47 protein-coding genes, 2 pseudogenes and 1 riboswitch (1 of these 50 only partly in view) are annotated in these 57,042 nt (G+C 75.6%); of the genes and pseudogenes, 30 read left to right on the forward strand and 19 right to left on the reverse strand.

Annotated elements, in window-relative coordinates; genetic code table 11:
- Positions 1–4 precede the first annotated feature (4 nt).
- Both CCE01nite_RS05100 and CCE01nite_RS05105 read right to left on the reverse strand, forming a co-directional pair.
- On the reverse strand, positions 5–1,477 hold the full coding sequence (locus CCE01nite_RS05100) for a flotillin family protein (RefSeq protein ID WP_034630620.1): 1,473 nt from the start codon (positions 1,475–1,477) through the stop codon (positions 5–7).
- A gap of 175 nt (positions 1,478–1,652) precedes the next feature.
- Positions 1,653–2,120, reverse strand: coding sequence for an NfeD C-terminal domain-containing protein (locus CCE01nite_RS05105; RefSeq protein ID WP_034630619.1), 468 nt, complete (start codon positions 2,118–2,120; stop codon positions 1,653–1,655).
- Between the two features lie 228 nt (positions 2,121–2,348).
- Here CCE01nite_RS05105 and CCE01nite_RS05110 point away from each other — a divergent pair, with 228 nt between their 5' ends.
- Complete coding sequence (locus tag CCE01nite_RS05110; protein WP_034630616.1) at positions 2,349–3,890, forward strand: MFS transporter; 1,542 nt, start codon at positions 2,349–2,351, stop codon at positions 3,888–3,890.
- Between the two features lie 37 nt (positions 3,891–3,927).
- Here CCE01nite_RS05110 and CCE01nite_RS05115 read toward each other — a convergent pair whose 3' ends face one another.
- The gene (locus tag CCE01nite_RS05115; protein ID WP_052104184.1) at positions 3,928–4,746 is read right to left on the reverse strand and encodes a putative protein N(5)-glutamine methyltransferase; all 819 of its coding nucleotides are present in this window, start codon (positions 4,744–4,746) and stop codon (positions 3,928–3,930) included.
- Positions 4,747–4,922: 176 nt separating this feature from the next.
- Positions 4,923–5,507, reverse strand: a complete 585-nt coding sequence (locus CCE01nite_RS05120) for a putative glycolipid-binding domain-containing protein (RefSeq protein ID WP_034630614.1) — start codon at positions 5,505–5,507, stop codon at positions 4,923–4,925.
- A 93-nt stretch (positions 5,508–5,600) separates the two neighbouring features.
- Between CCE01nite_RS05120 and CCE01nite_RS05125 the strand changes: the two genes are divergently transcribed.
- From CCE01nite_RS05125 to CCE01nite_RS05155, 7 genes are all read left to right on the forward strand, one after another.
- Positions 5,601–6,902 carry a multidrug effflux MFS transporter gene (locus tag CCE01nite_RS05125; protein ID WP_246056336.1) on the forward strand — a complete coding sequence of 434 codons (1,302 nt, stop codon included), beginning with the start codon at positions 5,601–5,603 and terminating at the stop codon, positions 6,900–6,902.
- Between the two features lie 254 nt (positions 6,903–7,156).
- Positions 7,157–7,540, forward strand: coding sequence for a hypothetical protein (locus CCE01nite_RS05130; protein WP_034630611.1), 384 nt, complete (start codon positions 7,157–7,159; stop codon positions 7,538–7,540).
- Positions 7,541–7,871: 331 nt separating this feature from the next.
- Complete coding sequence (locus CCE01nite_RS05135; protein WP_141372051.1) at positions 7,872–10,157, forward strand: SpoIIE family protein phosphatase; 2,286 nt, start codon at positions 7,872–7,874, stop codon at positions 10,155–10,157.
- On the forward strand, positions 10,157–10,567 hold the full coding sequence (locus tag CCE01nite_RS05140) for an ATP-binding protein (RefSeq protein WP_246056340.1): 411 nt from the start codon (positions 10,157–10,159) through the stop codon (positions 10,565–10,567). The genes CCE01nite_RS05135 and CCE01nite_RS05140 overlap by 1 nt, the downstream gene beginning before the upstream one ends.
- 156 nt (positions 10,568–10,723) lie before the next feature.
- A complete protein-coding gene (locus CCE01nite_RS05145) occupies positions 10,724–11,848 on the forward strand; it encodes a TIGR03885 family FMN-dependent LLM class oxidoreductase (RefSeq protein WP_084142886.1) in 1,125 nt (374 codons plus the stop codon).
- The gene (locus tag CCE01nite_RS05150) at positions 11,845–13,524 is read left to right on the forward strand and encodes an alpha-amylase family protein (RefSeq protein WP_034633689.1); all 1,680 of its coding nucleotides are present in this window, start codon (positions 11,845–11,847) and stop codon (positions 13,522–13,524) included. Before CCE01nite_RS05145 ends, CCE01nite_RS05150 begins: the two co-directional genes overlap by 4 nt.
- 170 nt (positions 13,525–13,694) lie before the next feature.
- Positions 13,695–14,408, forward strand: a complete 714-nt coding sequence (locus tag CCE01nite_RS05155; RefSeq protein WP_034633685.1) for a GAF domain-containing protein — start codon at positions 13,695–13,697, stop codon at positions 14,406–14,408.
- 89 nt (positions 14,409–14,497) lie between these two features.
- Here CCE01nite_RS05155 and CCE01nite_RS05160 read toward each other — a convergent pair whose 3' ends face one another.
- The 3 genes and pseudogenes from CCE01nite_RS05160 to CCE01nite_RS05170 form a co-directional block, all read right to left on the reverse strand.
- Positions 14,498–14,944, reverse strand: a complete 447-nt coding sequence (locus CCE01nite_RS05160; protein ID WP_034633682.1) for a response regulator — start codon at positions 14,942–14,944, stop codon at positions 14,498–14,500.
- Positions 14,945–15,047: 103 nt separating this feature from the next.
- Positions 15,048–17,618 (reverse strand): ABC transporter permease, encoded by a 2,571-nt coding sequence (locus tag CCE01nite_RS05165; RefSeq protein WP_034633678.1) that lies wholly within the window; start codon positions 17,616–17,618, stop codon positions 15,048–15,050.
- Positions 17,615–18,495, reverse strand: a pseudogene (locus CCE01nite_RS05170) (ABC transporter ATP-binding protein). Before CCE01nite_RS05170 ends, CCE01nite_RS05165 begins: the two are co-directional and overlap by 4 nt.
- A gap of 227 nt (positions 18,496–18,722) precedes the next feature.
- Here CCE01nite_RS05170 and CCE01nite_RS05175 point away from each other — a divergent pair.
- Positions 18,723–19,136 carry a hypothetical protein gene (locus CCE01nite_RS05175; protein ID WP_034633674.1) on the forward strand — a complete coding sequence of 138 codons (414 nt, stop codon included), beginning with the start codon at positions 18,723–18,725 and terminating at the stop codon, positions 19,134–19,136.
- Between the two features lie 181 nt (positions 19,137–19,317).
- Complete coding sequence (locus CCE01nite_RS05180) at positions 19,318–20,508, forward strand: PP2C family protein-serine/threonine phosphatase (protein WP_034633672.1); 1,191 nt, start codon at positions 19,318–19,320, stop codon at positions 20,506–20,508.
- 97 nt (positions 20,509–20,605) lie between these two features.
- Here the strand turns inward: CCE01nite_RS05180 and CCE01nite_RS05185 are convergent, their stop codons facing one another.
- From CCE01nite_RS05185 to CCE01nite_RS05215, 7 genes and pseudogenes are all read right to left on the reverse strand, one after another.
- Complete coding sequence (locus tag CCE01nite_RS05185; RefSeq protein ID WP_052104372.1) at positions 20,606–23,110, reverse strand: putative bifunctional diguanylate cyclase/phosphodiesterase; 2,505 nt, start codon at positions 23,108–23,110, stop codon at positions 20,606–20,608.
- 211 nt (positions 23,111–23,321) lie between these two features.
- Positions 23,322–26,501, reverse strand: a complete 3,180-nt coding sequence (locus CCE01nite_RS05190; RefSeq protein ID WP_141372053.1) for an AAA family ATPase — start codon at positions 26,499–26,501, stop codon at positions 23,322–23,324.
- Complete coding sequence (locus tag CCE01nite_RS05195) at positions 26,501–27,730, reverse strand: exonuclease SbcCD subunit D (protein ID WP_034631968.1); 1,230 nt, start codon at positions 27,728–27,730, stop codon at positions 26,501–26,503. Before CCE01nite_RS05195 ends, CCE01nite_RS05190 begins: the two co-directional genes overlap by 1 nt.
- 165 nt (positions 27,731–27,895) lie before the next feature.
- The gene (locus CCE01nite_RS05200; RefSeq protein ID WP_034631966.1) at positions 27,896–28,258 is read right to left on the reverse strand and encodes an STAS domain-containing protein; all 363 of its coding nucleotides are present in this window, start codon (positions 28,256–28,258) and stop codon (positions 27,896–27,898) included.
- 263 nt (positions 28,259–28,521) lie between these two features.
- The gene (locus CCE01nite_RS05205; RefSeq protein ID WP_084142799.1) at positions 28,522–30,279 is read right to left on the reverse strand and encodes a glycoside hydrolase family 43 protein; all 1,758 of its coding nucleotides are present in this window, start codon (positions 30,277–30,279) and stop codon (positions 28,522–28,524) included.
- A gap of 120 nt (positions 30,280–30,399) precedes the next feature.
- Positions 30,400–31,364 (reverse strand): annotated as a pseudogene (locus CCE01nite_RS22590) (PP2C family protein-serine/threonine phosphatase).
- 557 nt (positions 31,365–31,921) lie between these two features.
- The gene (locus tag CCE01nite_RS05215) at positions 31,922–32,443 is read right to left on the reverse strand and encodes an aminoacyl-tRNA deacylase (protein ID WP_034631963.1); all 522 of its coding nucleotides are present in this window, start codon (positions 32,441–32,443) and stop codon (positions 31,922–31,924) included.
- Between the two features lie 155 nt (positions 32,444–32,598).
- On the opposite strand from CCE01nite_RS05215, the gene CCE01nite_RS05220 reads away from it, so the two are divergent.
- Positions 32,599–33,153: an RNA polymerase sigma factor gene (locus tag CCE01nite_RS05220; RefSeq protein WP_034631961.1), complete on the forward strand. Its 555-nt coding sequence runs from the start codon at positions 32,599–32,601 to the stop codon at positions 33,151–33,153.
- A complete protein-coding gene (locus CCE01nite_RS05225; RefSeq protein WP_034631959.1) occupies positions 33,150–34,559 on the forward strand; it encodes a PQQ-binding-like beta-propeller repeat protein in 1,410 nt (469 codons plus the stop codon). The genes CCE01nite_RS05220 and CCE01nite_RS05225 overlap by 4 nt, the downstream gene beginning before the upstream one ends.
- Positions 34,560–34,593: 34 nt before the next feature.
- On the opposite strand, the gene CCE01nite_RS05230 is transcribed toward CCE01nite_RS05225, so the two are convergent.
- The gene (locus CCE01nite_RS05230) at positions 34,594–35,754 is read right to left on the reverse strand and encodes a glycoside hydrolase family 26 protein (protein WP_052104269.1); all 1,161 of its coding nucleotides are present in this window, start codon (positions 35,752–35,754) and stop codon (positions 34,594–34,596) included.
- Positions 35,755–35,989: 235 nt separating this feature from the next.
- Here CCE01nite_RS05230 and CCE01nite_RS05235 point away from each other — a divergent pair, with 235 nt between their 5' ends.
- The 7 genes from CCE01nite_RS05235 (at position 35,990) to CCE01nite_RS05265 (ending at position 46,861) form a co-directional block, all read left to right on the forward strand.
- Positions 35,990–36,553, forward strand: a complete 564-nt coding sequence (locus CCE01nite_RS05235; RefSeq protein ID WP_084142800.1) for a SigE family RNA polymerase sigma factor — start codon at positions 35,990–35,992, stop codon at positions 36,551–36,553.
- The gene (locus CCE01nite_RS05240) at positions 36,550–38,037 is read left to right on the forward strand and encodes an outer membrane protein assembly factor BamB family protein (protein ID WP_034631957.1); all 1,488 of its coding nucleotides are present in this window, start codon (positions 36,550–36,552) and stop codon (positions 38,035–38,037) included. The genes CCE01nite_RS05235 and CCE01nite_RS05240 overlap by 4 nt, the downstream gene beginning before the upstream one ends.
- Before the next feature lie 115 nt (positions 38,038–38,152).
- Complete coding sequence (locus tag CCE01nite_RS05245; protein ID WP_034631954.1) at positions 38,153–38,704, forward strand: RNA polymerase sigma factor; 552 nt, start codon at positions 38,153–38,155, stop codon at positions 38,702–38,704.
- Positions 38,701–40,143: an outer membrane protein assembly factor BamB family protein gene (locus CCE01nite_RS05250; RefSeq protein ID WP_034631950.1), complete on the forward strand. Its 1,443-nt coding sequence runs from the start codon at positions 38,701–38,703 to the stop codon at positions 40,141–40,143. Before CCE01nite_RS05245 ends, CCE01nite_RS05250 begins: the two co-directional genes overlap by 4 nt.
- 169 nt (positions 40,144–40,312) lie before the next feature.
- Entirely contained in the window at positions 40,313–45,139 is a 4,827-nt protein-coding gene (locus tag CCE01nite_RS05255; protein WP_371861017.1) for a DUF3418 domain-containing protein, read from the forward strand.
- Positions 45,140–45,276: 137 nt separating this feature from the next.
- Complete coding sequence (locus CCE01nite_RS05260) at positions 45,277–45,489, forward strand: hypothetical protein (RefSeq protein WP_034625220.1); 213 nt, start codon at positions 45,277–45,279, stop codon at positions 45,487–45,489.
- Positions 45,490–45,643: 154 nt separating this feature from the next.
- Positions 45,644–46,861: an FAD-dependent oxidoreductase gene (locus CCE01nite_RS05265; RefSeq protein ID WP_052103487.1), complete on the forward strand. Its 1,218-nt coding sequence runs from the start codon at positions 45,644–45,646 to the stop codon at positions 46,859–46,861.
- Positions 46,862–46,877: 16 nt separating this feature from the next.
- Here the strand turns inward: CCE01nite_RS05265 and CCE01nite_RS05270 are convergent, their stop codons facing one another.
- From CCE01nite_RS05270 to CCE01nite_RS05280, 3 genes are all read right to left on the reverse strand, one after another.
- Positions 46,878–47,813, reverse strand: coding sequence for a metal ABC transporter substrate-binding protein (locus tag CCE01nite_RS05270; protein WP_034625227.1), 936 nt, complete (start codon positions 47,811–47,813; stop codon positions 46,878–46,880).
- A 135-nt stretch (positions 47,814–47,948) separates the two neighbouring features.
- Positions 47,949–49,283 carry a zinc metallochaperone AztD gene (aztD, locus tag CCE01nite_RS05275; RefSeq protein WP_034625230.1) on the reverse strand — a complete coding sequence of 445 codons (1,335 nt, stop codon included), beginning with the start codon at positions 49,281–49,283 and terminating at the stop codon, positions 47,949–47,951.
- Positions 49,284–49,349: 66 nt separating this feature from the next.
- Complete coding sequence (locus CCE01nite_RS05280) at positions 49,350–50,453, reverse strand: CobW family GTP-binding protein (RefSeq protein ID WP_034625231.1); 1,104 nt, start codon at positions 50,451–50,453, stop codon at positions 49,350–49,352.
- Between the two features lie 55 nt (positions 50,454–50,508).
- On the opposite strand from CCE01nite_RS05280, the gene rpmB reads away from it, so the two are divergent.
- From rpmB to rpmF, 6 genes are read left to right on the forward strand one after another with little or no spacing between them, the layout of a single operon-like run.
- A complete protein-coding gene (gene rpmB, locus CCE01nite_RS05285) occupies positions 50,509–50,745 on the forward strand; it encodes a 50S ribosomal protein L28 (RefSeq protein WP_034625232.1) in 237 nt (78 codons plus the stop codon).
- Positions 50,745–50,915 (forward strand): 50S ribosomal protein L33, encoded by a 171-nt coding sequence (gene rpmG / locus CCE01nite_RS05290; RefSeq protein WP_034625236.1) that lies wholly within the window; start codon positions 50,745–50,747, stop codon positions 50,913–50,915. The genes rpmB and rpmG overlap by 1 nt, the downstream gene beginning before the upstream one ends.
- Before the next feature lies 1 nt (position 50,916).
- The gene (gene rpsN, locus CCE01nite_RS05295; RefSeq protein ID WP_034625238.1) at positions 50,917–51,222 is read left to right on the forward strand and encodes a 30S ribosomal protein S14; all 306 of its coding nucleotides are present in this window, start codon (positions 50,917–50,919) and stop codon (positions 51,220–51,222) included.
- Positions 51,223–51,248: 26 nt separating this feature from the next.
- The gene (locus CCE01nite_RS05300) at positions 51,249–51,575 is read left to right on the forward strand and encodes a type B 50S ribosomal protein L31 (protein WP_034625241.1); all 327 of its coding nucleotides are present in this window, start codon (positions 51,249–51,251) and stop codon (positions 51,573–51,575) included.
- Positions 51,572–51,694 carry a type B 50S ribosomal protein L36 gene (ykgO, locus tag CCE01nite_RS05305; protein WP_034625243.1) on the forward strand — a complete coding sequence of 41 codons (123 nt, stop codon included), beginning with the start codon at positions 51,572–51,574 and terminating at the stop codon, positions 51,692–51,694. The genes CCE01nite_RS05300 and ykgO overlap by 4 nt, the downstream gene beginning before the upstream one ends.
- Positions 51,694–51,873 (forward strand): 50S ribosomal protein L32, encoded by a 180-nt coding sequence (gene rpmF, locus CCE01nite_RS05310; RefSeq protein ID WP_034625246.1) that lies wholly within the window; start codon positions 51,694–51,696, stop codon positions 51,871–51,873. The genes ykgO and rpmF overlap by 1 nt, the downstream gene beginning before the upstream one ends.
- A gap of 114 nt (positions 51,874–51,987) precedes the next feature.
- Here rpmF and CCE01nite_RS05315 read toward each other — a convergent pair whose 3' ends face one another.
- Positions 51,988–53,115 carry a right-handed parallel beta-helix repeat-containing protein gene (locus CCE01nite_RS05315; protein WP_034625249.1) on the reverse strand — a complete coding sequence of 376 codons (1,128 nt, stop codon included), beginning with the start codon at positions 53,113–53,115 and terminating at the stop codon, positions 51,988–51,990.
- Between the two features lie 105 nt (positions 53,116–53,220).
- On the opposite strand from CCE01nite_RS05315, the gene CCE01nite_RS05320 reads away from it, so the two are divergent.
- The 5 genes from CCE01nite_RS05320 to metE all read left to right on the forward strand — a co-directional run.
- Positions 53,221–53,949 (forward strand): TetR/AcrR family transcriptional regulator C-terminal domain-containing protein, encoded by a 729-nt coding sequence (locus CCE01nite_RS05320; RefSeq protein WP_141372055.1) that lies wholly within the window; start codon positions 53,221–53,223, stop codon positions 53,947–53,949.
- Positions 53,950–54,154: 205 nt separating this feature from the next.
- Positions 54,155–54,769 (forward strand): DNA-3-methyladenine glycosylase I, encoded by a 615-nt coding sequence (locus CCE01nite_RS05325; protein WP_034625255.1) that lies wholly within the window; start codon positions 54,155–54,157, stop codon positions 54,767–54,769.
- A 132-nt stretch (positions 54,770–54,901) separates the two neighbouring features.
- Complete coding sequence (locus CCE01nite_RS05330; protein ID WP_034625258.1) at positions 54,902–55,558, forward strand: histidine phosphatase family protein; 657 nt, start codon at positions 54,902–54,904, stop codon at positions 55,556–55,558.
- 140 nt (positions 55,559–55,698) lie between these two features.
- A riboswitch (SAM riboswitch) is annotated at positions 55,699–55,793 on the forward strand.
- Positions 55,794–55,860: 67 nt separating this feature from the next.
- On the forward strand, positions 55,861–56,901 hold the full coding sequence (locus tag CCE01nite_RS05335; protein WP_084142465.1) for a methylenetetrahydrofolate reductase: 1,041 nt from the start codon (positions 55,861–55,863) through the stop codon (positions 56,899–56,901).
- Between the two features lie 13 nt (positions 56,902–56,914).
- A protein-coding gene (metE, locus tag CCE01nite_RS05340; RefSeq protein ID WP_034625262.1) for a 5-methyltetrahydropteroyltriglutamate--homocysteine S-methyltransferase crosses the window boundary here: on the forward strand, positions 56,915–57,042 show its 5' portion. The gene runs 2,224 nt beyond the window's last position; the window shows 128 of its 2,352 coding nt (coding positions 1–128); the start codon lies at positions 56,915–56,917; its stop codon lies beyond the right edge, outside the window.

Below are 57,042 nucleotides of genomic sequence, written 5' to 3' on the forward strand. Positions count from 1 at the left end.
GCCGTCAGGACCGCACGCCGTCCGACGACCGGTGTGCGCCCGAGACGGCGCTCGCCGCCTGGCCGCTGACGAGCGCGCCGACGTCCAGACCCGTGAGGGACTTGATGACGTCCTGGCCCTCGCTGAGCACCTGCGCGACCGTCTTGGTGAGCGACGACGCGCCGTCCGTCGAGACGACCGTGAGGTTGTCGATGCCCGAGATGGGCTCGGCGGCGGCGCGGACGATCTCCGGCATGAGCGCGATGACCTGCTGCGCGAGGACGGCGGCACCCTGCTCGCGGAGCGCCTCGGCCTGCGCCTTGGTCGCGTCGGCCGCGGCCAGACCCTCGGCGCGGGCGGCCTCGGCGCGCGCGAGACCGAGCGCCTCGATGGCCTTGGCCTGCGCGAGCTGACGGTCGCGGTCGGCGTTGCCGGCGCGGATCGTCGCCTCGGCGGCGGCCTCGGCGTCCTGCACCGCGGCGATCTTGTTGGCCTCGGCGATGCGCATGCGCTTGAACGCGTCGGCCTCGGTCGCGGCGTTCGTGGCGTCACGGTTGGCGTTGGCCTGCTGGACGGCGGCGTACGCGGCGGCCTCGGCCGGCTTGCGGACGTCGATGTCGAGCTGCTCCTCGGTCACGCGGGCCTGCTCGGAGAGCGCCTCGCGCTGCAGCGCGGCGACCAGGCGGTCCTGCTCGGCGCGGGCGAGCTGGCCCGCGGCGTCGGCCTCGGCGTTCGCGCGGTCGGTCTCGGCCTTGATCCCGGCCTGCTTGAGCGACAGGTCGCGCTGACGGGCCGCGATCTGCTCCATCGCCTGGATCTTGGCGAACTCGGAGACCTGCTGCGCCTCGGCCTCCTTGACCTCGGCGACCTGGCGCGCACGCGCGGCCTCCGCACGACCGAGGTTCGCCAGGTAGTCCGACCCGGGCGTCGAGATGTCGGAGATGTTGAGCAGGTCGACCTGCAGACCCTGCTCCGCGAGGTCCGTCTTGGTCGACGCGACGACCGCGTCCTGGAGCGACTTCCGGTCGGAGATGATCTGCTCGATCGTCATGTCGCCGATGATGGCGCGCAGCGAGCCCTCGAGGGACTCCTTGATGACGTCGTTGAGCGTCGCCTGCTGGGACAGGAAGCGCTGGGCCGCACGCCGCACGCCCTCCTCGTCGCCGCGGACCTTGAAGTTGATCGACGCCTTGATGGCGAGCTTGATGCGGTTCTTGTCGACGCCCTCGACGGTGATGCCGATCTGGCGCTGCTCGAGCGAGATCGGGAAGCCCTGCTGCAGCACAGGCCAGATGAACACGCGCCCGCCGACGACGACGCGCTGACCCGAGTCGGTCGCGACGGCGTTCTTGCCGGCCCCGCGCCCGACGATGATGAGCGCCTCGTTCGGGGGCACGCGGCGGATGCGCTTGGTGATGAGGGCGATCAGGGCGACGAACGCGATGATCAGGGCGGCGACCGCAGCGACTACGGCACCCCCGTCGAGAAGCTGGTCCATGGTGGTCCCCGGTCCCCGGGGCTCCTTTCGTCGGTGTGCTCGGACTGCGGTGTCGGTGGGGCGGGCGGTGCGGGCCGGCTCGGCGCCGGCCCGAGTGGTCCGGCCTCCGGTGGTGCGGCTCGGGTGGTCCGGTTCAGGCGGCGCGGCTCAGGCGGTGCCCGTCAGGCGGTCCGGCTCACGCGCGGGTCACCTGCACCCGGGAGCCGGAGACGGCCACGACGACGACGCGCGCCCCGGGCTCGATGGTGTCGTCCGCCCACGCGAGGCGGTTCTCGAGGTCGCGCACGCCCTCGAGCCGGACCTCCCCGCCGTGGGGGCCGGTCGTCGCCGTCGTCACGCCGTACGCACCGTCGAGCGGGGGCGGCGGGGCGTCGTCGCTCGCGGCCAGGGCCGTGATGACCCGCTGCGAGACGAGGGCCGCGACCGCCGCGAGCGCCACGGCGATGACGTAGGCCCACCCGGTGCCGAGGTCGTTCGCGACCGCGATCACGCCCGACGCCCCGAACACCACGGCGCCGATGCCGATGGCCGAGCCGGACAGCCCGCCCTCGCCGAACCCGACCTCGTCGAACATCTCGCCGAAGACCAGCGAGACCACGAGGAGCACGAGCCCGAGCGCTCCGAGGACGGTGAAGACGAGCACGGTGGGGACCTTCCTGGCGGGGGCGTGTGCGGACAGTGTGTCAGCCCGCCGTCGGGCGCCGCAGCCACTTACCGGGCGACACCGGGACCCGCCCGACGGCCGGTCTGGGGGCGGGCGACGCGCGCGTGGCCTGAGGAAACGCGGTGGCGGCATGTCGGCGGCACCCGGCACAGTGGAGCCGACCGACCGCACGCAGCGCAGTCGGGACGACGAGACGGCGGGGAGCACGTGACCGACCCAGAGACGTCCACCACGGAGGCGACCGCCGGGGCACCTCCCCCCAGCACGAGCCCCTTCGCGCCCGGCCTGCGCGCGACGACCCTGGGGATGCTCGCGCTCATCGCGCTGGGCGCGTTCGAGGCGCTCGCGGTCTCGACGGCGATGCCGACCGTCGTCGCCGACCTCGGCGGGTTCGAGCTGTACGCGACCGCCTTCGCCGGGCCGGTCGCGGCGGGCGTCGTCGGGCTCACCGTCGCGGGTCTGTGGTCGGACCGCCGGTCGCCGGTCGCGCCGCTGCTCACCGGCGTCGCGCTGTTTCTGGCCGGGCTCGTCGTGGCCGGGCTCGCGGGGAGCATGCCCGTGCTCGTCACGGGGCGCGTGGTCCAGGGCGTCGGGTCCGGGCTGTACAGCGTCGTGCTCTACGTCGTCGTCGCCCGCGTCTACCCCGAGGCGACGCGCCCGCGCGTGTTCGCGGCGTTCGCTGCCGCGTGGGTCGTCCCCGGGCTGATCGGGCCGTTCCTCGCCGGGGTGATCGTCGAGCAGGTCGGGTGGCGGTGGGTGTTCCTCGGCGTGCCGCTGCTCGCGGTCCCCGCGGTGCTCGCCCTGTGGCCCTCGCTCACGGCCATCCGCCAGGGTCCGCCGGCGCGCCCCGACCCGGGCGGCAGCACCTCCTCCGGGGCCGGCGCGCCCGCGAGCGGCACCTCCGCGAGCGGCACCTCCGCGAGCGGGACGTCCGCGAGCGCCACCTCCGACGACGCCCCGGCGACGGGTCCGTCCGGGGACCGCGGGTCCGACGCCCGCGCGTCGACCCGGCTCGTCGCGCTCTCGGTCGTCGCCGCCGTCGGGGTCCTCGCGCTGCACCACGCCGGCCAGCAGCGGGGCGCCGAGGCGCTCGGGTGGACGGTCGCCGGTGGCGCGGCGGTCGCGCTGACGCTGCCGCGCATGCTCCCGACCGGGACGCTCCGGGCCGCCCGCGGGCTGCCCACGGTCATCGCGCTGCGCGGGCTGCTCAGCGCGGCGTTCACCGCGGCCGAGGTCTTCATGCCGCTCCTGCTCCAGACGCACCGCGACCTCGGCCCGTCGGCGGCGGGCGCGGTGCTCACGTGCGCGGCGGTCAGCTGGTCGACCGGGTCGTGGCTGCGCGGCCGAGGGTTCGGCGGGTGGTCGGACGTCCGGTGGCTGCGCGTCGGGGCCGCGGGCATGGTGGCCGGGATCGCCGTCGTCGCGCTCGTCGTGGCGCCCGCCGTGCCGGTCGCGGTCGCCTACGTCGGCTGGACCGTCGCGGGGCTCGGCATGGGTCTCGCGTTCCCGACGACGTCGCTGCTGACCCTGCGCCTGTCGCCGCCCGAGAGCCAGGGCGCGAACAGCTCGGCGCTGCAGATCATGGACTCGGTGAGCATCGCGCTGGTCCTCGCGCTGAGCGGGGCGCTGCTCACCGCGCTCGGCGGGCCGACGGCGCTGCGGGCGTTCGCCGCGGGGTTCGCGCTCGCGGCGGCGGTCGCCCTGGCCGCCGCGCTCGTCTCGCACCGGGTCGTCCCGCGGCGCGAGTGACCGGGCTGCCGCGAGGGCCTGACGCAGCGCAGGCCCGTCAGCGGACGGCCGGGCGCGAGCCGACGACGACCGTGCCGTCCACGTCGTCGTCGTGCACGACGACCGGCACCAGGCCGGCGCGGGCCATCGCCTCGGCAGTCAGCGGCGCCTGGCGCTCGCTCGTCTCGATCAGCAGCTGCCCGCCGGGCGTGAGCCACCGCGGGGCGACCGCGGCGAGGCGGCGGTGCACGTCGACGCCGTCGGCACCCCCGTCGAGCGCGACCGGCGCCTCGTGGTCGCGGGCCTCGGGCGGCATGAAGGCGATCTCGTCGGTCGGCACGTAGGGGGCGTTCGCGACGAGGACGTCGACCCGGCCGAGCAGCGCGCGCGGCAGGGGCGCGTCGAGGTCGCCCTCGTGCACGTGCCCGCCGACGGGCTCGACGTTGCGCCGCGCGCAGCGGACCGCCGCGGGGTCGAGGTCGGCGGCGTGCAGCTCCACCCCGGCGACGCGCGCGAGCACCGCGACGCCGACCGCACCCGTCCCGCAGCACAGGTCGACCACGACGGGGGTCCGACGCACGGCTGCCTCCCTCCCCAGCAGGCGCACCGCCTCCCGCACGAGCAGCTCGGACCGCCGCCGCGGCACGAACACCCCGGGCTCCACGACGACGCGCAGCCCCGCGAACGCCGCCCACCCGAGCACCTGCTCGAGCGGCAGCCCGCCGACCCGGCGCGCCACCAGGTCCGTCAGCTCGGCGGGGGTGCGGGCCTCCGCGAGCAGCAGGTCGGCCTCGTCCTCGGCGAACACGCACCCGGCGGCGCGCAGCACGCGCACGACGTCGCCGCGGGAACGCTCGGCCTCGGCGGGGGAGGACACGCGCGGGTCGAGCGGTCCGTGCGGGACGGGCGCGTCGGGCGGTGCGGTCACGGGGGTCCTTCCGGGTCGACCGCCCGACGGTAGCGCCGTCGGGCGGCCGCGATCACGTGTCCGCCCCGTCGCCGACGCCTGGTCGCGCAGTCACGGGGCCGTCCCGGGAGCGCGCGCCGCTCCGGTCAGTACCGGCGCACCGCGATCCCGGGGTACTCGAGCACGAGCCCGGCAGCGTCGACCTCGAGGTCGCACGCGGTGTCGAACGCCGGCGCCGTGTACGCGAACCGCCGCCCCGGGCCGTCGTGCGGGACGCGCGTGTACGTCTGCTCGAGGCGCTCGACGCCGAGCCCGACCGCCCGGACGTAGGCGGCCGGCGCCGGCCCGCCCTCGCCGACCGCGAGGCGCATCCGGTGCACGGGCAGCGCGTTGGTGACCGCGGAGGACTCGAGGTCGACGTCGAGGCAGCCGTCGAGCCGCGGGTCGGGCTCGCCGTCGACGCGCCAGCCGCCCGACCCGTCGGCGTCGAGCACGACCGTGCGCTCCCCGGCCGGCGACAGCCCTCGGACCCGCGCCTGCCGCGTCGTCCACGTGGCGTCGACGTCGATCACCGCGTCGACGACCCAGGGCTCGCCGTCCTCGACCGCGGTCGTGCACGACGTGATCCGCCACCCGCCGTCGTGCGCCGTGACGTGCACGACCTCGAAGCCGTGACGCGCCGTGCGGTGCTGCCACGCGGCGAACGGCGGCGGGTCCGCGAACAGGGTCATCGCGCGAGTCTTCTCGCGGACCGGACACCGCGGAAGAGGCAGCGCCGTGCCGGTGTTGCGCCAGTCATGCCACCAGCGACTAGTGCGCCCACCGTGACCGACGGTCCGGGCGCGACCCCCACCAGCACGAGCCCCACGAGCACCCCCACGAGCCCCAGCCCCACGGCCACCGCGTCGCCGGTCCCCGCGCGCACCCGACTCGGCGTCGGCCTCGTGCTGCTGCTCTCGGCGCTGACCGCGATCGGCCCGCTCACGTTCGACACCTACCTCGCGGCGTTCCCCGAGATCGGCGCCGACCTCGGGGCCTCGACCGCGGCCGTGCAGCTCACCCTCACCGCGTCGCTCGCCGGGCTCGCGCTCGGGCAGCTCTTCATCGGGTCGCTCTCGGACGCGTACGGGCGGCGGCGGCCGCTGCTGGGGGCGCTCGCGCTCTACGTCGTCGTGTCGGCGGCGATCGTGCTCGTCGACTCGATCGCGATGCTCACGGTGCTGCGCGTCGTCCAGGGCTTCGCGGCGGCGGCCGGGATGGTGCTGTCGATGGCGACGATCCGCGACCGGTTCGAGGGCGTCGCGGTCTCCAAGATGATGGCGCGCCTGATGCTCGTCGTCGGCGTCGCCCCGGTGCTCGCCCCCACGATCGGCGCGCAGCTCCTGCGCTTCGGGTCGTGGCGGCTCGTGTTCGGGTTCCTCGCGGTCGTCGGGCTCGTGCTGCTCGTCATCGCGTCGGTGGCGCTGCGCGAGTCGCTGCCGGTCGAGAAGCGGCGCACGGGCGGCACGCGCGCCGCGCTCGGCTCCTACCGCGTGCTGCTCACGAGCCGGACGTTCCTCGGGCTCGCGTTCCTGTCCGCGACGTACATGGGCGCGATGTTCACGTACGTCTCGGCGGCGACGTTCGTGTTCCAGGACGGCTACAGCCTCTCCGCGCAGGAGTTCGGGTGGGTTTTCGCGGCGGGCGCGGCCGGCATCACCGCGGGCTCGCAGGTGTACGGCGCGCTCGTCGGCCGGTTCGAGCCGGAGCGCATCCTCGCGTGGGCCGTCGCCGCGGGCGTGGTGCTCGTCGCGGCGCTGCTGGTCGTGACGGCCGCGGGCGGCGGGTTCTGGCCCGTGACGACCCTGCTCGTGCTGGTGCTGACGACCGCGGGCTTCGTGATGCCGTCGGCCCCGGCGATCGCGCTCGCGGCGAACCCGCAGCGCGCGGGGACGGCCGCGGCGCTGCTGGGGGCCCTGCAGTTCGGGCTCGGCGCCGTGATCGCGCCGCTGACGAGCCTCGGCGGGCAGCCGACCGCGCTGCGCATGGCCGTCGTCATGACGGCGACGATCCTGGTCTCGGCGGTCCTGCTCCTCGTGACGCGCGTCGGGATGCCGGCGCGACGCGTGCGCGCCGTCGCCGCCTGACCGCGGACCACCGCCGCCCGGCCGGGCGTTCCGGCTCCTGCGCCGGTCCGCGCCGCGACGCGCCGGCCGCGCTCGTCGACCGCGCTGTGCGCACCGGTCCGGTGCGCGGGTGTCGTCCGCGGCGCACGGCACCCGACCCGCACCCCGTCCCCACCGGGTTCCTGCCTGACGTTCACCTGACGTTCAGGAGCCTCGGCGAGAGTGGGTGACGGACAGGGCCGGCGCCGCGCCGGTCCGCCGGGAGGCCGACCACCATGACCACGACCCTGCTCGACCACCGTGCTGCCGGGTGCCCGCCCGCCGAGCCGCTCGACGCGGGCGACTGGCTCACGGCGACGCTGCGCCCGACGGGTGCGTTGGGGCGCGAGGACGCCGTGCGGCTCGCGGACGTCCTCGGGCCGCTGTCGGCGTCGGCGTCGCTCGTGATCGTCGACCTCGGCGCGGCCCGCATCGCGAGCCGCCGGGTCGCGGCGGTGCTCGACGACGCCGGTGCCCGCCTCGAGCACCGGGGCGGCGGCCTGATCTGCGTCAACGTCGACCCCGACGACCGGACCCACCTGACCGACGCCGGCGGGCACGCGGTCGTCGTCGACGCGCCGCCGTCCGCGGGGCCGGACGACCTCGACGACCAGGACTGACCGGACGCTCGGGCGGGGTCCGGCCGCCCGGGTGCGCCCAGGGCGGTGCAGGCGCGGGGGACCCCGCGCACCGTCCCCCGCGGCGATGCCGACGTGCAGGCGCGCGGCGTCCGACGACCGGCCGACCGCGGCACGCCCCCCGGCGCGAGTGGGCGCGGCCCCGGCCCCTGTCCCGTGGGGACGAGCGGCCCGGCGCCTGTCCCGTGGGGACGAGCGGCCCGGCGCCTGACCTCTCGACGATCACCCGCGATACCTCCCGATCCGCCCTACGACGGCGGATACGATGGCGCGCGCTCGCCCGATGCCGGGCTCGTCCGTCGGAGGGAGGGCCGTGGTCGCCGAGACTCTCGACCCCGCGCCCCCGGGTGCCGGGCCGGACGGGGCGACGACGACGACGCCCGAGGCCGTCCGCGCGGCGCGGCTCGGCGCCTTCACGTGGGACGTCGCGACCGGCCGCGTGGTGCTCGACGCGAGCCTCGCCCGGCTGCTCGGCCTCGTCGACGCGTCGGCCGAACGCCCGCCCCTCGCCGAGGCCGACGTCGACCCCCGCGCCGCGCTCCGCCGGGTGCACCCCGACGACCGCACGCGCCTCCTGCGGGCCCTCCTGCCCGCGGACGGGACGGACGTGGACGTCGACGTGCGGCTCGCGCCGGACGGCCCCGGCCCGGACGGTCCCGTCGGCCCCGACGCGCTCGACCCCGGTGTGCCGCGGTGGCTCCAGGTCCGCGCGACGCTCGAGCGCGACGCATCCGGCCGTGCGTCGCGCGTGCTGGGGATCGCGTTCGACGCCACGCGCCGCGACGGGCTGCGCACCTCGGCGCTGCTCGACGCGATGCCCACGGCGTTCTTCTCGCTCGACCGCGCGTGGCGCTTCACCTACGCCAACGCTGCCGCGGAGACGCTGCTCACCCGCACGGGCGTCGACCTGCGCGGCGGCGACCTCTGGGAGCTGTTCCCGGACGCCGTCGGCTCCGCGTTCGAGACGCACTACCGTGCAGCCGTGGCGACCGGTCAGCCCGTGGCGTTCGAGGCGTACTACCCCCCGCCCCTCGACGCGACCTACGAGGTGCAGGCCTGGCCGGGGTCCGACGGGCTCGCGGTCTACTTCGAGGACGTGACGAACCGGCGCCGGACCATGGCGGTCGCCGCCCGGGAGACGCGCCGCGCGGCGCTGCTCGCGAGCGTGACGTCGCAGCTCGCCGAGACGCTCGAGGCGGAGCAGGGCGTCACGCGCCTCGCGGAGCTCCTGGTGCCCGCGCTCGGGGACTGGTGCGTCGTGACGCTCGTCGACCACGACCACCACGGCACGTGGCGCGGGCTCAAGGACGCCGGCTGCGCGCACGCCGACCCCGCCGCGCGCCCCGTGCTCGAGCGCTACGTCGACCTGCGCCTCGCCCAGCTCGAGGACACCCTGGCGCTCCAGCGGGCGCTCGAGTCGGGGCAGGTGGTCAGCGCGACGTCGGGCGCGACCGAGATGATCCGGGCGAACCTGCGCCCCGGCGAGGCGCGCGACCTGATCGACGTGCTCGCGCCGGAGTCGGGCGTGATGTTCGCGCTGCGCGGCCGCGGGCGCACGGTCGGGCTCGTCACGCTGTTCAACGGCGCCGGGCGCGGGCCCATCAGCGCCGACGACCTCGCGCTCGCGCAGGACGTCGGTGCGCGCGCCGGGCTCGCGCTCGACACCATGCGGCTCTACCACCAGCAGCGCACGCTCGCCGAGGTGCTCCAGCGCTCGCTGCTCACCGCCCCCGTCGAGCCGGACCACGTGCAGGTCGCCGTCCGGTACGTGCCCGCGGCCGAGGCGGCCCAGGTCGGCGGCGACTGGTACGACGCGTTCCTGCAGCGCGGCGGCGCGACGGTCGTGGTGATCGGGGACGTCGTCGGGCACGACGTCTCGGCGGCGGCGTCGATGGGCCAGATCCGCTCGCTGCTACGCGGGATCGCGGTCACGACCGGCGCCGGTCCCGCGCACGTGCTCACCGAGGTGGACGCGGCGCTCGCGACCCTGCGCACCGACGCCATCGCGACGGCGGTCGCGGCGCGCATCGAGCAGACCCCCGAGCAGCTCGCCGCCGGGGTCCGGACGCTGCGCTGGTCGAACGCCGGGCACCCGCCGCCGATGCGGATCTCCCCCGAGGGCACGGTGCACCCGCTCGTCGGGACGGGCTCCGACCTGCTGCTCGGGGTGCTCCCGGGCACGACCCGCACCGAGTCGGTCGTCGAGCTCGAGCCCGGCACGACGCTGCTGCTCTACACCGACGGCCTCGTCGAGCGCCGCGACCAGCCCGCCGAGCTCGGGATCGCCCGGCTGCGCGCGACGCTCGCCCGCCTCGCGGACCTGGACCTCGAGGCGGTCTGCGACGCGCTGCTCGAGGAGCTCCTGCCGCAGCGCCCGCAGGACGACGTCGCGCTCGTGGCGGTGCGGCTGCACCCTCAGGACCGCCCCCGTCCGCCCGAGGCCGGCCCGGTCGTCGTCCCCCCGGGGCTGCCGGCCGACCCGGCGGCACCCGCCGACCCGGACACCGAGCCCGACGCCGCAGCACCGGCCGACCCCGGCGCGCCGTCCGACCCGGCCGCACCGGCCGACCCGGCCCGCCCCCGCGAGGTGGCCCCGTGATGGCGCCGGCCGCCGGGGGCGCGAAGGGCGCCAGCGCCCGACTGCGCGTCGCCGCGGTGCCCGCCGCCGCGCGCGAGACCCGGCACTGGGCCGTCGGGTTCGTGCGCGAGCACGGCGCGCGGGCGTCCGCGGCCCGGACCGTCGAGCTGCTCGTGAGCGAGGTCGTCACGAACGCCGTGAAGTACGGCGCCGTGGCCGACGCGATCGCGATCTCGCTGCGCTGCGCGGACGGCGCGGTCACCGTCCGCGTGACCGACGACAGCACCGTGCGACCCGTCGTGCGCAAGGCGCGGCCGAGCGACCTCGGCGGGCGCGGGATGGAGCTCGTCGAGCGCCTCGCCGAGGACTGGGGGGTCGACGTCGACGCCCGCCGCGGCAAGACCGTCTGGTTCCGCGTCAGCCTGCGCTGACCGCCGTCCCGCCCGCCCCTCCGGCCGGCCTCCGGGCGACCGCGCCGCCGATCGAGCCCTGACCTGCGGCGTTGCCCGCACCGCCGTCCGCGGCCCCCGTCGCCCGACCGTGGCTCACCGCGCGCCCGCGGGCCTTGCCCGGTAGGAATGGGCGGCATGACTGTCGTCGGACTCCATGCCTCGCACGAGCAGGTCCACCCCACCGCGCTGCTGCGCGCGGTCCAGCAGGCGCAGGCCGCGGGCTTCGGCGCCGCGATGTGCTCGGACCACCTCGCCCCCTGGAGCGAGCGCCAGGGCCAGTCGGGCTTCGCGTGGTCGTGGCTCGGTGCCGCGCTCGCCACGACCGACCTGCCGATGGGCTGCGTCAACGCGCCCGGGCAGCGCTACCACCCCGTGATCGTCGCGCAGGCGTCGGCGACGCTCGCGGCGATGTTCCCCGGGCGGTTCTGGGTCGCGCTGGGCTCGGGCGAGAACGCCAACGAGCACATCACCGGCGACCCGTGGCCGCCCAAGGCCGAGCGGGACGCGCGCCTGCGCGAGTGCGTCGACATCATCCGCGCGCTGCACGCGGGCGAGACGGTCACGCACCGCGGCCTCGTGACGGTCGACGAGGCGCGCGTCTGGACGCTCCCGGACACCCCGCCGAAGCTCATCGGCCCCGCGGTCACGTCGGCGACCGCCCGCGCGCACGCCGACTGGGCCGACGGCCTCATCACGACCAACCAGCCCGTCGAGAAGCTCCGCGAGATCGTCGCCGAGTACCGCGGCGCGGGCGGGCGCGGCGACCTCGCGCTGCAGGTGCACCTGTCCTGGGCGCACACCGAGGAGCAGGCGCTCGCGATCGCGCACGACCAGTGGCGCACCAACATCTACGACCCGCCGGTGTGCTGGGACCTCGCGACGCCGCAGCACTTCGACGTCGTCGCGGCCGACGTCCCGCCCGAGCAGGTCCGCGGCACCGTGCTCGTCTCGGCGGACGTCTCGCGCCTCGTCGACCAGATCGGCGAGCTCGTCGACGTCGGCTTCGACCAGGTGTACCTGCACCACGTGGGCCAGGAGCTCGAGGAGTTCGTCGACGTGTTCGGCGAGCGCGTCGTCCCGCAGCTCGCGGGCACGGCCGCGACCGCCACGGGCGCCGCGTCGTCGGGCGCCGCGTCGTCGGGCACCGCCACGTCCACCACCCCCGCGCCCCGCCACGCCGCGGCCGACCCCCACGACCCGCACCTCTACGCCCCCGAGCACCAGCAGCCCGGCCCCGAGGCGGAGGTCGGCCACGCATGAGGATCACCGACACCTCGGACCTGTGGTGGAAGAACGCGGTCGTCTACTGCCTCGACATCCAGAAGTTCATGGACTGGGACGGCGACGGCACAGGTGACTTCGCGGGCCTCGCGCAGCGCATCGACCACCTCGCCGACCTCGGCGTGACGTGCCTGTGGCTCATGCCGTTCTACCCGACGGCCGACCGCGACGACGGCTACGACATCACCGACTTCTACGGCGTCGACCCGCGCCTGGGCACCCACGGCGACGTCGTGGAGATCATCCGCACCGCGCGGGACCGCGGGATGCGCGTCATCGCGGACCTCGTCGTCAACCACACGTCGGACAAGCACCCGTGGTTCAAGGCGGCACGGTCGAGCAAGGACGACCCGTACCGCGACTACTACGTCTGGCGCTCCGACCCGCCACCGAAGGACACCAAGAAGGACGTCGTCTTCCCGGACAAGGAGGACAGCATCTGGGAGCTCGACGAGAAGACCGGCGAGTGGTACCTGCACCGGTTCTACAAGCACCAGCCCGACCTCAACGTCGCCAACCCCCAGGTGCGCGACGAGATCGCGAAGGTCATGGGCTTCTGGATGGAGCTCGGGCTCTCCGGCTTCCGGGTCGACGCGGTGCCGTTCCTGCTCGACGGCGCCGGCGCGAACCCGCGCGACGACCTCGTCGACCCGCACGAGTACCTGCGCTCGCTGCGCTCGTTCATGAACCGCCGCTCCGGGGACGCGATCCTGCTCGGGGAGGTCAACCTGCCCTACGAGCAGGCGGTCGAGTTCCTCGGCGGCAGCAACGGCGACGAGCTGACGATGATCTTCGACTTCCCGGGCATGCAGGCGATGTACCTCGCGCTCGCCCGGGGCGACGCGGCGCCGATCGTGAACGCGTTGAAGGCGCGGCCCCCGCTGCCACGCGACGCGCAGTGGGCGACGTTCGTGCGCAACCACGACGAGCTCACGCTCGACAAGCTGACCGACGACGAGCGCGCCGAGGTGTTCGCGGCGTTCGGGCCCGACGAGGACATGCAGGTCTTCGGTCGCGGCCTGCGCCGCCGGCTCCCCCCGATGCTCGACGGCGACCCCCGGCGCGTCCGGATGGTCTACTCGCTGCTGTTCTCGCTGCCCGGCACGCCGACGCTGTTCTACGGCGAGGAGATCGGCATGGGCGAGAACCTGGCGGTCGAGGGCCGGCTCGCGGTGCGGACCCCGATGCAGTGGAACGCCGGACCGAACGGCGGGTTCTCGACCGCCCCGGCGTCGCGGCTCACCGCACCCGTCGTCGAGGGCGGGTTCGCCCCCGAGCACGTCAACGTGGCCGACCAGCGGCGCGACCCCGACTCGATGCTCACGTTCATGGGCCTGCTCGTGCGCCGGTACCGCGAGTGCCCCGAGCTCGGCTGGGCCACGGTGGACGTGCTCGACCAGCCGCACGCCCACGTGCTCGCGCACCGCAGCTCGTGGGGCGACGGCTCGCTCGTCGCCGTGCACAACCTCGCCGCCGAGCCCGTCACGGTGCCGCTGCACCTGCCGGACCTCGACGGGGACGTGCGGTTCGTCGACCTGCTGGAGGACGACATGACGACCCCGTGCGGCGAGGACGGCAGTGTCGAGATCGCGCTGCCGGGGTACGGGTACCGGTGGCTGCGGGTCGTCCGGCCGGGGTCGCGCCGGCTCGTGTAGCCGGGGCCGTGCCGGTGCGTGCCCGCCCGGCTCGGTCGGCGCCGGTCCGTGCCTCGCGTGGGTCGGTCCGTGCCGGTTCGCCCGTCCGTGACGGTGCGTACCCGCGCGGGGCGGTCCCGCGGTTAGAGTGCGTCGTCGTCGCTGCGATCGCGACGAGAGCGGAGCGCACGATGACGCAGGACCACCCCGGCCGGCCGCAGGACGCCCGCACACCCGAGCACGCCGCCGGACCCGACGACGGGCTCCCCGACCTCCCGCCCGACGAGCAGCTCGAGACGTTCGTGCTCGAGGCCCGCACGGTCCGCGACCACCTCGACGACCTGGCGTCGCGCGCCGGGACGCAGCTCCTCGCGGGCACCGAGATCAGCATCTCGGTGCGCCACCGCGGGCACGACCGCCTCGTCGCGACGAGCACCGCCCGTGCGGGCCTGTGCGACCAGACCGAGTACGACACCGGAGCGGGGCCGTGCGTCACGGCGATGGACCTGCTCCAGGTCGTGCTCGTCCCGGACGTCCTCGAGGACACCCGCTGGGCGTCGTGGCGCCGGGTCGCGCTCGACAACGGCTTCCGCTCTGCCGCCGGGATCCCCGCGCACGTCGCGGAGGGCGTCGAGCTGTCCGTGAACCTCTACTCCGAGGAGCTCGACCCCTGGGACGCCGACGTGCTCGTGCGCGGTGACGCGTTCGCGCAGCAGGTCGCCCAGACGGTGCGCCTGTGCCTCGAGGTGGCCCGGCTCACGACCGCGCACGCGGACGCCCTCGCCGCCACTGAGGCCCGCGAGTCGATCAACCAGACGATCAGCCGCACGCTCGCCGAGGAGCAGGGCACGGTCTCCGAGGTGCTGGGCCGGCTCGCCGAGCCCGACCGCGCCGCGGAGGGCTGAGCACCACCGGCGACCGCGACCTCGCCGGCACCCGCGCCGGGCGCGCCACGCCGCGTGGTCGGCCGCGCTGTGCCGCGTGCTCGCGCGCGCTACGCAGCGTGGTCGGGCAGCCGGGCGACCTCGGAGTAGAACCGGTCGATCTTGTGGATCGCCGCGACGAACTGCTCGAAGTCCACGGGCTTGGTCACGTACGAGCTCGCGTGACCGGTGTACGCGCTGACGATGTCCTCCTCGCCGGACGACGTCGTGAGGACGACGACCGGGATGTGGCTCAGGTCCGGGTCCGTCTTGAGCGCGTGCAGCACCTCGCGGCCGCTCATCCGCGGCAGGTTGAGGTCGAGCAGGATGAGGTCCGGGCGGGGCGCGTCCGCGAAGGTCCCCTCGCGGCGCACGTGCTCGAGCGCGTCGATGCCGTCGTTCACGACCATGAGGTCACCGCTGCGACCCAGGTCGGCGTACGCCTCCTGGATCATCAGCACGTCGCCCGGGTCGTCCTCGACGAGCAGGACGCGCGGGCGTCGGCGGGCGGTGGTCACAGGGCGAGCACGCGAGAGGTCACGCTGAAGGGTCCCACGTCGGGCCGCCGCGCGCTGCGGGACGGCACCCCGACCTGTGCGGGGGCCGTCCCGGAGCGCGCGGTCACTCGTAGCTGATCGCCTGGAGCACGGGCAGCCGCGCCGCGCGCGCACCGGGCCACACGGCGGCGAGCACCCCGACGACGACGGCCAGCGCGAGCATCGCCGCGAGGCTCCCCCACGGGACGACGAGCGTCCCGAGCCCCTCGTCGGCGAACACCGCGGGCATCGCCGACGCGAGCGCGACCCCGACGCCGAGCCCGACGACCGTGCCGAACACCGCGGTCAGCACCGACTCGATCGTCACGGTCCCCGCGAGCTGGAACCGGCCGAGCCCCACCGCGCGCAGCAGCCCGATCTCCCGCGTCCGCTCGATGACCGAGAGCGCGAGCGTGTTGACGATGCCGAGCACCGCGATCACGACCGAGAGCCCGAGCAGCGCGTAGAGGATCACGAGCACCTGGTCGATCTGCGCGGCGATCTGCGAGACGTACTCCTCGGAGTCGAGCACCGCGACCACGACGTACGGCTGGACCGCCTCGGTCACGCCGTCCCGGACGTCGCCGGCGTCGGTGCCCTCGTCGAACGTGACGAACGCGGTCGACAGGAAGGTCTGCTGCTCCGGGACGAGCGCGCGGAACAAGTCGGCCGGCAGCACGACCGAGGTGCCGATCGCCCGCGAGTCGATCACGGCGCCGATCTCCACGGTGCGCGTCCCGCCCACGCCGACGACCGTGAGCTCGTCGCCGACGGCCCAGCCCGCGTCGTCGGCGGCCGACTCCTGCACGGCGAGCCGTCCCGCCGCGAGCGCGTCGCCGAACGAGCCGTCGATCTCCTCGATGTCGAGGCTGCGCCCCACGGCGCCGGGCTCGATGCCCGCGACGAGCCCGGCGTCCTCGGGTCCCGGGGTCCGTCCGGCCGGTGCGACGAGGACCGACCCGGCGAGGAACGGGTCGACCGCGTCGACGCCGGGCACCGCCGCCACGTCGTCGACCGCACCCGCGGGGATCGAGCTCGACCCCGCGGACTGGAGGATCAGGTCGGCGTTCGCCTCGGCCTCGACGATCGCGCTGGTCGACGCCTGGGCCGAGGCCGCGAGGACCGCGGACGCGCCGACGAGCGCCATGCCGATCATCAGCGCACCGGCGGTGTTCGCGGTGCGGCGCGGGTTGCGCACCACGTTGCCGCGCGCGAGCCGGCCGAGCGGGCGGACAGCCGCGACGAGCGGCAGCGCGAGCACGCCGATCGACGAGCGCGCGATGACGGGCGAGAGCAGGAGCGTGCCGACGACGACCGCCGCCGCCCCGATGCCGAGCACCGTCCCCGCGTCGTCGCCGTCCGGCGACCGGACCGACGACACGACGGCCGCGACCCCGGCGAGGACCGCGAGCGACCCGAGGGCGGCCCGCACGCGCAGCGAGCGCTCGGGCACCGCGACGTCGTCGCGCATCGCCTCGACGGGCGGCACGAGGGCCGCGCGCCGGGCCGGGAGCGCCGCGGCGAGCACGCTCACGACGGTCCCGACGAGGATCGAGACGGCGACCGTGAACCCGTCGAGCGGGATCTCGCCGGACAGCGCCATGCCCATCCGCTCGAACACGACCTTGAGCACCTGGACGAGGCCGACGCCGCCCGCGACGCCGAGCGCCGAGCCGAGCACGCCGACCGCCGCGGCCTGCACGAGGATCGACGCGAACACCTGCGCGGGCGAGGCGCCGACCGCGCGCAGCAGGGCGAACTCGCGCATCCGTTGGCGGACCGACATCGCGAACGTGTTGGCGATGATGAAGCCGCCGACGAACAGCGAGATGCCGGCGAAGACGAGCAGGAACGTCGTCACGAAGCCGAGCTGGCCGTCGATCTCGGCGCGGGTGTCCGCGCGCAGCGAGTCGCCGGTCACCGCCGCCGCCTGCGCCCCCTCGGGGACGTCCGCGAGCGCGGCCTCGACCCGCTCGACGAGCTGCGCCTCGCTCACGCCGTCCTCGGCGTGCACGGCGTGCAGCGGCACGAGCCCGTCGGGCGCGTACGCGGCGGTCGCCACCTCCGCGTCGAGCAGCACGATCGTGGCACCCGCGAACGGCGTGCCCCCGGTGGCCTCGCCGACGATCTCGACGGCCCGGAGGTCGTCGCCGAGCACGACGGTCGTGGAGTCCCCGAGCGCGAGCCCCGAGCTCTCGAGCGTCGCGGACTCGACCGCGATCTCGCCCTCGCCCTCCGGCGCGCGTCCGGCGGTGAGCTCGAGGGTGTCGTCGCGCGGGTCGTAGGCGAACGCGAAGGACGGCGCCTGGGTGCTCTGCACCGCGGTGCCGTCGGCCCCGACGAGGACGATCGGGCCCTGCAGCGCCGGGATCACGTGGTCGACGCCCTCGACCTCTGCGAGCGTCCCGGCCAGCGCGAGCGGCACGGGGTTGAGGCCGGAGTCCCCGCCCGGCTGCGAGCCGCCGACGGTCTGCGTCCCCTGCACGTAGGCGTCGGCGGTCGTCGTGCTCTCGACGATGCCGGTGAACGTCGACGACAGCATCGTGCGGAGCGAGAACGTGCCCGCGACGAACGCGACGCCGAGCGCGACGGCGAGCACCGAGAGCACGAAGCGCACGAGGTGCGCGCGGATGCCCCGCAGGGCGACCCGCCTCATCGCCCGGACCGGGCGGCGCTGTGCTGGGCGGCCGTGTGCTGCGCGGCGGTGTGCTGCGCGGCTGTGGACCGGGACACTGCCGACCGGTCCGCGGCGGACTGCGCGGCGGCGGCGAGCGCGTCGAGCACCGACGCGGGGGTCGGGTCGAGCAGCTCGCCGACGAGCAGGCCGTCCGCGAGGAACAGCACGCGGTGCGCGTAGGACGCGGCGGTCGGGTCGTGCGTGACCATGACGATGGTCTGGCCGAGCTCGGTGACGGAGCGGCGCAGGAAGCCGAGGACCTCGGCGGACGACGCGGAGTCGAGGTTGCCGGTCGGCTCGTCGGCGAACACGACCGCGGGCCTCGACACGAGCGCCCGCGCGCACGCGACGCGCTGCTGCTGGCCGCCCGAGAGCTCGCTCGGCTTGTGGTGCAGGCGGTCCTGGAGGCCGACCGCGGCGACGACGGCGTCGAGGTGCGCGCGGTCGACGGGGCGCCGCGCGATGTCGAGCGGCAGCGTGATGTTCTCGAGCGCGGTGAGGGTCGGCACGAGGTTGAACGCCTGGAACACGAACCCGAGCGCGTGCGGCGCAGCTTCGTGAGCCGGCGCTCGTTCATCCGGCTGACCTCGTCGCCGTCGACGACGACCGTGCCCGACGTCGGCCGGTCGAGGCCCGCCATGCAGTGCATGAGCGTCGACTTGCCCGAGCCCGAGGGGCCCATGATCGCGGTGAGCTCGCCGCGCCGGAACTCGACGTCGACCCCCGCGAGCGCGTGCACCGCGGTGTCGCCGTCGCCGTAGGTCTTGCGGAGCTCGCGGGCGTACGCGATCGCCGACGGGGGCGCCGGGGTGCTCGTCGTGGTGGCGGGGGTCGTCGGGCTGGCGGTGCTGCTCATGCGGGTCCTTCGCTGGGTCGGACGGTTGCCGTCTCCCATCGTGGCCCGGCGCGACGGGCGCGGCGATGGGGGAACCCCCTGGTCAGGCCCCTGGGCGCCCCTGGTCCCACCCCGAGCGGAGCCCGCGGCGGCGCTCGTCGACCCGTCGTCCGGGCCCCCCGAATTGCTGTGGCGCACGTCACATCATGCGCCTAGCCTGACGTCAGGCGCAGGGACGGGGGCCGACGATGATCTGGTCGTTGCTGGTGATCTTCCTCGGCCCCGCCGTGCTCTTCGGAGCCCTCATGGCGCTGTTCCCGACGCCCGACGAGCCCGCCCCCTGGCGCGTGCGCCTCGCGCGGTCGCTCGAGCGCGTCGCCGACCGCCTGCGCCGGCAGCAGCCGGGGCCGCCCGACCCGTTCGTCGCGCTGCGCCTGCAGACCCGGCTCGGCGTCGTCGCGGACCACGCGCGCGCGCTCGAGGGCGAGCCCCGGACGTTCGCCCTCGCCGAGCGCGTCATCGCGACCCAGCTCGCGTACGACCAGCTGCTCGCGGAGGCCTGCCGGCTCGCCGGCGTCGAGGTCCTGCAGCGCGCCCAGGGCGACCCGCAGGAGCGGTTCCGCGAGGAGGTCGAGCTCGCGGCACGCGGCTGGAGCTGGTGAGCCGGCCCTGCGGGACGGCCGCCGCCCGCGCGTCCGTCCCGGTTCGTCGTACGCGCTACCGCGATGTCGGCATTCTCACCCGGGCCGTTCGTCCCGGTTCGCCCTGTGGTGTCCCGGTCGCGCCGGCCGCCCGCCGCCCGCCCCGCTTACCCGCGGGCCGATCCCGGCTTACCGTCGGGTCATGACCGTGACACGCGCGCAGGAGGCGGAGGACACCCGCGTCGACGTCGTGCGCCGGCTCGGCGTGCTCGACACCCCGCGCGAGGAGCGGTTCGAGCGCGTCGTGCGCCTCGCGCAGAACCTGTTCGGCGTCGAGAAGGTCGCCGTCGCCCTCGTCGACCGCGACCGCGTCTTCCACAAGGCCGGCGTCGGCATCGCGGACCGCGAGCACCCGCGCGAGGCCTCGCTGTCCGCGCTCGCGATCGAGCACCCCGAGCTCCTCGTCGTCGAGGACGCGAGCCTCGACCCCCGGTACCGCGACAACCCGTACGTCACGGGCCCGATGGGCATCCGGTTCTTCGCGGGTCAGCCGCTGCACGGCCAGGCCGGGTACCGCGTCGGGACGCTGTGCCTCGCCGACTCCACGCCCCGCACGTTCACCGACGACGACGCCCGGCTCCTGCGCGACCTCGCGCTGTGGGTCGAGAAGGAGCTGCTCGTCACCGAGGAGCTCGAGCGTGCGTCCCAGGTCCAGGCCGGGCTCCTGCCGCGCAGCATGCCCGACCTCCCCGGCTACGAGGTCTCCGGGCGCTGCCTGCCCGCGCGCGCCGTCGGCGGGGACTTCTACGACTGGCACCCCGTGGCCGACGGCGTCGCGCTGACGCTCGCGGACGTCATGGGCAAGGGCGGCGGTGCGGCGATCATCGCGGCGACCGTGCGCGCGGTCCTGCGCAGCTCGGCGCGGCGCGGGGACGTCGCCGCGTCGCTCGCCGACGCCGAGGCCGCGCTCGAGGCCGACCTCCTGCGGACCGGCAGCTTCGTGACGGCGTTCCACGGGAAGATCGACCCCGCGGCCCACGTGCTGACGTACTCCGACGCCGGCCACGGGCTCACGCTGCTGCTGCGCGCCGACGGCACGACCGAGCGGCTCGCGTCGCAGGGCCCGCCGCTCGGGGCCGTCCCCGGCGTCGAGCGCGTCGCGGCGCGGGTCGCGCTCGAGCCCGGCGACCTCGTGCTGACCCTGAGCGACGGCGTGCTCGACGCGCTCGACACGCCCGGCGGGACGCTCGAGTCGCTCGCCGTCGTCGAGCGGGCGGTCCGCGGTGCGCCGTCCGCGCACGAGGCCGTCGCGCAGGTGCTCTGGGCGCTCGGCGCGAACGACCGGCCCGACGACCTGACGATCCTGGCGCTGCGGCGCGAGACGGTGGGCTGAGCCGGGCGGCAGGGAGCCGCCGGGCGGTCGCGAGCGGCCGGGCAGTCGCGAGCCGCCGGGCGGTCGCGAGCCGCCGGCCGGTCCGGAGCCGGGCGGCTCAGGCCGGTGCGGACCCGCTCGGAACGGCCGGGACCGGCACCGCGACCGGGAACGGCTGCTCGCTCGCCGCCGACGGGGCCCGCAGCAGCTCCTCGATCGGCATCGCACGGCTCCACCAGAACCCCTGCCCGGAGTCGCAGCCCATGTCGAGCAGCACGTCGACCTGCTCGCGCGTCTCGACGCCCTCCGCGACCGTCGCCATCCCCATGGCCTTCGCGAGACGCACGACCGACGCGACGATGGCCCGGTCGTCGGCGGTCTCGGCGATCCCGCGCGTGAAGCTCCGGTCGATCTTGACCTTGCCGACCGGGAAGCGCCGCAGGTAGGCGAGCGAGGAGTAACCCGTCCCGAAGTCGTCGAGCGCGATCGTGACCCCGAGGTCGCGCAGCGCGCGCAGCACCTCGATCGAGCGTGCGCTGTCCGCCATGAGGGCGCTCTCGGTGACCTCGAGCACGAGGCGCGGGTACGTCAGGCCGGACTGCTCGACGCAGTCGCGCACGAGGTCCACGAGGGCGGGGTCGCCCGCGTCGTGCGCCGAGAGGTTGACCGCGACCCGGCCCCGCGGCGGCAGGACCCCCGCGTCGAACGCCCGCGCGCCGTCGAGGCACGCGCGCCGCAGCGCCCACCGGGTGAGGTCGCCGACGAACCCGCCCTCCTCGGCCACCGGGACGAACTGCTCGGGCGGGATCCAGCCGCGCACCGGGTGCCGCCACCGCGCGAGCGCCTCGACCGACACGAGCCGGCCCGTGCGGAGCGCGATGATCGGCTGGTAGTGCAGCTCGAGCTCGTCGCGCGCGAGGGCCTCGCGCAGGTCCGCCCCGAGCGCGAGGCGCCCCTCGACCGCCGTCGCCATGCTCGCGTCGAACAGCTGGACCCGGCCCCGGCCGCGCGCTTTTGCCGCGTACATCGCGGCGTCCGCGTGCCGCAGCAGCGTCTCGGCGTCCCCGGGCCCGGCCGCGACCCCCAGCGACGCCGACACGTAGACGCGCTGGCCGTCGAGCACGATCGGGCTGTCGAGCGCGCGCAGCAGCTTCGCCGCGAGGCCCGTGGCCGTCGCCGCGTCGGTGTCCTCGCACAGCACCACGAACTCGTCCCCGCCGAACCGTGCGACGAGGTCGCCGGGACGCACCGCCGCCTGCAGCCGCTCCGCGACGAGCACGAGCAGCCGGTCGCCCGCGAGGTGCCCCGAGCCGTCGTTGACGACCTTGAACTGGTCGAGGTCGAGGAACATCACGGCGACCGGGTGCGCGCTCCCCGTCGACGCGAGCGCGCGCTCGACCCGGCTCATCAGGACCGCCCGGTTCGGCAGGCCCGTGAGCCCGTCGTGCCGGGCCTGGTGCTCGAGGGCCCGCTGCATCTCGTGCCGCTCGGTCGTGTCCCGGCCGATCACCGAGATCCCGACGGGGCGTCCCGCGTCGAGCACCGGGGACACCGAGAGCGCGACGTGGCCCGTCGAGCCGTCGCGGCGCCGGACCGTCGACTCGACGTCGCTGATCCGCTCCCCCGCACCGACGGTCGCGAGCACGTCCGGGCACACCGCGCCGTCGACGCCCGCGAGCAGCAGCTCGATGCCCTGCCCGACCGCCTCGTCCCGCGACCGGTCGTAGAGCCGCGCCGCCGCCCGGTTCCAGCTCACGATCGTGCCGTCGAGCGAGGCGCCCACGATCGCGTCGGCGCTCGACTCGACGAGCTGCCGGTAGCGCTCCGCACCCGCCTCGAGCGCGTGCTGCTGCCGCTCGACCTCGTCGACGAGGTCCTGCTTCGGTGCGAAGAACAGCTCCTGCAGGCGCAGCGGCTCCTCCCGGCCCTCGGCGAGGCGACGCCGGAACGTCACGACGAACAGCACGAGCGGCACCGTGTACGCGAGCGCGAGCGCGAGCTTCGCCTGCACGCCGGTCGCGATCAGCGTCCCGAGCACCGGCGACGTGGGCCACGCGAGCACCGGGAACAGCACGCCGTCGAGGCACAGCACCCCCACGAACAGCACCACGTACAGCGCGGCGAGCCGGGCCAGGCCGTGCACGCGCGTCTTCGCCGCCTCGAACAGCACGACGAGCAGGACCAGCTCCGAGACGATCAGCAGCCCGCCGACGAGCACGAGCTGGATCGACACCGAGAAGACCTCGGGCGCAGTGCCGAACGGGTTGGCCGCCTCACGGCTGCGCAGCGCGGCGCCGGCGAGCGCGAACGTCGCGAGCTTGAACGCGTTGACCGCGATGACGACCTTGATGACGTTGCGGACCACGCGGGCGTCCCGGCCGACGAGCACGAGCATGAACACCGTGAGCATCAGCGCGCCGTAGAGCACGCTGCCCGCGCTCAGCGTCACGCCCTCACGCACGTCGATGGCGTAGACCGCCCCGAAGAACCCCCCGAGCACGAGCACCACGGCGATGTACACGTAGAACAGGACGAGGCGGGCGGGGCGCGCGAAGAACGCGAAGACGAAGGGGAACGTGGCGTACAGGAGGACCTGCGACGCGAGCAGAGCGCTCGACGACATCGACACCTCCCCGTGTGGCTCAAGCGTGGCACGGATGCGCGCCGCGGGGGCGTCGGGGCGCGGACGTCACCCGCCCGGCGGGGCAGTGCACCGGGGCGCGGACGGGCAGGGACCGGCGGGCGCAGGTGGACAGGTACGGACGGCCGGGTGCGGACGAACGAGTGCGGACGGGCAGGCGCGGACGGGCAGGTCCGCCCCGGTCGCGACCCGGTCAGCCCGCGCGGACCGCGAGCGTGCTCGACCCGTCCGGCAGGTGGCGGACCTCGATCCGGTCGGCGATCGACTGCTTGAGCGTCTCGACGTGCGACACGACCCCGATCACGCGACCGCCGGCGCGCAGCCGGCCGAGCTCGGCGAGCACGACGTCGAGCGTGTGCGGGTCGAGCGACCCGAAGCCCTCGTCGACGAACAGCGTCCCGAGGTCCATGCCGCCGGCCTCGGCGGTCACGACGTCGGCCATGCCGAGCGCGAGGCACAGCGACACGTAGAACGTCTCGCCGCCGGAGAGGGTCCGCGGGTCGCGCTCGATGCCGGTCGAGTGGTCGACGACCCGCATCGACAGCCCGGTCCGGCGCGTGCGCACGTCCTCGCGCTCGTCGCTGCGCACGAGCTCGTAGCGTCCGTCCGACATGAGCAGGAGGCGGTCGTTCGCGGCGGCGACGACGTCCTCGAACCGCCGGACCAGCACGTACGTCGCGAGCGTGAGGGCGCGCGCGTTGTCCGAGCCGCTCGCGGTCGCGAGGTTCGCCATGCGGAGCACGGGCCCGGAGTCGGCGTGCGCGCGGGCCAGCGCGGCGACGGTGGACTCGACCTGGGCGAGCGCCGAGCCGGCGAGCGCGGCCTGCTGCTCCGCGACGGCCGCCGCGCCGGCCGCGGCCGAGGCGGTCGACCGGCACCCGTCGCACGCGGCGCGCGCGTCGTCGAGCTCGCGCTGCGCCTCCGGGGCGGCCGCCGCGTCCTCGGGCAGCCCCGCGAGCTCGGGGGACGCGAGCGCCTCGCGCACCCGCAGCACGGCGGCTTCGTGCCGCTGGATCCGGGCGTCGAGCGCGGCGAGCTCGTCGGCGCGCAGGAGCGCGGAGCGCACGTCGTCGGTGTCGAGGAAGCCCTGCTCGGTCACGGCGTCGGCGAGCTCGGCGCGCCGACGGCCGAGGTCGGCACGGGCCTGGGCGACGGCCGTGAGCGCGTCGAGCACCGTCGTCGCGGCCTCGACGCGCACGAGCAGGGCCGCGCGGCGGGCGGCGACGGTCGGGTGGTCGCCGCGGGCGTCGAGCACCTCGCGCTCGTCGCGGGCGACCTCGTGCTCCCGGGCCGTGAGGCGCTCGGCCTCCGACGCGCACAGCGTCGCGAGCTCGGCGCGGGCGGTGCGGGCGCGCTCGGTCTCCTCGTCGTGCGCGACGAGCGCGGCCTCGGCCCGCTCGAGCGCGGCGACGCCGCCGTGCGCCATCGTCACGAGCAGGCGCGCCTCGTCGAGCCGGTCCTGCGCCTCGGCGGGCGTGAGGTCGCCTGCCTGCTCGCGCAGCCCCGCAAGGCGCTCGGTGAGCGTCGCGACGTCGGCCGCGCGCTCGTCGAGCACGCGGGTGGCCTCGACGCGGGCGTGCTCGGCGGCCTCGACCTCCTCGGCGCTCGCGTGGTCGGGGCTCAGCGCGGCCTTGGCGGGGTGCTCGGTCCCGCCGCACACGGGGCACGGGTCGTCGGCGGCGAGCGTCGAGGCGAGCTCCCCGGCGATCCCCGCGATCCGGGCGGCACGCACGGCGGCCTCGTGCTCGACGGCGGCGCGGGCGGCCTGCGCGGCCACGTCGCGGCGGCGCATGACCTGCTCGAGCTGGGTGCGGGTCCGCTCGCTCGTCACGACGGCGTTGAGCACCTGCTCGGCCGCGGCGAGCTGCGCGCGCCGGCCGGGGAGCTCGGCGACGAGCCCGCGCGCACCCTCGACGGCCGCGACGATCTCGGCGCGCTCGACCGGTCGGGTCGCGAGCTCCTCGGTGAGCCGCACGCGCTCGGCGCGGGACGCCGCGAGCGTGTTCCGCAGGTCCTCGACGGCGCGGCGCCGGTCGGGCAGCCCCGACTCGAGCTCCACAAGCCGCCCGAGCGTCGCGGCGAGGTCGGCGGCACGCGCCCGCTCCGACTCGAGCTCGTGGGTCAGCGCGGGTCCGGCGTGGCCGCGGGTGTCGTCCGCGTCGCCGGGGAGCGTCGCGGCGCGGTGACCGAGCAGCCCGAACGCCCGGGCGTGCTGCGGGACGAGGCCCTCGGGTGCGGCGTCGACCGCGGCGTGCACGGACTTCTCGGCGCTCGCGACCTCGGTGAGCGCGGCGTCGACACCCGCGAGGAGCGCCCGGACCACCGCCCCACGCCGGGCCCGGTCACGCCGGGCGAGATCCTCGGTGTGCTCGTCCGCGCGGGCGACGAGCGCGTCCTGCTCGGCGCGCAGCGCGGTGCGGCGCGTGAGCAGCCCGAGGGTCTGCTCGGCCGCGGTGACGCGCGCCTCGGCGGCCGTGAGCGCGCGGCGCGCGTCGGCGTCCCGCACCGACGCCTCGTGCGACCCGGCCTCGAGCCGCTCGGCGCACCGGCGGGCGGCGTCGGCCGTCTCGGGCGCCGCGTCCTCGGCGAGCGCGCGCAGCTCGTCGGCGCTCTCCCCGTCGAGCCCGGCCGCCCCGACGAAGTGCGCGGTCGCGGTGACGAGCCGGGCGCGGGCGTCGGCGGTCGCCCGCAGCGCGTCGCGACGCAGCTCCTCGAGCCGGCGCTGCAGGCGCTCGTAGACCTCGGTGCCGAAGATCTTCTGCAGCAGGCCCCGCCGGTGCTCGGGGTCGGCGCGCAGGAAGCTCGCGAACTCGCCCTGCGGCAGCACGATGGTCTGCACGAACTGCGCGCGGTCGAGGCCGACGATCCGCTGGAGCTCGGCGCCGGCCTCGTCGAGCCGGGTCGAGACGATCTCGCCCTCGGCCGGCTCGCCGTCCCGCGCACTGCCGGTCCCTGCGCCGCCCGTCCCCGCGCCGCCCGCCGCGCCGTCCGTCTCCGCCGGGCTCTCGGCGGGCAGGCGCCACAGCTTCACCGTCGCCTGCTGGCGCGCGGTGCCCGTGCCGCGCTTCTTCGGGCGGTCGTACGCCGGTGTGCGACGCACGCGGAAGACCCCCGCGGACGTCTCGAACACGAGGTCGACGACGCTCTCGTCGTCGGGCCCGGCGAAGCCCGAGCGCAGCCGGTCCTCGCTCGTCGCGGCCGACGCGACCTTGCCGTACAGCGCGAAGACGATCGCGTCGATCAGCGTCGACTTGCCTGCGCCGGTGGGGCCCTCGAGCAGGAACAGCCCGGACGCGCCGAGCTGCGCGAAGTCGACCGTGAACCGCCCGGCGAACGGGCCGATCGCCTGGAGCGTGAGCGTGCGCAGGTACATCAGGCGCTCCTGTCCAGCGCCACGACGTCCTCGTAGGCGCGCCGCAGCACGGTGTGCTCGGCGTCGGTCGGCTCCGCGCCGCACACGTGCGCGACGAACTCCGCGGCGACCTCGAGCGGGTCGTGCGCCGCGGTGACCTGCGTCGCCCCGGGCGCCGCGCCGGTGCGCTCGGGCGGCCGGTGCTGGATCACGAGCGCGTGCGGGAACCGCTCGCGCACGCGGCGGAACAGGTCGGGCGGGCGGTGCGCGTCCGTGACGGTCACGCGCAGCCAGTCCTCGGTGTGCGCCGCGCCGGCCGGGCCGAGCAGCTCGTCGAGCGGGCCGGCGATCTCCGCGAGGCGGCGCGGCACCGGCGCGGGGAGGAGCGTGACGACCGGCGCGCCGCCGCCGCGGGGCAGCTCGACGAGCGTCGTGGACTTGGCCTGGTGGAGCTCGGAGAACGAGTACGCGAGCGGCGAGCCGGAGTAGCGCAGCAGCGTCGCCGGGCGGTCGCCGTGCGCACCGCCGGCCTCGCCGGGCGCACCGGCCCCCGGGCGTCCGGAGCCGACGACCTGCGGGCCGTGCAGGTGCCCGAGCGCGACGTAGTCGACCCCCGCGAAGACCCCCGCGGGCACGTGGTCGACGCCGCCGACGCGGATGTCGCGCTCCGAGTCGCTCGGCTCCCCGCCGATCACGAACGCGTGCGCCATGACCACCGAGCGCGGCGCGGACCGTCCCGCGGCGGCGGCCTCGGCGGTCCGGCGGGCGAGGTCGGCGCGCACGAGCGCGGTCGCGGCCGTCATGACCGACTCGTGCGAGCGCGCGGGCGCGTCGAGCCGGCGGCGCACGACGTCGGGGTCGAGGTACGGCAACGCGTACACGAGCGCGTCGCCGTCCTCCGACGGGAGCACCACGGGCGTCGCGAGGTCCCCGACCTGCGCACGGACCCGGACCCGCTCGCGCATGAGCTCGGCGCCGAAGCCGAGCCGGGCGGCGGAGTCGTGGTTGCCGGGGGTCAGGACGACGGTCGTGTGCTCCGCGAGGCGCGCGAGCGTCGCGGAGAGCAGCTGGACGGCCTCGACGGGCGGGATCGCGCGGTCGTAGACGTCCCCGGCAACGAGCACCGCGTCGACCGGGTCGGTGCGCACGAGGTCGACGAGGTGCTCGAGGTAGGCCGCCTGGTGGTCGAGCAGGTCGACGCCGTGCAGGGTGCGGCCCAGGTGCCAGTCGGAGGTGTGCAGGAGCCGCATGCCTCGAAACTAACCGACACCACCGACGCGACCCGCCCGGGCCGCGCGGGTGCGGTCAGCCCGTCGCGGCAGCGGTGCTGGGGGTGGCCGGGCGCCTGTCCCGCGCAGCAGGTCCGCGGCAGGCCGGGCGTGCGCCGCCAGCGCTCAAGCCCGCGCGGCGGAGGCTCAGGACGCCGCCGGGCGGTCGGCCGGGGCGACGTGCTCGAGGACGATCGCCTCGCCCATGCCGATCATCTCGAGCAGCTCCAGGACCGCGCGGTTCGGGTCGCGCAGCGTCACGGCCTGGCCCGACTCGGCCGCCGCGAGGTGCAGCTGGAGGATGAACGCGAGCCCCGACGAGTCGATGAAGCGCACGTCGGTCGCGTCGACGACGACGGGGTCGGTCGTCGCGAGCGCGAGGGCCATGGAGGCGCTCGCCTGGTCGCGGAGCCCGCCGTCGACCTCTCCCCACATCCGGACGCAGGTACGTCCGCCGGAGCTCACCACGTCGATCCCGCCCGTGGCCTCGGCCTGCTCGATCAGCCCCATCGCTCCTCGGTTCCTGCTCGTCAGCGCACGTCCGCGGGGCGGCGTCCGCCGTCCCGTTCCCCCTGTGCGTTCTCGGGGGAGAACGCGCCGGGCCCGTCCTCGGTTCCGGAGGACATGCCCATGACGTGACCACGACGATACCCACCAGCGCCGACACCACCACCGGGGGGAGCGGAATCACCCCGAGGCGTGACCGACGGCCGCCGGGGAGGTGGGTCCTCCCCGACGGCCGTCGGCCGTGCTCGCCCGGGGGCGACGACGCGCTACGACCGGGGCTGCGGGCGCACCGTGAGCGTCGCCGGGTGAGTCGTCGCGGTCTCCCCCGCACCGGTGAACACCGCGCGGTAGCGCGTCCCGGTGAGCCCCGGGCGGGCGGTGAGGGTCAGCGTGCTCGTCACGCCCTCGGCCGTCGCCGTCGTCTCGACGTCCGCGTACGCCACGGCCGTCCAGGAGCGTCCGCCGTTGCGCGAGACCTCCCACCGCACGGACGGCGTCGGGGTGCCGGTCGCGGCCGCGGTGAACGACGCGGTCGCGTCCTTGGGCACCGTGACCGGGCGCGGGTGGAGCGTGACGACCGGGGGCGCCGGCACGGTGACCGTGAGGGTCGCCGCCTCGCTCGTCGCGGTGCCGTGCGCGTTGTGCAGCACCGCACGCCACGACCGGCCGTCGTCGGCCGCGGTCACGGCGTCGAGCACGAGCGTCGACGTGCCGTCGGCCGCGGTCACGGGCTGCGCCTCGACCGCCGTCCACGTCGCGCCGCCGTCGGCCGACGTCTCCCAGACCGCGACCGGGCGCGGGGTCCCCGTGCCGGCGACGGTCAGCTCGACGCGCTCGCCGGGTGCGACGGCGACGTCCCGCGGCTGCGTGGTGACCGCGGGGAGCTCGACGGTCTGGTCGAACGTCGGCCAGCCGTCGACCCACGCGATCTTCTGGATCCCGAGCGTCGGGAAGAACGGGAGCTGCTCGTTCGACGCGTCGTAGTAGTGGAACGCGAGGTAGCCGTCGGCGACGGACTGCCCACCCGGCCCGACGACCGCCCCGTGCGCGTCGAGCACGACCGAGCCGCCGCCGCCGAACATGTCGCGGCCCTCCTTGTCGAGATACGGGCCGGTGACGTCCGTGGCGCGGCCCACGGCGACCTTGTAGGTGCTGTCGCCGCCCTGGCAGCAGCGGTCGAACGACACGAACAGGTAGTAGTACCCGTCGTGGGCGTAGATGTACGGCGCCTCGATGGGGTTGCCGGGCATGAAGCGGTCCGCGATGTTCACGGCCGTCTCGCGCCAGTTCTCGACCGGCTTGCCGCTCGGCCACTCGAGCTCCACGAGCCAGATGCCGTACCAGAACGACCCGATGGCCATCCACGGCGTGCCGTCGGCGCCCTCGACGATGCCGGCGTCGATCGCGTTGAACGTCGCGCCGTTCGGGAGCCCGACGACGGGGCTGGACACGACCTCGCCCTGGTCGACCCACGCGTAGCCCGGGTCGGTCGGGTCGAGCGTGGTGTTGGTCGCGAGCGCGGTGAGCGACGTGTTCGTGCCGAAGACCGACGCCGAGTAGTAGAGGTAGTAGGTGCCCTCGTGCTCGTAGACCTCGGGCGCCCAGAGGTTGTCCAGCCCGGGCAGGCGCTCGTCGAGCCACGCGGGGATCTCCGGCCAGATCGTGCCGGAGTACTCCCACGTGGTGCCCGCGTCGTGCGACGTGGCGATCTGGATCGTGCCGCCGTTCTCGCGGTCGATCCGGCCCGTCGAGAAGACGTACCAGGTGTCGCCCTCGATCACGAGCGCGGGGTCGTGGATCGGGGACGTCTGCCCGACGACGGTCTTGCCGCCCGTCGGGTCCTCAGCGAGCGCTGCCGGGAGGTCGGGGCCGGCGAGGGCGGGGCCTGCGACGGCAGGCGGTGCCGCGGGGGCGGACGGCGTGCCGGCGAGGGCGGACGCGCCGACCGGTGCGGCGAGGGCGGCGGCGAGGAGGGCGGCGGTCGCTGCGGCGACCCGGGCGGACCTGCGGAGGTGACGCGTCACTGCGGATTCTCCCTTCGCGCTCTACAACGATGTAGAGCAACGTTGAAAAAGATATGGGACGTCCGGATCCGCGTCAATGGCCCCGACCTGCAGGCTCCCGACCGCCTGCGGCATGGGCGCTCAGGCGGGGGTGCCTGCGTGGGTGTGACGACCCCGGCCGTGCTCGGCGTGCCAGTCGAGCACGAGCAGCGTGGCGTCGTCGGTGAGCGCCTGGCCCGTCGCCTCGAGGACCCGGTCGGTGAGGTCGCGGGTGGCCTCGCGCGGGTGCAGGTGCCCGGTCGCGGCGATCAGCGCCGGCAGGTCGAGCTCCTCGGCGTTGCGCTCGAGCATCCCGTCGGTCACGAGGACCAGCCGGTCCCCGGGCGCAGCGGCACGTCCGTCGTGGCGTAGGTCGCCTCGGGGAACATCCCGAGCGGGAGGTGCGACGGCAGGTCCACGCTCTCCACGGCGCCGTCCCGCAGCAGGTACGGGAGCGCGTGGCCGGCGTTGACGAGCTCGAGCACCCCGGTCACCAGGTCGAGGCGGCCCAGCAGCCCGGTCGAGAACCCCTCGCTGGCGACCGTGGCCTGGTGGGCGCACAGAGCCGCGTTCGCGGCGTCGGCCTGCTCGAGCAGCGAGAGCCCGTGCCGTCGCGCGTTGCGGAGGGCGCCGACGCACAGGGTCGCCAGCAGGGCGCTCGCGACCCCGTGACCCATCGCGTCCGTCATCGACAGGTGCAGCACGTCGCGGGCCAGGCTGTAGTCGTAGGTGTCCCCGCCGACGGTCGCGGACGGCTCGAGCCACGCCGAGAGGGTGAACGACCCCGCCTCGCACGTGTACCCGAGCGGCAGCAGCCGGCGCTGGATCTCCGCGGACAACGAGTACGGCGTGCTGCGCTGCGCCCACTCGAACAGGTCCGTGTGCCGCCTGCTGGCCACGACGACGAATCCCAGCAGGTGCGCCGTCCTCGTGATCTGCGCGACCTGCGCGGCGTCCGGCTCCGCCGGCAGGACGAGCTCGAGGAGCCCCAGGGCCTCACCCCGCTCGGTCACCGGCGCGAGCACGGTCCAGCTCTCGCCGGCCCCGCGGCCCCCTCCGGACCGCATCACCTGGACCGACTGGGTGCGCAGCGCCCGGGCTCCCGCGTCGCGGTCCAGCGGCTCGCTGACCGCCCGCTCCCCGCCGTCGCTGCGCGCGGCGTCGTCCTCGTCGGCGCCCTGGCCGGTGCCGGGATCGGCGGTGTCGACGCGCGTGAGGCGCACGAGCGCACGACCGGACAGGTCGGCGATCAGGAAGGTCACCGACCGGGCACCCAGCCCCGCCGCCAGCGCGCGGGTCGCGGCCTCGACCGCCTGCACCGGGGAGGCGTCCTCCACCGCGTCGAGCACGCCGTCGAGCGCCACGCGCGGATCCCGGTGGTCGTTCACCTCGCGAGCATAGGGGCGACGGCCGGCGAGCCGAGCCGCACGGTCACGCCCGGCCGGGCACCGGCACGCCTGCGGTCCGGGGGGTCTGACGCACCCTGTCCTCGGCTCGCCGTCCCGCCGGCTCCGGGTCCGGGTCCGCGGGCCGCGGAGACGTGGGCGTGCTCACGTCCTGGAGCGCGCGTTGACCAGCGGGCTGCGCCGTCGACCTTGGGACGGGCACGCCCGCGACGACTCCCTCAGCGCGGCGGCTCGGGGTCCGTCACGTCGGCGACGGTCGCGCCGAGGGCGAGCACGAGGTCGTCGCCGTCGACGGTCGCGGAGACGCCGTGCGCCCCGCCACCGATCGACGCGGGCCGGCCGGCGACGCGCTCGTCCGCGACGACCGGCCACGCGTGCGTCGACCCGAACGGCGTGATCGTCCCGCGCTCGTACCCGGTGACCGCGAGCGCCGTCGCCGCGTCGGGCATCGACATGCGGGTCACGCCCAGCAGCGCGCGGAGCTTGGGCCAGGAGATCGCGCGGTCCCCGGGCACGAGCACGAACAGGTAGTCGTCCTCCGCGCGGCGCACGACGAGCGTCTTGACGATGCCCGCTGGGTCGATGCCCCGGACCTGCGCCGCCTCCGCGAGCGAGCGGACCATGCCGTGGCGGACCACGCGGTACGCGATCCCGGCGGCGTCGAGCGCAGCCGTCGCCCGCTGCTCGCCGGGTGTGCGGGACTCCTCCGGTGCGGTCTCGGGCTGCGGGTCCTGTGCCATCCGTCGAGCGTACGGCGGACCGGCAGAGCGGGGTGGCGGACTCGGCCCCGACGACCCGCACACCCGCGGGGCGCCCCCGCACCCCAACGTTCCGGGCACCTGACTCGTTGAGGCTGTGTGAGCCCACGACGCACCGCCCGGACGAGGAGACCCGCGTGAACCGCTGGCAGGACGTCCTCGCGGAGGTGGTCCAGGAGCGCCGCCCCGCGCTCGTCGGGTACGCGTACCTGTTCACCGCGGACCGCTCGCGCGCCGAGGACCTCGTGCACGACGCGCTCGTGCGCACCGCCGGCCGCCCCCGGACCCTGACCGACGTGCACACCGCCGAGGGGTACGTGCGCCAGGCCATCCGGACGCTGTACCTCGACTCGGCGCGGCGGCAGACGTCGTGGCGGGCGAAGCTGCACCTGCTCGCGGACGCCGACGACGCCCCCTCCCCCGAGCGCGCGGTCACGGCCGGGCTCGACGTGCGGGCCGCGCTCGCGGACCTGTCACCGCGGGAGCGCGCGTGCGTGGTGCTGCGCCACGTCGACGACCTCACGGTCGCCGACGTCGCCGCCGAGCTGAACCTCAGCACCGGCGCGGTGAAGCGCTACCTCTTCGACGGCACCGCGAAGCTCCGGACCGCGCTCGGACCGGACGCTGTCGACGAGGCACCGGCCGCCACGACCTCCCTGACGATCAGCCCCATCGGAAGGACCGCCCGATGAGCCCCCTGAGCGACCTGCTCACCGACCTCGCGCGCAGCGAGACGCACGTCGCCGCGGTGACGCACGACGGCCCCGCCGAACTGCGCGCGGTCCTCACCGAGGCCCGCAGTGCCGGACGACGGCGACTCGCGGTGACGTTCACCGCGTCGGCGGCCGCGGTCGCGCTCGCCGTGACCGCCTCGGCTCTGCTGCCCGAGCCCAGCACACCGGTGCCCGCCGGGCCCGACGGCACCTCGAGCGCCGCGCCGACGCCGTCACCGATCCCGGCGGCGACCGCTCCGGGCCTGACCCGGGGACAGGTGGCGCCGCACCCGCATGAGCCCTCGATCGCCTGGACGACGTCCTCGGTGGACCTCGTGCCCGGGTCGGACCCGGCGAACCCGCCCCGCATCCCGTGGATGGGCGACTCCCCGCACATCGGCCGGGTCGCCTTCGGCGCGGGGGACACGACAGCGCTCGTGCTCGGCGACGGCATCGGCCCCGCCCACGTCGTCGGGGTGGACGCCGCCTCGGGCGTCCGCCGCTGGTCGAGGGACCTCGTCGAGGAGCGGGACCAGACCGGGACGCACGTGTGCGGTGGCGTCGACAGCGCGGGACGGCTCGTGTGCGTCGGGTCCACACCCGGGGCCGGCGCGGTGCTCCAGGTGGTGGACCTCGCGGACGGCAGGGTGACCCGCGAGGTGGCGACGGGCTTCGCGGTCTACTCCCTCGTGGTGGCAGGCGACGTCGCGGTCCTGCGCGGGTTCGACGGCGCGGGTGTCGAGCAGGTGTCGGGGATCTCGACGGGCACCGGAGAGCAGCTGTGGGCCGAGGTCGGGAATGCTCCGGTCACCCACACGTCGACCGTCTCGGTCGAGGTCGACGGTGGCTACGCGCTGATCGGGAACGACGGCGATCCCCGTGCGCTCGACGTGCGCACCGGCGAGGAGGTCACGGACGCCCTCGGGCTCCGCCTCGGCCGGATCCTCGACGTGTGGGTCGCGCGGCCCGGCACCGGCGTGCGGCTCGTGCAGGACGATGCGGGGACCGTCGTCGTCCACGACGCCCAGGGCGGGGCCCCGCTGTGGGAGCTCACAGCAGGCACGCCGGTGGCGATCGTCCCGGGCACGGTGCTGCGGGTCAACGGCAGCGCGGTCTTCGCGCACGACGAGCGCACCGGAGCGATCCGGTGGTCCGTGGCGGACAGCAACGGTGGCAGTCTGGTCGAGGTCGTGGCCTTCGACGGGCAGCGGGTCGTGCTCGGGCACCAGGACACCGACCGCCGGTACACGATGCTGAGCGCCGTCGACACGTCGACCGGTCAGACGACCTGGACCCTCCCGGTCGATGCGCTCGACGTCGTGCTCGCCGGCGACCGGATCCTGCTCGAGCACGACGGCGGACGCCTCACGGCGTTGATGCCCTGACCCGCCGCAACCCCCGGCGCCCGGTGCGATCAGGTCAGCGGTACAGCGCCGCCCCGAACGCCGCCGCGGACTCCGGCGAGCTCGCGATGCGCCAGTCGGTCTCCTTGTTCTCGTCGAACCAGATGACCCCGAGCAGGCCCTGACCCGCCGACCAGGTGATCAGGTCGTCGACCCACGCCGCCTTCGAGCCGCCGAGCTCGCTCGACGCGGTCTCGGTCACGAGCAGCGGCTTCGACGGCGCGAGCACGCGCAGCTCGGCGAACGTCTGCTCGAACACCTGCCGGCCCGAGACCCACGTGCCCCACGAGACCGAGGTGCCCCAGTTGTAGCCGTCGACCCCGAGGACGTCGACGTACGCGTCGCCGGGGTACAGCGACGTGAGCGGGGTCGAGCCGGGGTAGACGACGTTGGGCGCCCAGACCCACTGCACGTCGTCGGCCCCGCGTGCGGCGAACACGTCGTGCACGTGCCGCCACGCGTCGACGTAGTCGGCGGAAGAGTTGCCGTTGACCCCGGCGGACCAGGGGTACCAGTCGCCGTTCATCTCGTGCGCGAACCGCAGCATCACCGGGCGGTCCCAGGCCGCGAGCGCGTCGGCCCACTGCACGAGGTACGGGTCGAAGTCACCGGCCGTGAGGCGGTCGAGCGCGTACGCGGGCTGGTTCACGCCGTCGGTCCACACCCACGGCTCCCACGTCACGACGGGGACGGCGCCGGCGTCGGTGACCGCCTGGAGCTTCGCGACGTCGGGCGCCTCGCCGAAGCCGGTGTACCACTCGAGGTAGGCGGGCACGTGCCGCAGGACCGCCGTGGTGTCCGCGAGCCGCTGCTGGTCGACGGGACCCCACGGGACGGTGACCCCGATCGGGACGGACCACGTCGGGCTCGGGGCGGGGGTGGGCGTGGGGGTCGGCGTCGGCGTGGGGGTCGGGGTGGGCGTCGGCGTCGGCTTCACCTTCCCACCCTGCACCTTGGTCGACGTGCCGGACGTCGTGGACGACGTCGACCACGTCCCCGACGTCGTGCGGCTCGCGGCGAGCCCGACGCGGTCGTCGAGCGGGACACGCAGCGTCGGGTCGGACGCCGCGGGCGACGCGGGCTCCGGGACGGCGTCGGCGCGCGGGCCGTGCGGCGTGGCACTCAGCGCGAGCCCGACGACGAGCGTGGCAGCGGCAGCAAGACGGAGGAGCGGCATGGGTGTCCTTGCGCGTGGCGGTGCGGTGTCGACCTCCTTGATCGGCGCCTCGCACCGCCCGCGTAGCGGTCCGGCCGTGCGGAGCCCGGACGGCGCAGTCCCTTTGTCGTGGTGCGTCCGCAGGTGTCACCCTCCCGGTGACCGCACGGCCCGGCCCGCCCAACGTTCTGCGTCCGGCGCGCGTTGAGCGCAGCAGACGACGGGCCGGAGACGGCCGGAGGAGGTGCGGTACCCCGTGGCTGACTGGCAGGCGGTGCTCGAGGAGGTGGTCCGCGAGCGTCATCCGGCGCTCGTGGGGTACGCGTGCCTCTTCACGACGGACCGCCCCGCGGCGGAGGACCTCGTGCAGGACGCGCTCGTGCGGACCTTCTCTCGGCCGCGCACGCTGACCGACCGGCACACCGCCGAGGGGTACGTGCGCGAGGTCATCCGCACGACGTTCCTCGACCAGCTCCGCAAGAAGCGCACGTGGACGTCGCGGGCGCACCTGTTCGTGCAGCCCGAGGCCGCCGCCGACACCCCGGACCGGTCTGCGGCCGCCGCGGTCGACGTGCAGAGCGCGCTCAACGCCCTTCCGGCGCGCGAGCGGGCCTGCGTCGTCCTGCGGTTCTTCGACGACCTGCCCGTGGCGGACGTCGCGCAGGCGCTCGGCATCAGCCAGGGCGCGGTCAAGCGCTACCTGTCCGACGGCACCGCGAAGCTCCGCCTCTCGCTCGACGTGACGGTCCGGCTCGACGAGCCCGGGACCACCTCCGTCGCCGTCCACCCCGTCACCCGGACCGGAAGGAGCCAGTCGTGAGCCGCGACCTGACCGACGTCCTGCACGCCTTCGTCGACGACCAGGCCCGCGCGTCCGCCGCGCAGGGACCGGACCTCGCCCAGCGCGCCCGGACGGTCGCCGCGCTCGCCCGGCGTCGGCGCACCCAGCGCGTCGGCGGGCTCGCTGCCGCGTCCGTGGCGCTGCTCGCCGTGGGGGCCGTGGCCGCGAGCGCGCTGACCGGGCCCGAGCCGCAGCCGGCGGTGCCGGAGCCGTCGGCGACGGCGAGCGCGTCGCCGAGCCCGAGCGCGACGACCACGCCGGCTCCCTCGCCGCCTCCGCCGGCTGGCCTCGTCACACCCGGGATCCCCGACCGCACCGCGCCGTGGGTCCGCGGGTGGGTCGACTCGCTGGAGCTCTCGCCGACCCCTCTCTGGACCGTCTCCGCGGTCGACATCGTGGTCGACTGGACCGAGGACTTCCCGCCGGCCTTCGGCCACATCTCGCGGGGCGCGGTGCGGCCCGGGGCGCAGGTCGTCGACGCGGGCGAGACGCTCGTCGCGATGGTGGCCGACATCGACCTGTTCCGCCGGGAGCTCGTGGGGCTCGACGCGGCGACCGGCGCGGTGCGCTGGGCCAAGGGCGAGGAGCACCCTCGGCCGACCTTCTGGTGCGCCGGCGTGAGCCCGGACGCGCTGGTGGTCTGCGTCGGCAGCTCCGGCACGGCGTCGCCGATGGAGCTCCAGCTCCTGGAACCTGCGTCGGGCGAGGTCGTCCGCGCGTACCCACTCGACCACGGCGCCGACGCGTTCGGCCTGGTCGGGTCGATCGCGGTGCTGCACGGCAGCGCCAGCAGCGACGGCACCGACGTGGTCTGGACAGGGGTCGATGTGCGGACGGGCGAGGTCGTCTGGTCGCACGTCGCGCCGGACCGTGGAGAGCCGTACGAGATCACCGGTGACCCGGTGACGGCCACCGTCGGGTCGTGGCCCTTCGTGAGGCTCGAGGGGTACTTCTACACCGTCGTGATCGACGTCCGGACCGGAGAGGAGATCGCCTCCCCGGTCGACCCGATGTCCAGCGGCTACCTCGACGTCTGGGCACCGAACGATCCCGAGGAGGTCCCCGTGCTCGACCCGTGGGCGCGCGACGAGAGCGGCGCGCCCGTGCTCGGCATCCGGGACCGGCTCCGGGCACTCGATCCAGATGACGGCACCGTCCTCTGGGAGACCGAGGCGCCGGACCTCATGTCGCGTGCGGTGGTGGGCGACGTACTGGTCGCGAGCGACGACGAGAGCACCACGCTCGGGCTCGACGTGATGACCGGACGCGTGCTGTGGACCGCACCCGTCACCGGAGAAGGCGTCGCCACGGACGGTGAGCTGCTGCTCCTGTCGAGCGGGGTGGTGCTGCGTCTCGCGGACGGGGCCGTGGTCCGGGACGGTGACGGGACGGGATGGCCCCCGCTCGGGCGGAGCGGACGCCTGGCCGCGGTGGGAGAGACGCTGACCCTCTACGGCTGGTGAGGTCCGGCGGCGCCCCACCCCAACTTCCTCGCCCCGGCGCGCGTTGTGGGGGGTGAGGGCGCACGGAGCGGTCACCACCCGGTGAACGCACGGCGCGACGACAGGAGGGGCGGCCGTGCCGGAGTGGCAGGACGTGCTCGAGGAGGTGGTCCGTGACCGCCGGAGCTCGCTGGTCGGCTACGCCGCGCTGTTCACGCTCGACCGGCCGCTCGCCGAGGACCTGGTGCACGACGCGCTCGTCCGGACGTTCGCGAAGCCCCGCGACCTGACGGACGTGCACACTGCCGAGGGATACGTGCGCCAGGTCATCCGGACGACGTTCCTCGACCACGCACGCAAGCAGCGCACGTGGCGGTCCAAGGCGCACCTGTTCGCGGTGCCCGACGACGCCCGGTCCCCCGAGCACGCGACGACGGCCGTGCTCGACGTCCGGGCGGCGCTCGCGACGCTGGCACCGCGCGAGCGGGCGTGCGCCGTCCTGCGCTACTTCGACGACCTGCCGGGCGCCGAGATCGCGCATGAGCTCGGGCTGAGCCCTGGCGCGGTCAAGCGTTACCTGTCCGACGCGACCGCGCGCCTGCGAGTGCTCCTGGGACCCGACGCGCTGCCGCCAGACGCCGACCTCGACACGATCCCCGTGACCCGCACCGGACGGAGCCAGGCATGAGCCCGAACCTGCGCGACCTCCTGCACGAGCTCGCCGACCACGAGGCCGCCGGCGCCGCCGCGACCGCCCCCGACACCCGGACCGAGGTGCGTCACGTCATGACCGACATCCGCACCCGCCGTACCCACCGCCTCGCCGTGGTCGGGGCCGTCGCCGTGACCGTCCTGGCGGTCGGCGCCGCGACGGCGACCGCGCTGACGCCCTCGCCGCGTGTGCCCGCAGTCGACCCGACGCTCAGCCCCACCCCGACCGCCGCCCCCGCGACGACACCGTCGCCGTCCTCCACCCCCGCGGCCACGCGCGCTCCGCAGTCCCAGCTCGGCCTGGTCGCGCCGCTGCCCACCGCGCCGCGCGAGCTGTGGACCGTGCGCACGGCCGACCTCGGGACGGGGTGGTCCGCCGAGGCGGAGGGCGCGCCGTACCTCGGCAGCATCTCGGCGTGGCCGCAGGGGTACGGCTACCACGCGGCGGCCGCGGGCGACACCTGGGTGGTCGCGCTCGGCGACGAGAACCTCGACGAGCGGCTCGTGGGGATCGACGCGCGGACCGGTGAGCATCTGTGGGACCTCCCCACGTACGCGGAGGAGACCGATGCGGCGCTGCTGTGCGCAGGCACCGCCGGCGACGGCTCCCTGGTGTGCCTGTCCGCGACGGACACCTCGGCGCGCCTCCTGCTGCTCGACCCGGGCACCGGGACGACAGTGCGCGAGCTGCCGCTCGACGTCGTGCCGTACTCGATCGGGCTCGACGGCGACCTGGCCGTCGTGCACGGCGCCGACCTCGACGCGGGCTCGGCGTTCTGGCAGGGCGTCTCGACCGTCACGGGCGAGGTGGCCTGGTCGCACGTGGAGCCGGGGCTGACGGCCGACCTGCCGGAAGGGCTGGACTGGGAGTCGGACACCCGGGTGCACGCGGGGGTGGCGCGGCTGGTCGGGGCCGGGTACGACGTCGACGTCGACGTGCGCACCGGGGCGCTCCTGTCCTCGACGGGGCACGAGCCGCTCGTCGTGGACGTCGACGGCCGGGTCGGCACGCTGACCTTCCGGATCGCGGACGCGGGCGACGGCGGCACGCGGCTGAGCGCCTCGTCGGGCGACGCCGGCCCCGAGCTGTGGGCCTACGAGGGGCCGGGGGCGTCCGTCGTCGGTGTCGTCGGCGACGGTGTCGTCGTGAGCGGCACGGAGTCGTTCGCGCTGCTCGACGCCACGACCGGCCGGGTGCGCTGGTCGAGCCCAGCGCGGACCCTCGTCGCGTTCGACGGGACGCGGCTCGTCACCACGCGGAACGAGGGCGCCGACCGGGTGCTCGAGGCCCTCGACGTCGCCGACGGGACGGCGTCGTGGTCGGTGCCGATCGGCGCGCGTGTGCCCGTGCGGGTGGGCGACGCGCTGCTCCTCACCGACTTCTGGCAGGGCACCCTCACGGCGCTCGCAGGCTGACGGCCCGGGACCCGAGCGGAATCAGCGCGCGTCCACCCCGCAGCAACGGGGAGAATGGTCCGTCGTGAGCACTGCGCGCGAGGAACGACCGGCGACGCCGGACGGCACCGGGGCACCCGGCCGTCGAGGCGGGCGCGGTCGTCGTCGCGGGCCGCGGCGTCCTGACGGCGTGCGGGCGGACGGGCCGCGCACCGACCAGGCAGCGCCGGGGGGTGCCGAGCGGGCGCAGGTCGTCGACGAGCAGCGCAGCGAGGGGCACCCCGTCGACGGGCACCGCAGCGACGAGCAGCACGTCCCGCAGGACGGGCGCCCGGCCCGTGGCGACCGGCCCGAGCGCCGCCGGGCGGACCGCGACCGCGGGAAGGAGCGCCGACCCGACCGTCGGTCGGACGCCAAACAGGGCGACGCCCAGCGCGCCCGTCGCGCCGAGCTGCGGCACGCCGTCGTCGTCCCCCCGATCACGTACCCCGAGCAGCTCCCCGTCTCGGCGCGCCGCGACGAGATCTCCGCCGCGATCCGCGAGCACCAGGTCCTGATCGTCGCGGGCGAGACGGGCTCGGGGAAGACCACGCAGCTGCCCAAGATCATGCTCGAGCTCGGCCGCGGCCGGGACGGCCAGATCGGCCACACGCAGCCCCGGCGGATCGCGGCGCGCACGGTCGCGGAGCGCATCAACGAGGAGATCAGCGGCCCGGGCGTCCCGCTCGGGGACCTCGTCGGGTACCAGGTGCGGTTCACGGACGAGTCGAGCGCGTCGACGCTGGTCAAGGTCATGACCGACGGCATCCTGCTCGCGCAGATCCAGCGCGACCCGATGCTGCGCGGGTACGACACCCTGATCATCGACGAGGCCCACGAGCGCTCGCTCAACATCGACTTCCTGCTCGGGTACCTCACGCGCCTGCTGCCGCAGCGGCCCGACCTCAAGCTCGTCATCACGTCGGCGACGATCGACTCGGCGCGGTTCGCGGCGCACTTCGCGGGACCGCCGACGCCCGAGCACCCCGACGGCGTCCCCGCGCCGGTCGTCGAGGTCACGGGACGCACGTTCCCGGTCGAGATCCGCTACCGGCCGCTGCGCGCGGACGACGCGCTCCCCGCGGGCGACGGCGACGAGTGGGACGAGGACGGCCCGACGGCGGGCGGCGCGGGGCCCGACGGCGGCGCGCTGACCGGGCGGGCGTACCCGAAGGGCCGCCCCGCGAAGGGCTCGTCGGGCAAGGGCAAGGGTCCCGGCCGGGCACAGGTCGAGGACCGCGACCCGATGCAGGCGATCTGCGAGGCGGTCGACGAGCTCACCGCCGAGGGACCGGGCGACATCCTCGTGTTCTTCTCGGGCGAGCGGGAGATCCGCGACGCGGAGGACGCGCTGCGTGCGCACCTCGGCGACCGGGCGGCCGACCTGCGCGGGCCGTCGGCGGTCGAGATCCTGCCGCTGTACGGGCGGCTCTCCGCGGCCGAGCAGCACCGGGTGTTCGAGCAGCACGGCACCCGCCGCGTCGTGCTCGCGACCAACGTCGCCGAGACGTCGCTGACCGTGCCGGGCATCCGGTACGTGATCGACCCCGGCACCGCGCGCATCTCGCGCTACTCGAAGGCCACGAAGGTCCAGCGCCTGCCGATCGAGCCGATCTCGCAGGCGTCGGCGAACCAGCGCTCGGGCCGGTGCGGGCGCGTCGCGGACGGCATCGCGATCCGGCTGTACTCCGAGACCGACTTCGAGTCCCGCCCCGAGTACACCGAGCCGGAGATCCTGCGCACGTCGCTCGCGTCGGTCATCCTCCAGATGATCTCCGTCGGGGTCGCGGCCACGCCCGACGACATCGCGCAGTTCCCGTTCGTCGACCCCCCGGACGTGCGCTCGGTGCGCGACGGCGTGCAGCTGCTCACCGAGCTCGGGGCGCTCGCGCCGACGGGCGGGGTGCTCACCGAGACCGGGCGGGCGCTCGCCCAGCTGCCGATGGACCCCCGCCTCGGCCGGATGATCGTCGAGGCCGGGCGCCGGGGCGTCGCGCGCGAGGTCATGATCATCGCGGCGGCGCTGTCGATCCAGGACCCGCGCGAGCGCCCGGTCGAGAGCCGCCCGCAGGCCGACCAGCAGCACGCGCGCTTCGCCGACCCGACGTCGGACTTCCTGAGCTACCTGAACCTCTGGCAGTACCTCAAGGACCAGCAGGCGGACCTGTCCGGCTCGGCGTTCCGCCGCCTGTGCCGCTCGGAGCACCTCAACTACCTGCGCATCCGCGAGTGGCAGGACGTGGTCACGCAGCTCCGCGAGCTCGCGAAGCCGCTCGGCATCGTGGTGAACCCCCCGCGGCGGCGGGAGAAGGCGGGGAGCGTCGGGGTCGCGCTCGCGGCGGCGCAGGGCGGGCGGCCCGACGGCTCCGGTCCCGCGGCGACGGCCTCCGTCGACGGCTCGTCGTCCACCGCCACGGTGCCCGCGGCCCAGGCACCCGCCGGCCCGCGCCGCCGCACGGCGCCCGGCGCGGAGCAGGCCGTCCTCGCGTCCGACACCGAGGGCGGGCCCGAGAAGCTGCGCCTCGACTGGGACGCCGACCGCATCCACCTGAGCCTGCTCGCGGGCCTGCTCAGCCAGATCGGCATGCAGGAGGCCACCGAGGTCACGCCGCCCGCAGGCAACCGCGGCCGCAAGGACTCCCCCGCCCGGCGCCCCGACCGCCGGGCGCGCAACGAGTACCTCGGCGCGCGTGGCGCCCGGTTCGCGATCTTCCCGGGCTCCGGCCTCGCGAAGCGCCCGCCGTCGTGGGTCATGGCCGGCGAGCTCGTCGAGACCTCGCGCCTGTGGGGCCGCGACGTCGCGCGCATCCAGCCCGAGTGGGCCGAGGAGCTCGCGGGGCACCTCGTGCGGCGCACGTACTCCGAGCCGACGTGGTCGACCAAGCAGGGCGCGGCCATGGCGCTCGAGCGGGTGCTGCTCTACGGCGTCCCGATCGTCGCTCAGCGCCGGGTCCTCTACGCCAAGGTCGACCCCGAGCACGCGCGCGAGCTGTTCCTGCGGCACGCGCTCGTGGACGGCGAGTGGACCACGCACCACGAGTTCTTCCACGAGAACCGCCGCCTGCTCGCGGAGGCCGAGGGCCTCGAGGCCCGGGCCCGGCGCCGCGGGCTCGTGGTCGACGACGACGTGCTGTTCGCGTTCTACGACGAGCGCGTCCCGGTGGACGTGGTCTCGGCCCGGCACTTCGACACGTGGTGGAAGACCGCGCGCCGCACGCAGCCGGACCTGCTGACGTTCACGCGCGAGCTGCTCGTGTCCGACGAGGACGCGGTCAGCGCGTCCGACTTTCCCACGACGTGGCCGCAGGGCGAGCTCGAGCTGCCGCTGACCTACCAGTTCGAGCCGGGCACCGAGGCGGACGGCGTGACCGCGCACGTCCCGCTCGTGCTGCTCGCGCGCGTGCGGCCCGAGGGCTTCGGGTGGATGGTCCCGGGCCTGCTCGAGGAGCTCGTGACCGCGACGATCCGGTCGCTGCCCAAGCCGGTGCGCGTGCAGCTCGTGCCCGCGCCGGACGTCGCGCGCGGCGTCGTCGGCTGGTTCCGCGAGAACCTCGCGTCGTGGCACGACACCGTGCGCGCCGCGGACCTCGCGCCGTCGTTCCACGAGGCGTTCGCGCAGGCCGTGCGCGCGCTCCGGGACGTCGAGGTGCCCCCGGACGCGTTCGACGACGAGAAGCTCCCGCCGCACCTGCGCATGACGTTCCGGGTCCAGTCGGACCGCGGGGTCGTGCTCGACGAGAGCAAGGACCTCGTCGCGCTGCAGCGCCGGCTCGCGGCCCGCACGCAGGACGCCGTGAGCTCGGCGGTCCGGACTGCGGTGCGCGACGCGATGCGGGAGGCGGGCGCGAAGGCCGGCGGTCGGGCGGGCGGCACGGGCGACGGGTCCGGTGCGGCAGCGAGCGGGACGACGGGTGCGCCGGAGGCGGGCGCGGCGGCACGCGGGGCGGCCGGGACCGACGCGGGCGCGGCGGGCTCCGCAGCGGCAGGTACCGGCACGAGCGGCACCGTCGGCACGAGCACCACCGCCGCCGGAGGGGACGCCGCGGGCGTCGGGGTGGCCTCGGCGGTCCCCGAGCGCACCGGCCTGACCACGTGGCCGGCGGACCTGCCCGACGACACCCTGCCCCTGACGGTCGAGACGACCGGACCCGGCGGCCTGCGCGTGCGCGGCTACCCCGCGCTCGTCGAGGAGCCGTCGGGCACGGTCGGCCTGCGGGTGCTCGCCGACGCCGGCGCCCAGGTCGAGGCCCACCGCCGCGGGCTCCGGGCGCTGCTGCTGCGCGAGACGTCGCTCGCGACCCCGCGCGTGACGACCCGGTGGACCGGCACGCAGGCGCTCACGCTCGCCGCGAGCCCGTACCGGAGCACCGACGCCCTCGTCGCCGACGTGCAGCGCGCCGCCGTCGACCACCTGCTCGCCGAGCACCTCGCGGGCCGCCCCGCGACCGAGGTCCGCACCGCGACCGCCTACGCCGCGCTCCGCACGCTCGTGCGCGACCGGCTCGAGGACACCGTGCACCGGGTCGTCGCCGACGTCGTCGCGGCGCTCACCGCGGCGCGCGAGCTCGACGCCGACGTGCGCGCGTCGTCGAGCCTCGCGCTCCTCGCGACGCTCCAGGACGTCCGCGAGCAGGCCGCCCGGCTCGTCTTCGACGGGTTCGTCAGCGCGACCGGGGTCACCCGGCTCGTGCACCTGCCCCGGTACCTGCGCGCGGCCCGGCGCCGGCTCGAGAAGGCCGCCGAGAACCCGCAGCGCGACGCCGACCTGGCGTGGCAGGTCCACGACCTCGACGAGGCATGGGACCAGGCGGTCCGCCGCGCGGCCGGCTCGTCGTCCGACCCGGCGCGCGACGCGACCCTCGCGGACGTCCGCTGGATGCTCGAGGAGCTGCGCGTGAGCCTGTTCGCGCAGCAGCTCGGCACGCCGCAGCCCGTCTCCGTCAAGCGGATCCGCACCGCGCTCGCGTCGGCCGCCTGATTCCGCCGGACCCCTCCCGGGATGTCCGGCTCCGCGCCTGACCTGCGACGGCGCAGTTCATCCGCACGGGTGAGTTCCCGGGTGAGGTCGACCTGCCCACCTCCCACACCCGGATATGCCCGGGTTATCGTCGACCCATGATCGGTCCAGACCGCGACGAAGCGGGACGTGAGGCGCTCGACGCTCTCGCGGGATCGACCACGACGCCGGACCCGGAGATCCTCGCCGCGGTGCAGGAGGGCCTCATGGCCGTCCCGGCAGGCTCCCCGAGCGCGTGGTTCGAGGTCCCGCGGCAGCGCACGCGCGTGCGTCCCGCGAACCTGTCCTCTCGCCGCAGCACCGAGAGCTGACGCGCCCGCACACCGGGCGCGCACGGCCGTCGGCCGGCGGCCGCGTCGCCACGCTCCCCTCCTCGCCGCGGGCAGCGTCCGACGCGAGCGGTGCACCTGAGACGCTGCTGAGGGTGTCGTCGGACGGCATGCCCGCGCCCGGGATGATGTGCGCGTGACTCACGGTGCGGGGCAGGGCAGGGACGGCCCGACGGCCGTCGTGGTGGGAGCCGGGATCGGCGGGCTGTGCGCGGCGGTCGGGCTGCGCCGGCGCGGGTGGGACGTCACCGTCCTCGAGCGCGCGCCGGGGTTCACGCAGGTCGGCGCGGGCCTCACGATCCTCGCGAACGGCCTGCGCGGGCTCGACGCGCTCGGGCTCGGCGACGCGGTCCGCGCGCAGGGCAGCCCCGAGGCCTCCGGCGGGATGCGCACGCCCGACGGCCGGTGGGTCATGCGCGTCGACGCCGCCGAGATGACCCGGGCGCTCGGGACGTCCGCCGTCGGCATCCACCGCGCGACGCTGCACGAGGTGCTCGTCGCGGCGCTCCCGGCGGCGGTGCTGCGCACGGGCGTCGAGCTGCTGTCCGTCGAGGGTGGCGTGCGGCCCGGGGTCGTGTACCGGGACGGCGACGGCACGGAGGTCACGCTGCGCCCGGACCTGCTCGTCGCCGCCGACGGCATCCACAGCCAGGTGCGCACGACGCTGTGGCCCGGCGCCCGGCCCCCGGTGTACGGCGGCTCGACGGCGTGGCGCGGGGTGACCCGCGAGCCGTGGGCCGGCGAGCTCGTCACCGCGATCACGTGGGGTCCCGGGACCGAGTTCGGGATGGTCCCGCTCGGCGACGGCCGCGTCTACTGGTTCGGGGCCGTCACGGCCGAGCCCGGCGGGCGCGCCCCCGGCGGCGACGAGATGGCCGAGGTCCGGGCGCGGTTCGGCGACTGGCACGACCCGGTCCCGGCGCTGCTCGACGCGACCGACCCCGGCGCGGTCCTGCGCGGCGACCTACTCCGGCTCCCGCCCGTCGACACCTACCACCGGGGCGCGGTCGCCCTGCTCGGCGACGCGGCGCACGCGATGGTCCCCAACCTCGGTCAGGGCGCCAACCAGGCCATCGAGGACGCCGTCGTGCTCGCCTCGGTGTGCGACCCCGCGGGCGACGTCGTGAGCGCGCTCGCGGTGTACGACGCGCAGCGCCGCCGCCGGTCGCAGGGCGTGGCCCGGGCGGCGACGCGCGCGGCCCGGTACGGCCAGCAGCTCCGCAACCCGCTCGCGCTGCGCGCCCGGAACACGCTCATGGGGCTCGTGCCGCCGCGGGTGGCCGTGCGGATGGCGAGCGCGGTCGCAGCGTGGGAGCCGCCCGTGGTGCCGGTCGCGCCGACGCGGGCGGGCTGACCCGGCGGCCCGGGGGTCAGCCGCAGGCCAGCCCCGAGCGCAGCGCCGCGAGGTTGCTGCGCATGACCGCGGGGTAGTCCGGCTCGGCGTCGGACTCCCCGGGCGGCTGCGTCTCGAGCGGGTCCAGCACCGCCGTCCCGACGCCGAGCTCCTCGGCCAGGGCGGCCGCGAGCCCGGGGCCCGCGGAGCGCTCGAAGAACAGCGTCCGCACCCCCGACGTCGCGACGACCTCGCCCACGTCGCGCAGGCGGGCCGGCGACGGCTCGACCTCGGGGTCGAGCCCGCTGATGCCGACCTGCACGAGCCCGTACCGGTCGGCGAGGTAGCCGAACGCCTCGTGCGACGTCACGAGGGTCGCGCCCGCGCACGCCGCGAGGCCGTCGGCGAGCTCGGTGTCGAGGGTCGCGAGCTCGCCCGCGAGCCGGTCCGCGGCGGCGGCGTAGTCGTCCGCGTGCTCGGGGTCGGCGCCGGCGAGGGCGTCCGCCACGTGCGAGCCCACCGCGGCGAGCAGCGTCGGGTCGAGCCAGAAGTGGGGGTCGCGGGCGCCGGAGCCGTCCCCGCCGGGCCCGACGCCCGCGCCCACGGCGGCGTCGACGACGTGCTCCTGGTCGCGGGTCGCGACCGCCTCGTCGGCGGCGGGCTGGAGGCCCGAGAGGTAGACGACGAGGTCCGCGTCGCGCAGCTCCCGGACCTTGTGGGGCGAGATCTCGAGGTCGTGCGGCTCGCCGCCGGGCGGCACGAGGCTCGCGACCGCGACGTGCTCGCCGCCGACCTGCTCCACGACGTACTGCAGCGGGTAGAAGGACGCGACGACGTCGAGGGTGCTGTCGTCGGTGGCGCGGGCCGGGCTGCAGGCGGCGGCCGCGAGCGCGACGAGCGCGGCGGAGACGACGGCGGCGGCGGTGCGCGTGCGGTGCGGGTGGCGCGCACGGGGGGTCGGGCGGGGGCTCATGAGGTCCTCGGTGTGTCGGTGCGGCGGGCTCGGGATGGCGGGCGGTGGCACGGCGGCGCACGAACGGCGCCGGACGCCCCCGGTCGGGAGCGTCCGGCGCCGTCGCCCTCGGCAGCGCGCGGGTGACGCGTCGCCTCAGTCCTGGTGCTCCTCGTCGGCGTGCTCGTCGTGCACGTCGCCCTCGCCCTCGGCGTGGTCGTCGTGCTCGTGCGAGGGCGCCTCGCCCGAGACGCCGTTGAGCTCGTTCGGCGTCACGGTGAGCTCGGCGCTCTTCCAGACCTCGCCCTTCGCGTAGTCGACGGCGTGCAGCGTGTCGGTCGACGGGTCGGTCACGTAGGCGAGGCCGTCGAGCACGAGGAGCGTCGGGCGCGGCTCCTGCCACTCCTCGGGCTCCTCCCACGCGCCGATCACGGGGATCGAGCGCACGAGCGCCTTCGTCTCGGGGTCGAGCACGTGCAGCGACCCGTCGGTGCCGAGCACGAGCGCCTCGCCGTCGTCACCGCGCCCGAGCGAGCGGAACGTGTAGCTCGACGGCAGGTCGACGAGCGTCAGCCCGCCGGTGCGGGTGTCGATGAGCGAGACGCGCGTGGGGCGCTCGAGCTCGGCGTCGGGGTCGGACTTGTAGTCGCCGAGGACGATGGGTGACTCGTCGCTGCCGGCCTGGTTGCCGATGCGGCCGTACGCGTCGGGGCTCGCGACCTTGGTGATCGTGCCGTTCGCGTAGACGAGCGCGCCGGTCTCGCAGCCGATGACCACCGCGTCGTCGGCCGCGACGGCCTCGCCGTGCACGCCGGGGCAGTCGGCGTTCGCGGTGAGCTCCTTGCCGTCCGCGTCGAGCACGCGGATGCCGGTGCGTGCCTCCTCGGTGCCCTCCGAGACGACCATCCGGCCGTCCGCGAGCTCGACCGCGACGCCGTGGTGCACGCTCGGGGTCGTGAGCTCGCGGGTCGCGAGGTCCTCGTCGGCGACGTGCGCGGAGTCGAACGACACGATCTCGCCGGTGCCGTCGTCGAACAGCACGGTCCGGCCGTCGTGCACGACGACGTGGCCGGGCTTCTCGGCCGCGAACGTCACGTCGGTGAGCTCGGGGTCGGCCGTGTAGTAGTGCGCGTGGTCGCCGTGCGGCTCGCCCCACGTGCCGGCGTCGAGCAGTCGGAAGCCGCCCGCGGTCGACACGAACAGATGGCGGCCGTCGCCCGCGGGGTTGAGGCGGTTGAAGCCGTCGAGCTCGACGTCCGCGAGCGTCTCGAGCGTCGTGGCGTCGAGCACCTGGATCCCGCCGTCGTACGTGAGCGCGAGGCGCGGCGTGACGGTCGCGGCCTCGGCGGCGGTCGTCGTGTCGCTCGGGGAGGCGCTCGGCGCGCTGCCCGCGTCGGTCTCGGAGGCGCACCCGGCGAGCAGGGCGAGCGGGACGGTCAGCGCGAGGGCGGTGTACCTCGCGGACGGGCGGACTCGGGTCTGAGCAGGCATGAGGGACTTTCCGTGACGCGGGTGGTGAACGCTGACCACGCTAGCAGGTCTTGCGACTGATTCTCGTTATGCCCAGCTCCGCTCCCCGAGCCACGGCGCCAGCACGTCCTCGCGCCCGAGCCACGCCGCGAGCCCGGCGTCGGTCTCCGCGCCGGTCATGAGCACGTCTTCGAACGCCTCGAGGAGCCCCGCCCGCTGGTCCCCGACGCCCGTGACGACGAGCCGCGTGTCGGCGTCCACGTCACCCCACGTACCGGCCTCCCCGACACTGAGCTGGCCGCCGGCGCCGTCCCACGCGCACACCGAGTCCGGCCGGCTGGGCACCCAGAAGCGCCCGCGCGAGCGCACGCGGTCGGGGGCGAGCCGGCGCACGTGCTCGACGAGCCGCTCGGGGTGCAGCGGCCGCTCGGAGCGCAGGTCCAGCGTCCACACCCCGTGCGCGGTCGACGCCTGCCGTGCGGGCGCGACGTGCAGGGGGTCGAGGCGGCGGTCGCCGCGGTGCACGTCGTGCTCGGCGCGCAGCAGCGCACCGAGGTCCGCGCCGTAGAGCCCGTCGACGCGCCGGCCGTCGCGCGCCCGCAGGTGGTCGAGGAGGTCGGACGCGACCGGGCGGTCCTCGCGCGAGCCCGAGACGAGCACGGTGTCGGCGTGGGCCACCTGGGCCGCGAGCGCCTCCCCGACCGAGCGGCGGTCGTCGACGGTCAGCGCGAGCCCGCGCTCGTCGAGCAGGTCGTCACCGAGCACGTCGTCCTCGAACGCCTCGACCTCGACCGCGGTGACGACGTGCGCGAGCCGCAGCCGGCGCAGCGCGCCCCGGCCGCGGGTCTCCCAGCCGAGCGCCCGCACGACCGGGAGCGACTCGGCCGAGACCGGGAGCGCGAGCACGATCGAGTCCCAGCGCCGGTCCCGGGCGACGCGGGCGAGGGTCGGGACGGCGTCCTCGCGCACCGCGCAGCTCAGGCACGCGTGCTCGAGCGGGATCCGCTCGTCCTCGACGACCCCGCCGGCGTCGAGCACGAGCCGGCGGATCGAGCCGCCGTCCTCGTCGTCGTGGATGTCGTGGCGGACGACGACGACCCGGGGGTCGTCCATGACGAGGCCGAGGACGGTGGCGTCGCGGACGACCGGGTCGACGGTCGCGAGGGTCAGCAGCGGGGTGCGTCGGTTCATGGGCGACGACCTTACCGCTTGACGCGAATGATTCTCAGTACCTACGTTGGCGCCCATGTCAGCCCGCTGCCAGGTCCTCGGCACGACGCCGGGGTTCGGCCACTCCGTCTCCCACTCGCACGTGCGCACCAAGCGCCGCTTCAACCCGAACATCCAGCGCAAGCACTACTGGGTCCCGTCGCTCGGGCGCCGCGTCACCCTGAACGTCTCGGCACGCGGGATCAAGACGATCGACAAGCTCGGGATCGACGTCGTCGTCGCCCGGATCCTCGCCCGCGGGGAGAAGGTCTGATGGCCGGCAGGCGGACCGACGTCCGGCCCGTCATCAAGCTGCGCTCGACCGCGGGCACCGGGTTCACCTACGTGACCCGCAAGAACCGCCGGAACACCCCGGACCGGCTCGTGCTGACGAAGTTCGACCCCGTCGTCCGCCGCCACGTCGACTTCCGCGAGGAGCGCTGAGATGGCCAAGAAGAGCAAGATCGCGAAGGACCAGCAGCGCCGCGTCGTCGTCGAGCGGTACGCCGAGCGCCGCGCGACGCTCAAGGCCGCCGCCACGAACCCGCACCTCCCCGCGGCCGAGCGCGAGGCGGCCCAGGCCGCGCTCCAGGCGCTGCCCCGGGACGCGAGCCCGGTCCGGCTGCGCAACCGCGACGTCGCCGACGGCCGCCCGCGCGGGCACCTGCGCACGTTCGGCCTCTCGCGCGTCCGGTTCCGCGAGATGGCCCACCGCGGCGAGCTCCCCGGCATCACCAAGTCGAGCTGGTAGCCCAGCCGCACCGACAGGAGAAGCAGATGAAGCAGGGCATCCACCCCGAGTACGGCCCGGTCGTGTTCCGCGACGCCTCCGCGGACTTCGCGTTCCTCACGCGGTCGACCGCGACCTCGTCGAAGACGATCGAGTGGACCGACGGGAAGACCTACCCGGTCATCGACGTCGAGACGTCGAGCGCGAGCCACCCGTTCTACACGGGCACCGCGCGCGTGCTCGACACCGCGGGGCGGGTCGAGAAGTTCCGTCGCCGCTACGGCACCCGGGGCGGCGCGGGGACGGCGGGCACCGCGGCCGGCACCGACACGACGGCCCCGGGTGCGGCACCGACCGCCGAGGACCGCGCATGAAGGTCCGCGCGTCGCTCGCGTCGCTCAAGAAGAAGGACGGCTCGATCGTCGTCCGCCGGCGCGGCAAGACGTACGTGATCAACAAGCGCAACCCGCGCTGGAAGGCGAGGCAGGGCTGATGGCGGTCCCCAAGCGCAAGACGTCCCGCAGCCGGACCCGGTCGCGCCGCGCGCAGTGGAAGGCGACGACGGTCGACCTCGTGACGGTCCGCACGCCCGCCGGGACGGTCGAGGTCCCGCGCCGGCTCGTGCGCGCGGTCGAGCGCGGGCTGATCGACGCCGAGTTGCTGCGCCGCTGACCGCGCGAGGGTCCACCTGCCCGCCCGCACGCACCCGGCCCGGGCGCGTGCGGGCGGACGTGCGTCCGGCCGGGCGCGAGCACGCGAGCCCGCGCCCGACCGGCACGTCGACCGTCAGCTGCGCGGCTTGCCCGCGCAGACGACCCCGACGCACTGGGGGTAGCTCCCGTTGGCCCACGCGCGGTTGCCTCCCAGATCGGTCACGCCCGGCGCGTGGATGCCCCACCCCGTGTTGTGGTGCGCGACGTTGTCGCGGAGCTCCGTGCCCGCACCGGTGGTGACCACGGCGTCGCCGTTCCGCACGAAGGTGTTGCCGTCGACGAGCACGTAGAAGTCCCAGCCGCCGACGGGGCCCTCCGAGGTGAACGCGACCCGGTTCTCCTCGAACACGTTCCCGACGACCTGCCCCCAGCCGTCACCCAGGTCGATCGCGACGCCGTTCCCGACGATCGTGTTCTCGACGACGCTCACGTAGGAGGACGAGCGCCCCACGACGGTCTCGCTGCCGCGGATCTCGTTGCGGCTGAGCTCGAGGCCGCCCATGAAGTGACCCCCCACGTCGACGACGCGGTTGTCCACGAGCACGCTGTCCGTGATCGTCAGCCCGCCCTCCGTGAGGTCGTCGGCCACGACGTCGTTGCCCTCGAGCACCGAGTTGGCGATGGACACGCCGGTGCTGTCGAGGCTCACGACCGTCGCGTTCCGCACGAACGTGGAGCTCTCGACCACCGCGCCGCCGCCCCAGAGCCCGCCGAACACGAGCCCGTTGTCCTCGAACCGCGACCCGGACCACCAGAAGGTCGCGCGGTTGCCGCCGAGCAGCGAGTCGATGCTCAGGTCGCTCGCCGTGTCGTTGCCCACGAGCTCGAGGCCGGCGAAGGAGAAGTCCCCGACCGCACCCCCGTCGCCCGCGTCGGGCGGCACCACGGCGTCGACGGCTGTCGACCAGCCGACCAGCCGGCCGTTCAGGACGCTCTGCGTGCCGCCGAGCGTCACGCTGATGCCTGCGCCCGAGCCCTCCCCGTCGAGCGTGTGCCCGCGCAGGTCGAGCGTGACGTCGCCGACGAGCGTGAGGCCGACGCCGGCGCACGCGGTGTCCGCGTCGAGGTAGGCGTCGGTCGTGACGACGTCACCGCAGGTCACGGCGACGGGTGCGGCCGACGCGGGCGCGGCGACAGCGACGGACGAGGCGACCGCGGCGGCGGCCGCGCAGAGCGTGGCGACGAGTGGACGAGATCTCATGGACGACAACCCCCTGGAGACTGCGGAACGGCCCCCGCGGGTGCGCGGGCGGCCGGCACGTCCAGTGCAGCGGCCGGTCGAAATGCCCGACAAGTCCGTCCTGGGGTGAAGTGGCTTCCCGAAGGTGCTGCCGACGCACGCGCCCCACGCGGGCTCACGCCGTCCGGCGCCGGAACAGCCGCGGGCGCGCCCGCCGACGCCGAGGGGCTCGGTGCGGTGTCCATGGCCCGGCTCGCCGAGTCGCTGGGCTTCACCACGATGTCGCTCTACCGCTACGTCTCGTCGAAGGACGAGGTGCTCGCCCTCATGGCCGACGCCGCCGTCGGGCCGCCCCCGGAGCGCGAGCCCGGTGCACCGGCGGGCTGGCGGCCCCGTCTCGAGCAGCTCGTGCGCGCGCAGGGCCCGGTCCTGCGGGCGCACCCCTGGCTCGCGCAGAGCGAGGCGGCGCTGCACGCGACCGGCCCGCACCGCCTCGCGTGGATGGAGGCGATGGTCGGCGCGCTCGACGGGACGGGCCTGCACGCGGCGGAGAAGCTCGGCGTCGCCGCCCTGCTCGCGTCGCACGCGCTCAGCGAGGCCCGCCTCGCGGGCGAGTTCACGGCCTACGAGCGCGCCGCCGCCGAGCCGCAGGACGACGACACCCCGCGCGTCGCCGACTACGGCGCGATCATCGCGGCCCTCGTGCGGCCCGACGAGCACCCGGCGCTCGCCGCGGCCGTCGACGAGGGCGCGTTCGCGTTCGACGGCCCGCCCGACGACCCCGACCTCGACTTCGGGGCCCGCCTCATCCTCGACGGGGTGGCGGCGCTCGTCCGGGCGCGGTCGGACGGCTAGGCCGCGCTGCCGGACGACGCCGGCGCACGGGGGGCCGCTCCGCGACGCAGCCGGGAGGCTCGACCGCGCTGCCCACGCCGGCGCGCGACCCCGCGGCGCGGCAGGGTCCCGGGGTCACGCACCCACCGCCCTGCCCCGTCGGGCTGCCGGCCCGCACCCCTCGCCGGTCCGTCCCGGCGTGGGCGGGACGCGGCAGGATCGCCGCATGACCCCCACCGAGACCCCCGAGCCGGCGGCCGTCCCGCTCGCGACCCCCGGCGCCCGCTGCTTCGGCGACGGCAACCCCCTCTACGAGGCGTACCACGACGAGGAGTGGGGCGTGCCGGTGCACGGGGACCGCGCGCTGCTCGAACGCCTCGCGCTCGAGGGCTTCCAGTCCGGGCTGGCGTGGATCACGATCCTGCGCAAGCGCCCCGCGTTCCGCACCGCGTTCGCCGACTTCGAGCCCGAGGCCGTCGCGAGGTTCGGGGAGGACGACGTCGCCCGCCTCCTGGCCGACGCCGGGATCGTGCGCAACCGCGCCAAGATCGAGGCGACGATCGCCAACGCCCGCGCCGTGCTCGCGCTGCACGAGGCGGGCCGCACGCTCGACGAGGTCGTCTGGTCGTTCGCGCCGGCCGGTGCGACGGACGGCTCACGCCGGCGCCCCGCGACCTGGACCGACGTCCCCGCGCAGACCGACGAGTCGAAGGCGCTGGCCCGCGAGCTCAAGCGCCTCGGCTTCCGCTTCCTCGGGCCCACCACCGTGTACGCGGCGATGCAGGCGTGCGGCCTGGTCGACGACCACCTCGCGGGGTGCCCGGTCGTCGCCGGCCGCTGAGCTCGAGCCAGGCGGGCCGGAGCGCGCCTCGGCGACGCCGGGTGCTCGTCGCCCGGTCGTCACACGCGCGTCGTCCGCCCGACACACGTGCTGCCTAGCGTCGGACCGACACCGAGAGAGAGCAGGGCACCGATGACCCTCACGCTGACGCTCGTCCGCCACGGGCGCACCTACTTCAACGCACGCCGGATCCTGCAGGGACGCTGCGACTCGCCGCTCACGCGCGACGGCCGCGCGGGCGTCCGCACGACCGCCCGGTACCTCGCGGGCACGCCGTTCACGGCCGCGTGGTCCTCACCGTCGGGCCGGGCCGTCGCGACCGCCGTCGAGCTGCTCCGCCACCACCCCGAGGTCCGCCTGCGCACCGACCCCGGGCTGCTCGAGTACGGCTTCGGCATCTACGAGCGCAAGCCCGAGGGCGTGCTCGACGAGGTCGTCGCGTGGCCCGACCTCGTGACCGAGGTCCTGTCCGGCCGCCACCCCGGGCTGCCCGGCGGCGAGTCCGGGAGCGAGTTCATGGGCCGGACGCGCGACGTGTTCGCCCGGATCGCCGCGCAGCACGACGGCGGGCACGTGCTCGTCGTCGGCCACGGGCTCGCACTCGGCGCGTACCTCGCGACGGTCGACGACGTCGGCCTCGTGCCGCTGCCGAACGCCTCGGTCTCGACGGTCGAGGTCGAGCCCGACGGGTCGACGCGTCTGACCAGCGTCGCGGTCGACGTCGCCGGCCAGGGCCACGTCGCGGCGCGTCCGATGCGGACCCCGACACCGGTAGCTTCGATCGCCTGACGCGGCAGGTCCGCTCCACGTCCCTCGTCCGCCGCACGTCCCTCGTCCGCGGCGCGCCGCTCGCCGGTCGAGCGGTGGACGGCCGCATCTCGCAGACTGAGAGGCATTGCTCAGCATGCGGGACCGGCCCTATGCTCGGCTCACCATCCAGAGCGGCCGAGAGTCCTGGCTCGTCGACGCCGCAGCAACCCCCCTCTCACGAGGGTGTGGGTGCTTCCGCCAGGTTCGATGGAGTTGACGATGACGTGCACGTCCCCGTGTCCGCGACCCTCGGCGGCGCCCGCCCGGCCGACCGGCCGCTCATGAGCGCCCCCGTGACCGATGCGGTGCCCGCGCCCGCGCCGACCCGCAGCCGCGACGTGCGCGCCGCCGTCGACCGGCCGACGGTGTCGTTCGAGCTGTTCCCGCCGCGCAACCCGGACGCCGCCCCGAAGCTGTGGGCGACGATCCAGGCGCTCGGCGAGGCGCGCCCGGACTTCGTCTCGGTGACCTACGGCGCGTCGGGCAAGACGCGCGACACCACGCGCGGGCTCGTCCGCCGCCTGCTGCGCGAGACGTCGCTCAACCCGATCGCGCACCTGACCTGCGTCGGCACCTCGCGCGCCGAGGTCACCGCGGTCGTCGAGGAGTTCCTCGACGAGGGGGTGCGGTCGTTCCTCGCCCTGCGTGGCGACCCGCCCGCCGACCAGCCGGACTGGCGCCCGCACCCCGAGGGCCTCGAGACCGCGAGCGAGCTCGTCGCGCTGCTCCGCGAGATCGAGGAGCGCCGCTGCCGCGGGAGCCTCGCGCAGAAGGTCCGCGCGACCGTGCGTCCGCTGTCGATCGCCGTCGCCGCGTTCCCGCGCGGCAACGCCGGCACGGGCAGCACCCGGGCGCAGGACGTCGCGGCGCTGCTCGCCAAGCAGGAGGCCGGCGCCGACTTCGCGATCACGCAGGTCTTCTTCGACGCGGGCAGCTATCTCGAGCTCGTCGCCGAGGCGCGCGAGGCCGGCGTCACGATCCCGATCATCCCGGGCATCATCCCGACGACCGACCCGGCCCGGCTGCTTCGCGTCGAGGCGCTCACGGGCGTCACGGTCCCCCGGCCGCTGCTCGACCGCCTCGGCTCGGTCGACGACGACGCCGAGCGCCACCGTGTCGGCATCCGGGCGAGCGTCGACCTCGTGAACGCCGTGCTCGACGGCGGCGCCCCGGGCGTCCACGTCTACACCTTCAACACCCACCATGCCGCGCTGGACCTGCTCGAGGGTGCACACCTCGGCGGCGGAGCTCCGACAGCTCCCGACCGGGCCCCCGGGCCACAGGCCGGCTCACCCAGCCCCGTCCCCGCCCCCACGAACTGATCGAGGACCCACGATGACGAGCACCACCCCCGCCTCCACGCTGCCCGAGTTCCCCGCCGGGACGATCCTCGGCTACCCGCGCATCGGTCCCCGCCGCGAGCTCAAGAAGGCCATCGAGGCGTTCTGGGCCGGCAAGACGTC

Source organism: Cellulomonas cellasea (genome assembly GCF_006538745.1).
Taxonomy (GTDB): domain Bacteria; phylum Actinomycetota; class Actinomycetes; order Actinomycetales; family Cellulomonadaceae; genus Cellulomonas_A; species Cellulomonas_A cellasea.

What these genes read in the sequence shown, in the direction of transcription:
- aztD (WP_034625230.1), bottom strand. Translation starts at nt 49,283, where the DNA reads ATGCCTGCTCAGACCCGAGTCCGCCCGTCCGCGAGGTACACCGCCCTC.
- rpmG (WP_034625236.1), top strand. Translation starts at nt 50,745, where the DNA reads ATGGCCGGCAGGCGGACCGACGTCCGGCCCGTCATCAAGCTGCGCTCG.
- CCE01nite_RS05225 (WP_034631959.1), top strand. Translation starts at nt 33,150, where the DNA reads ATGAGCCCCCTGAGCGACCTGCTCACCGACCTCGCGCGCAGCGAGACG.
- CCE01nite_RS05250 (WP_034631950.1), top strand. Translation starts at nt 38,701, where the DNA reads ATGAGCCCGAACCTGCGCGACCTCCTGCACGAGCTCGCCGACCACGAG.
- rpsN (WP_034625238.1), top strand. Translation starts at nt 50,917, where the DNA reads ATGGCCAAGAAGAGCAAGATCGCGAAGGACCAGCAGCGCCGCGTCGTC.
- CCE01nite_RS05300 (WP_034625241.1), top strand. Translation starts at nt 51,249, where the DNA reads ATGAAGCAGGGCATCCACCCCGAGTACGGCCCGGTCGTGTTCCGCGAC.
- CCE01nite_RS05165 (WP_034633678.1), bottom strand. Translation starts at nt 17,618, where the DNA reads ATGAGGCGGGTCGCCCTGCGGGGCATCCGCGCGCACCTCGTGCGCTTC.
- CCE01nite_RS05100 (WP_034630620.1), bottom strand. Translation starts at nt 1,477, where the DNA reads ATGGACCAGCTTCTCGACGGGGGTGCCGTAGTCGCTGCGGTCGCCGCC.
- CCE01nite_RS05150 (WP_034633689.1), top strand. Translation starts at nt 11,845, where the DNA reads ATGAGGATCACCGACACCTCGGACCTGTGGTGGAAGAACGCGGTCGTC.
- CCE01nite_RS05175 (WP_034633674.1), top strand. Translation starts at nt 18,723, where the DNA reads ATGATCTGGTCGTTGCTGGTGATCTTCCTCGGCCCCGCCGTGCTCTTC.
- rpmF (WP_034625246.1), top strand. Translation starts at nt 51,694, where the DNA reads ATGGCGGTCCCCAAGCGCAAGACGTCCCGCAGCCGGACCCGGTCGCGC.
- CCE01nite_RS05215 (WP_034631963.1), bottom strand. Translation starts at nt 32,443, where the DNA reads ATGGCACAGGACCCGCAGCCCGAGACCGCACCGGAGGAGTCCCGCACA.
- CCE01nite_RS05280 (WP_034625231.1), bottom strand. Translation starts at nt 50,453, where the DNA reads ATGAACCGACGCACCCCGCTGCTGACCCTCGCGACCGTCGACCCGGTC.
- CCE01nite_RS05315 (WP_034625249.1), bottom strand. Translation starts at nt 53,115, where the DNA reads ATGAGATCTCGTCCACTCGTCGCCACGCTCTGCGCGGCCGCCGCCGCG.
- CCE01nite_RS05190 (WP_141372053.1), bottom strand. Translation starts at nt 26,501, where the DNA reads ATGTACCTGCGCACGCTCACGCTCCAGGCGATCGGCCCGTTCGCCGGG.
- CCE01nite_RS05260 (WP_034625220.1), top strand. Translation starts at nt 45,277, where the DNA reads ATGATCGGTCCAGACCGCGACGAAGCGGGACGTGAGGCGCTCGACGCT.
- CCE01nite_RS05195 (WP_034631968.1), bottom strand. Translation starts at nt 27,730, where the DNA reads ATGCGGCTCCTGCACACCTCCGACTGGCACCTGGGCCGCACCCTGCAC.
- CCE01nite_RS05120 (WP_034630614.1), bottom strand. Translation starts at nt 5,507, where the DNA reads ATGACCCTGTTCGCGGACCCGCCGCCGTTCGCCGCGTGGCAGCACCGC.
- CCE01nite_RS05130 (WP_034630611.1), top strand. Translation starts at nt 7,157, where the DNA reads ATGACCACGACCCTGCTCGACCACCGTGCTGCCGGGTGCCCGCCCGCC.
- CCE01nite_RS05335 (WP_084142465.1), top strand. Translation starts at nt 55,861, where the DNA reads ATGAGCGCCCCCGTGACCGATGCGGTGCCCGCGCCCGCGCCGACCCGC.
- ykgO (WP_034625243.1), top strand. Translation starts at nt 51,572, where the DNA reads ATGAAGGTCCGCGCGTCGCTCGCGTCGCTCAAGAAGAAGGACGGCTCG.
- CCE01nite_RS05145 (WP_084142886.1), top strand. Translation starts at nt 10,724, where the DNA reads ATGACTGTCGTCGGACTCCATGCCTCGCACGAGCAGGTCCACCCCACC.
- CCE01nite_RS05325 (WP_034625255.1), top strand. Translation starts at nt 54,155, where the DNA reads ATGACCCCCACCGAGACCCCCGAGCCGGCGGCCGTCCCGCTCGCGACC.
- CCE01nite_RS05180 (WP_034633672.1), top strand. Translation starts at nt 19,318, where the DNA reads ATGACCGTGACACGCGCGCAGGAGGCGGAGGACACCCGCGTCGACGTC.
- CCE01nite_RS05330 (WP_034625258.1), top strand. Translation starts at nt 54,902, where the DNA reads ATGACCCTCACGCTGACGCTCGTCCGCCACGGGCGCACCTACTTCAAC.
- CCE01nite_RS05200 (WP_034631966.1), bottom strand. Translation starts at nt 28,258, where the DNA reads ATGGGGCTGATCGAGCAGGCCGAGGCCACGGGCGGGATCGACGTGGTG.
- rpmB (WP_034625232.1), top strand. Translation starts at nt 50,509, where the DNA reads ATGTCAGCCCGCTGCCAGGTCCTCGGCACGACGCCGGGGTTCGGCCAC.
- CCE01nite_RS05185 (WP_052104372.1), bottom strand. Translation starts at nt 23,110, where the DNA reads ATGTCGTCGAGCGCTCTGCTCGCGTCGCAGGTCCTCCTGTACGCCACG.
- CCE01nite_RS05270 (WP_034625227.1), bottom strand. Translation starts at nt 47,813, where the DNA reads ATGAGCCCCCGCCCGACCCCCCGTGCGCGCCACCCGCACCGCACGCGC.
- CCE01nite_RS05230 (WP_052104269.1), bottom strand. Translation starts at nt 35,754, where the DNA reads ATGCCGCTCCTCCGTCTTGCTGCCGCTGCCACGCTCGTCGTCGGGCTC.
- CCE01nite_RS05140 (WP_246056340.1), top strand. Translation starts at nt 10,157, where the DNA reads ATGGCGCCGGCCGCCGGGGGCGCGAAGGGCGCCAGCGCCCGACTGCGC.
- CCE01nite_RS05155 (WP_034633685.1), top strand. Translation starts at nt 13,695, where the DNA reads ATGACGCAGGACCACCCCGGCCGGCCGCAGGACGCCCGCACACCCGAG.